General features: G+C 41.5%; 45 protein-coding genes and 1 tRNA gene (2 of these 46 running past the window's edge). 26 read left to right on the forward strand and 20 right to left on the reverse strand.

Features of this window, described 5'->3' with window-relative positions:
- The 3 genes from PY091_RS10340 to PY091_RS10350 all read right to left on the reverse strand — a co-directional run.
- Window positions 1–357, reverse strand: partial view of a BlaI/MecI/CopY family transcriptional regulator gene (locus PY091_RS10340; RefSeq protein WP_275649590.1) — the 5' portion only. 6 nt of this gene lie to the left of the window's left edge; 357 of the gene's 363 nt are visible here — the first part of the coding sequence; its start codon is at window positions 355–357; the stop codon falls past the left edge of the window.
- Window positions 358–478: 121 nt separating this feature from the next.
- Entirely contained in the window at window positions 479–2,704 is a 2,226-nt protein-coding gene (locus tag PY091_RS10345) for a TonB-dependent receptor (RefSeq protein ID WP_275649591.1), read from the reverse strand.
- A gap of 112 nt (window positions 2,705–2,816) precedes the next feature.
- Window positions 2,817–3,200, reverse strand: a complete 384-nt coding sequence (locus PY091_RS10350) for a hypothetical protein (RefSeq protein WP_275649592.1) — start codon at window positions 3,198–3,200, stop codon at window positions 2,817–2,819.
- A 171-nt stretch (window positions 3,201–3,371) separates the two neighbouring features.
- Between PY091_RS10350 and PY091_RS10355 the strand changes: the two genes are divergently transcribed.
- Window positions 3,372–3,884 carry a DUF456 domain-containing protein gene (locus PY091_RS10355; protein WP_275649593.1) on the forward strand — a complete coding sequence of 171 codons (513 nt, stop codon included), beginning with the start codon at window positions 3,372–3,374 and terminating at the stop codon, window positions 3,882–3,884.
- Here the strand turns inward: PY091_RS10355 and PY091_RS10360 are convergent.
- Window positions 3,881–4,435, reverse strand: coding sequence for a nitroreductase family protein (locus tag PY091_RS10360; protein ID WP_275649594.1), 555 nt, complete (start codon window positions 4,433–4,435; stop codon window positions 3,881–3,883). The two genes, PY091_RS10355 and PY091_RS10360, sit on opposite strands and share 4 nt — an antisense overlap.
- 48 nt (window positions 4,436–4,483) lie before the next feature.
- The gene (locus PY091_RS10365) at window positions 4,484–5,371 is read right to left on the reverse strand and encodes a LysR family transcriptional regulator (RefSeq protein WP_275649595.1); all 888 of its coding nucleotides are present in this window, start codon (window positions 5,369–5,371) and stop codon (window positions 4,484–4,486) included.
- Window positions 5,372–5,446: 75 nt separating this feature from the next.
- Here PY091_RS10365 and hutH point away from each other — a divergent pair, with 75 nt between their 5' ends.
- The 8 genes from hutH (at window position 5,447) to PY091_RS10405 (ending at window position 18,567) form a co-directional block, all read left to right on the forward strand.
- The gene (hutH, locus tag PY091_RS10370) at window positions 5,447–7,024 is read left to right on the forward strand and encodes a histidine ammonia-lyase (protein ID WP_275649596.1); all 1,578 of its coding nucleotides are present in this window, start codon (window positions 5,447–5,449) and stop codon (window positions 7,022–7,024) included.
- A 1-nt stretch (window position 7,025) separates the two neighbouring features.
- Window positions 7,026–8,252 (forward strand): imidazolonepropionase, encoded by a 1,227-nt coding sequence (hutI, locus tag PY091_RS10375; protein WP_275649597.1) that lies wholly within the window; start codon window positions 7,026–7,028, stop codon window positions 8,250–8,252.
- A gap of 11 nt (window positions 8,253–8,263) precedes the next feature.
- Window positions 8,264–10,267: a urocanate hydratase gene (locus tag PY091_RS10380; protein ID WP_275649598.1), complete on the forward strand. Its 2,004-nt coding sequence runs from the start codon at window positions 8,264–8,266 to the stop codon at window positions 10,265–10,267.
- A 4-nt stretch (window positions 10,268–10,271) separates the two neighbouring features.
- The gene (gene hutG, locus PY091_RS10385) at window positions 10,272–11,243 is read left to right on the forward strand and encodes a formimidoylglutamase (RefSeq protein WP_275649599.1); all 972 of its coding nucleotides are present in this window, start codon (window positions 10,272–10,274) and stop codon (window positions 11,241–11,243) included.
- Window positions 11,244–11,578: 335 nt separating this feature from the next.
- Window positions 11,579–12,793 (forward strand): DNA polymerase IV, encoded by a 1,215-nt coding sequence (gene dinB / locus PY091_RS10390; protein ID WP_275649600.1) that lies wholly within the window; start codon window positions 11,579–11,581, stop codon window positions 12,791–12,793.
- Window positions 12,794–12,846: 53 nt separating this feature from the next.
- Window positions 12,847–15,846, forward strand: a complete 3,000-nt coding sequence (locus PY091_RS10395; protein WP_275649601.1) for a DNA polymerase III subunit alpha — start codon at window positions 12,847–12,849, stop codon at window positions 15,844–15,846.
- Window positions 15,847–15,886: 40 nt separating this feature from the next.
- Complete coding sequence (locus PY091_RS10400; RefSeq protein ID WP_275649602.1) at window positions 15,887–16,255, forward strand: DUF7009 family protein; 369 nt, start codon at window positions 15,887–15,889, stop codon at window positions 16,253–16,255.
- 5 nt (window positions 16,256–16,260) lie between these two features.
- Window positions 16,261–18,567 carry an FdhF/YdeP family oxidoreductase gene (locus tag PY091_RS10405; RefSeq protein WP_275649603.1) on the forward strand — a complete coding sequence of 769 codons (2,307 nt, stop codon included), beginning with the start codon at window positions 16,261–16,263 and terminating at the stop codon, window positions 18,565–18,567.
- Here PY091_RS10405 and PY091_RS10410 read toward each other — a convergent pair whose 3' ends face one another.
- A complete protein-coding gene (locus tag PY091_RS10410) occupies window positions 18,568–19,746 on the reverse strand; it encodes an acyl-CoA dehydrogenase family protein (RefSeq protein WP_275649604.1) in 1,179 nt (392 codons plus the stop codon). It lies immediately after the preceding gene.
- 44 nt (window positions 19,747–19,790) lie between these two features.
- A complete protein-coding gene (locus PY091_RS10415) occupies window positions 19,791–20,504 on the reverse strand; it encodes a tRNA1(Val) (adenine(37)-N6)-methyltransferase (protein ID WP_275649605.1) in 714 nt (237 codons plus the stop codon).
- 152 nt (window positions 20,505–20,656) lie between these two features.
- Between PY091_RS10415 and PY091_RS10420 the strand changes: the two genes are divergently transcribed.
- On the forward strand, window positions 20,657–22,027 hold the full coding sequence (locus tag PY091_RS10420) for an alpha-L-fucosidase (RefSeq protein ID WP_275649606.1): 1,371 nt from the start codon (window positions 20,657–20,659) through the stop codon (window positions 22,025–22,027).
- A 6-nt stretch (window positions 22,028–22,033) separates the two neighbouring features.
- Here the strand turns inward: PY091_RS10420 and rimM are convergent, their stop codons facing one another.
- Together rimM and PY091_RS10430 are read right to left on the reverse strand one after the other, a co-directional pair.
- Entirely contained in the window at window positions 22,034–22,561 is a 528-nt protein-coding gene (gene rimM, locus PY091_RS10425) for a ribosome maturation factor RimM (protein ID WP_275649607.1), read from the reverse strand.
- Between the two features lie 12 nt (window positions 22,562–22,573).
- Window positions 22,574–23,143 (reverse strand): 30S ribosomal protein S16, encoded by a 570-nt coding sequence (locus PY091_RS10430; protein ID WP_275649608.1) that lies wholly within the window; start codon window positions 23,141–23,143, stop codon window positions 22,574–22,576.
- 210 nt (window positions 23,144–23,353) lie between these two features.
- On the opposite strand from PY091_RS10430, the gene dnaE reads away from it, so the two are divergent.
- From dnaE to PY091_RS10455, 5 genes are all read left to right on the forward strand, one after another.
- Window positions 23,354–27,739: a DNA polymerase III subunit alpha gene (dnaE, locus tag PY091_RS10435; RefSeq protein WP_275649609.1), complete on the forward strand. Its 4,386-nt coding sequence runs from the start codon at window positions 23,354–23,356 to the stop codon at window positions 27,737–27,739.
- Between the two features lie 102 nt (window positions 27,740–27,841).
- Window positions 27,842–28,159, forward strand: coding sequence for a thioredoxin (gene trxA / locus PY091_RS10440; RefSeq protein ID WP_275649610.1), 318 nt, complete (start codon window positions 27,842–27,844; stop codon window positions 28,157–28,159).
- An 82-nt stretch (window positions 28,160–28,241) separates the two neighbouring features.
- Entirely contained in the window at window positions 28,242–29,171 is a 930-nt protein-coding gene (locus PY091_RS10445) for a DUF58 domain-containing protein (RefSeq protein WP_275649611.1), read from the forward strand.
- Between the two features lie 126 nt (window positions 29,172–29,297).
- Window positions 29,298–29,371 (forward strand) — tRNA-Asp (locus PY091_RS10450).
- 252 nt (window positions 29,372–29,623) lie between these two features.
- Window positions 29,624–30,859, forward strand: a complete 1,236-nt coding sequence (locus PY091_RS10455) for a site-specific integrase (protein WP_275649612.1) — start codon at window positions 29,624–29,626, stop codon at window positions 30,857–30,859.
- A gap of 208 nt (window positions 30,860–31,067) precedes the next feature.
- Here the strand turns inward: PY091_RS10455 and PY091_RS10460 are convergent, their stop codons facing one another.
- From PY091_RS10460 to PY091_RS10490, 7 genes are all read right to left on the reverse strand, one after another.
- Entirely contained in the window at window positions 31,068–32,237 is a 1,170-nt protein-coding gene (locus PY091_RS10460; protein WP_275649613.1) for an SIR2 family protein, read from the reverse strand.
- Window positions 32,238–32,487: 250 nt separating this feature from the next.
- Window positions 32,488–33,516 carry a hypothetical protein gene (locus PY091_RS10465; protein ID WP_275649614.1) on the reverse strand — a complete coding sequence of 343 codons (1,029 nt, stop codon included), beginning with the start codon at window positions 33,514–33,516 and terminating at the stop codon, window positions 32,488–32,490.
- Window positions 33,516–33,728, reverse strand: coding sequence for a KTSC domain-containing protein (locus PY091_RS10470; protein ID WP_275649615.1), 213 nt, complete (start codon window positions 33,726–33,728; stop codon window positions 33,516–33,518). Before PY091_RS10470 ends, PY091_RS10465 begins: the two co-directional genes overlap by 1 nt.
- A 21-nt stretch (window positions 33,729–33,749) precedes the next feature.
- Window positions 33,750–35,549: an ATP-binding protein gene (locus PY091_RS10475; protein ID WP_275649616.1), complete on the reverse strand. Its 1,800-nt coding sequence runs from the start codon at window positions 35,547–35,549 to the stop codon at window positions 33,750–33,752.
- The gene (locus tag PY091_RS10480) at window positions 35,542–36,813 is read right to left on the reverse strand and encodes an SIR2 family protein (protein WP_275649617.1); all 1,272 of its coding nucleotides are present in this window, start codon (window positions 36,811–36,813) and stop codon (window positions 35,542–35,544) included. The genes PY091_RS10475 and PY091_RS10480 overlap by 8 nt, the downstream gene beginning before the upstream one ends.
- 205 nt (window positions 36,814–37,018) lie before the next feature.
- Complete coding sequence (locus PY091_RS10485) at window positions 37,019–38,383, reverse strand: Shedu immune nuclease family protein (protein WP_275649618.1); 1,365 nt, start codon at window positions 38,381–38,383, stop codon at window positions 37,019–37,021.
- Between the two features lie 217 nt (window positions 38,384–38,600).
- A complete protein-coding gene (locus PY091_RS10490) occupies window positions 38,601–39,032 on the reverse strand; it encodes a helix-turn-helix domain-containing protein (protein ID WP_275649619.1) in 432 nt (143 codons plus the stop codon).
- 802 nt (window positions 39,033–39,834) lie between these two features.
- On the opposite strand from PY091_RS10490, the gene PY091_RS10495 reads away from it, so the two are divergent.
- From PY091_RS10495 to PY091_RS10505, 3 genes are all read left to right on the forward strand, one after another.
- The gene (locus PY091_RS10495; protein ID WP_275649620.1) at window positions 39,835–42,870 is read left to right on the forward strand and encodes a SusC/RagA family TonB-linked outer membrane protein; all 3,036 of its coding nucleotides are present in this window, start codon (window positions 39,835–39,837) and stop codon (window positions 42,868–42,870) included.
- 17 nt (window positions 42,871–42,887) lie between these two features.
- On the forward strand, window positions 42,888–44,297 hold the full coding sequence (locus PY091_RS10500; RefSeq protein ID WP_275649621.1) for a RagB/SusD family nutrient uptake outer membrane protein: 1,410 nt from the start codon (window positions 42,888–42,890) through the stop codon (window positions 44,295–44,297).
- Between the two features lie 81 nt (window positions 44,298–44,378).
- A complete protein-coding gene (locus PY091_RS10505; protein WP_275649622.1) occupies window positions 44,379–46,685 on the forward strand; it encodes a zinc-dependent metalloprotease in 2,307 nt (768 codons plus the stop codon).
- Window positions 46,686–47,098: 413 nt separating this feature from the next.
- Here the strand turns inward: PY091_RS10505 and PY091_RS10510 are convergent, their stop codons facing one another.
- The 4 genes from PY091_RS10510 to PY091_RS10525 all read right to left on the reverse strand — a co-directional run bounded on the left by PY091_RS10510 (window position 47,099) and on the right by PY091_RS10525 (window position 49,265).
- On the reverse strand, window positions 47,099–47,332 hold the full coding sequence (locus tag PY091_RS10510) for a DUF6520 family protein (RefSeq protein ID WP_275649623.1): 234 nt from the start codon (window positions 47,330–47,332) through the stop codon (window positions 47,099–47,101).
- Window positions 47,333–47,384: 52 nt separating this feature from the next.
- Window positions 47,385–47,837, reverse strand: a complete 453-nt coding sequence (locus tag PY091_RS10515) for a MauE/DoxX family redox-associated membrane protein (RefSeq protein ID WP_275649624.1) — start codon at window positions 47,835–47,837, stop codon at window positions 47,385–47,387.
- Window positions 47,838–47,933: 96 nt separating this feature from the next.
- Entirely contained in the window at window positions 47,934–48,860 is a 927-nt protein-coding gene (locus PY091_RS10520; RefSeq protein WP_275649625.1) for a helix-turn-helix domain-containing protein, read from the reverse strand.
- A gap of 18 nt (window positions 48,861–48,878) precedes the next feature.
- Complete coding sequence (locus PY091_RS10525; RefSeq protein ID WP_275649626.1) at window positions 48,879–49,265, reverse strand: DUF7793 family protein; 387 nt, start codon at window positions 49,263–49,265, stop codon at window positions 48,879–48,881.
- Window positions 49,266–49,463: 198 nt separating this feature from the next.
- Here PY091_RS10525 and PY091_RS10530 point away from each other — a divergent pair, with 198 nt between their 5' ends.
- From PY091_RS10530 to PY091_RS10565, 8 genes are all read left to right on the forward strand, one after another.
- The gene (locus PY091_RS10530; protein ID WP_275649627.1) at window positions 49,464–51,869 is read left to right on the forward strand and encodes an aminotransferase class I/II-fold pyridoxal phosphate-dependent enzyme; all 2,406 of its coding nucleotides are present in this window, start codon (window positions 49,464–49,466) and stop codon (window positions 51,867–51,869) included.
- A gap of 12 nt (window positions 51,870–51,881) precedes the next feature.
- The gene (locus PY091_RS10535) at window positions 51,882–52,721 is read left to right on the forward strand and encodes an RteC domain-containing protein (protein WP_275649628.1); all 840 of its coding nucleotides are present in this window, start codon (window positions 51,882–51,884) and stop codon (window positions 52,719–52,721) included.
- A gap of 283 nt (window positions 52,722–53,004) precedes the next feature.
- Window positions 53,005–53,283 (forward strand): helix-turn-helix domain-containing protein, encoded by a 279-nt coding sequence (locus PY091_RS10540; RefSeq protein WP_275649629.1) that lies wholly within the window; start codon window positions 53,005–53,007, stop codon window positions 53,281–53,283.
- A 2-nt stretch (window positions 53,284–53,285) separates the two neighbouring features.
- Window positions 53,286–53,825, forward strand: coding sequence for a hypothetical protein (locus PY091_RS10545; protein WP_275649630.1), 540 nt, complete (start codon window positions 53,286–53,288; stop codon window positions 53,823–53,825).
- Window positions 53,822–54,484 carry a P-loop NTPase family protein gene (locus tag PY091_RS10550; protein WP_275649631.1) on the forward strand — a complete coding sequence of 221 codons (663 nt, stop codon included), beginning with the start codon at window positions 53,822–53,824 and terminating at the stop codon, window positions 54,482–54,484. Before PY091_RS10545 ends, PY091_RS10550 begins: the two co-directional genes overlap by 4 nt.
- A 199-nt stretch (window positions 54,485–54,683) precedes the next feature.
- Window positions 54,684–55,928, forward strand: a complete 1,245-nt coding sequence (locus PY091_RS10555; RefSeq protein ID WP_275649632.1) for an ABC-three component system protein — start codon at window positions 54,684–54,686, stop codon at window positions 55,926–55,928.
- Window positions 55,929–55,930: 2 nt separating this feature from the next.
- Entirely contained in the window at window positions 55,931–56,452 is a 522-nt protein-coding gene (locus PY091_RS10560; protein WP_275649633.1) for a three component ABC system middle component, read from the forward strand.
- Window positions 56,452–57,671, forward strand: partial view of a DUF3732 domain-containing protein gene (locus PY091_RS10565; protein ID WP_275649634.1) — the 5' portion only. 793 nt of this gene lie beyond the right edge of the window; the window shows 1,220 of its 2,013 coding nt (coding positions 1–1,220); its start codon is at window positions 56,452–56,454; its stop codon lies off the right edge, out of view. Before PY091_RS10560 ends, PY091_RS10565 begins: the two co-directional genes overlap by 1 nt.

Below are 57,671 nucleotides of genomic sequence, written 5' to 3' on the forward strand. Positions count from 1 at the left end.
CTCTTTGTCTTTAACGTTCTTCATAATCTCTTCAAGTTCCTTTAAACTGATATCGTTCTTCTTCATAAAAAAGGATACCATACTGGAAAAGGAACCTTGGAAATAGCCATCCATCAATGTATTCAACCGTTGATTGCTGTACTCTTCCTTTTTCATCAAAGGAAAGTACACATGTCCCTTCCCCACTTTCTCATGCGACACAAAGCCTTTGTCCTCCAAAATCCGAACAATGGTGGATACGGTATTATATGCTGGTTTGGGTTCTGGCAATTCTTCCAAAATTGCGGCCACATTCCCCTTTTCAATTTTCCAAAGGAGCTGCATTACTTCTTCTTCTGCCTTGGTGAGCTGTTTCATTTTTCAACTAACTTTTTAGTTCAATATGAAGCAAATATAACTAAATATTTAGTTTAAACTAATTTTTTAGTTGAAAAATGGTTTAAAAATCCGCCAGCGTAGTATACTGGCGGATATATATTTAAAAAGTCACGGTCACCTTTCCTCGCAAGTAAAAAGGTGTGCCCGGCGTAAAATGAATCTCTTCAAAAGAGTTAGGTTCGTTGAACAAACGGCTTTCCGTGGCAAATTGGGTTTCGTTCCATTCGGTATCGAACAGGTTTTCCACAATCAGTCCAAAGGTCCAATTATTCACACTATAATTCAAGGTGGCGTCGGTCACAAAGTAGCCTTCGGCCACTATGGAATTGTCCTCGTTTGCTGGTCTATCATCGATATACCTGTAGTTCAATCCTCCCGAAAAGCCTTGATTGCCTCCCAAGCTGACTCCTCCAGCCATGGTAAAATCGGGGGCCAATGGAATATAATCTTCCCCATCGGCTTCTTCAGTGCTGCGAGCATGGGTGTAGTTGGCATCCGTAAACAGGTAAAGCCAATCCAAAGGTTGGTATCTGGCCCCTACTTCAACCCCCATTCTTCTGGTTTTTCCACTGGGTTCCACAATGGCGGCATCCCCAACGTACACGAACTCTTGATCCAAGAACAAGGTCCACAAAGTGGCGTTCAAGACCAATTTATCCGCTGGCCTTATTATGGTTCCCAAATCCACCCCGTAGGCTGCCGGCAGAATCTCTTCGCCCCCGTTGGCTACGACCACCCGGGTATCATTGGAGTGAAATCCAATTCCAGTCTTCAAGAACAACTGGGTATTCTCGTTTACGCTATAAATGGTATTGAACTTTGGGCTAAAAGCTACTTTTTCCTCACTACGGCTATCGTACAGTTCGCTTATCTTGTTGATGTAATCGAACCTAAAATAGTCCAACCGAAGTGCAGGCTCGAATGTAAACTTGCCGGATTTAAACTCGGCGCCAGCAAAGGCATAGCCATTTACCTCATCCACATCGCCATAAGCTAGACGTTCCAACAATTCCTGACGGTTCAGTGTCCGGGACAATTGATTGTCGTCCACATTATCATATCTAAAACCGATTCCCGCATTGTATTTGAATCCCATACCGCCCAAATTGGCAGAGTTATTCTGATAGACAGTCTTGGCACCAGCCATCATTCGGTCTTCAAACTGTTTGATTTGGTCACTGTTCACAGGATCTTCCAAGAAAAACGTAAAGTTGGAATACAATTCAAAATCATAATGGGAAACAAATGCCATAGTATTGATTGATTTCCCAGTCCCCAAATTCTTGTTATGGTTCAAAACAAAATTGGTCCGGCTCGTTTGTCCACCCTCGGTATCATCGATGGCGCCAAAACGACCTATCAAGCCTTGGTCAACAGCTCGTTGCGGTATTTGGCCCGATGCATCCCATTTGCTGGAAAAGTGCGAGGCCGTCAACAATAGCTCTTGCTCACCAGGCAATGCATATCGGTATCTACCCAAAATATTGATTCGATTAAAGTTCTGCGGGGATTCAAACGGACCATCCGTCAAATACAATTCGGAAGCCAAATAGGCATTGCTATTTTGGTTATCCATTACATTGAACATTCCCATGAACCTACGGGCACCAAACTGTCCCACTTCGGTGGAGAGCATGCTTTTATCCAAGCTCTTTCTCAGTTTTAAATTGACATATCCCGCCGTATTAAAGTTTCCTTGATCCGCATAATAAGGTCCTTTGCCAAAATCTACATTTTCTATAGTCTCCGGAATCACAAAGTGGAGATCGGCATACCCTTGTCCGTGGGCATGAGACACCATATTCACCGGCATTCCATCCACATTAATGGCCACATCGGTCCCGTGATCTACATCAAAACCCCGTAAAAATATCTGCTCGGCCTTTCCACCACCAGCGTGTTGGCCAATAATCAACCCGGGAACCTTCCTTAAAATTTCCTGTGAGGATTTTACAGGGTTCGTCTTTACATCCACATCCACCACTCGGCTCAAGGCATCCACTTGGGATACCAAAACCACTTGATCCAAAGAAATGGAGCTCTCTTCCAGCACAATGGTAATCGGATTCTGTAGATCGGATGGGGTCACCACTTTGGTTAAAGTAGCATATCCCAATCTGGAAAAGTAAATGGTATCGTTGACCGAGGTCCTATCCAGAACAAAATGTCCTGTTCCATCGGTATGGCTATGTTGACCACTGGTCTTGTTGAAAATTCCAGCATCCTCTATTGGGGAACCGGCTTCATCCACCAATTTTCCCTCCACGTTTTGCGCAGCAATAGTGCCCATGAATAACATGGACAAAACCGCCATAAAATATTTCATGTCGTTGTCTTTTAATTTGATTTGATTTGATAAATAAGTCTGAACAATAGGATTACTAGACCAGTTCCAAAAAAGATTAGAACCCGTTCTTAAAAATTGGTCTAGCTATTTTTCAACTATGTTGGGGAGGGGGCGTAGTTATACTTCGATACCAAAAAGAAGTTAGGCATTGGTACGCCCAATTGCTGTCAAGGATTGGCGACGTAATCAATTTCGGCGTCATAATGGTTTCTTCAGCAAAATGTTTATCCAGTTTAAGACTAATTTCATCTTTGGATTCTTGTTTATCCGGCTGATTGGCCTCCAACAATTCCTTTAAGGCTTCCAAAGCTTCGTGTGAGTGCCCAGCCATGGCCTCTAACGAAGAATAATCGATTGCTTCGTGATCCGAGGCAAAATTATGATGGTGGGTCTTGGGAGCCAAAACATGCGAGACTTCGTGAAGAGTCTCCACTACCAACCCATTAAAAAGCCCGAGCAGATAAAACATGCACATTGCTGCGCATCCTATTCGGATAAACTTTGATTTTGTATGTGCTTTATTCGGATTCACGAACGCTTGATAATCGGTTTCAAATTTACCTACGAAAAAATTAAGGGTAGGGTTTTATTTTGATTTTGTTTGTAACAATTGTCGGTTACATTTGTCTAACAGTAAAACACAGCCATGGACATTGCATTGCTCATTTTAGGGTTTCTTTTGATGCTGGTTGGCATACTTGGCAGCTTTTTGCCGGTATTGCCAGGCCCTCCCATTAGTTGGGTCGGATTGTTGTTACTGTATTTGACCAAAGCCGTACCCGATAATTGGTGGATTTTGGGAGTGACCTTTGTAATAGCCATTACCATTACCATTTTGGATTATGTGATACCTGCCATGGGCACCAAACGGTTTGGCGGCAGTAAATTTGGCATGTGGGGAACCATCATAGGTTTACTTGTGGCCCTTTTTGTTCCCATTTTTGGTCCTCTAGGCATTATCATTTGGCCTTTTATTGGGGCTCTTGTGGGTGAATTGCTGAACAAGGCCAATAAAAAAACCGCCATGAAGGCGGCTTTCGGTTCTTTTTTAGGCTTTTTAACCGGCACGTTTATGAAACTTGTCGTTACCGTTATGTATACCGTTTTCTATGTCTACATAACCGTAAAGTATGCTGGCGACCTTTTTACTTTTAGTTAGTCCAACCACTTTGTTTTTTCAGAAATAGGAGTTCTGGCCGATGGTATTACCTCACCATCAAAATAACCCATATAGAAAAAGCCCAGACATTTTTCTCCTTCGTTCAAATCAAAGAACTCATCCATGAATTTAATGAGTCCAGGAGAAGCCCAATAACTACCAATACCTAGTTCCGTACAGCATAACCACATGTTTTGGACCGCCATGGCCACGGCTGCAACTTCCTCCCACTCTGGCAAGCTTTCCTTCGGGTCGCGTTGCATACAAATTGCAATAACAGCCCCAGAATTTGATGGGTTAAATTGCAATTTTTTGATTGTCATCTGTTTTGGGTTGGCATCCACTTCTTGATATTTATTGGACAAAAAAGCACCCAATTCCTTTTTCTTTTCCCCCAAAAGCACTTTGAAACGCCAAGGTTCTGTTTTCTTGTGGGTCGGCGCCCAATTGGCGGCCTCTAAAATTTTTTCAATGGTCTCTTTGGAAATAGGCTTATCGATAAATTGAGGTGGAAAAATACTTCTCCTTTCCTTGATCAAATCAAAAATCATAATACTGTATTAAGTTGAATTCCAAAGTTACTCCCCAAAATGTTACCATCATAATTTCATAAGTAAATCCATACACTTTTGCAGCGCAGGATTTCTGTTGTCCGTTTTCCAGACCATGCTCAATACTGCTCGCTGTTTTATTTTTTTCATTTCGATGAACTTGACTTTCATCTGAAATCCATATTGAAGCGTTGTCGGCACAATCGCAATACCCAATCTATTCTCCACCAATTTAAAAATGGTCTGTGCATGAACCGATTTATGGGAAACGTTGGGAATAAAACCGCTGTCCTCGCAAATACTCAACACCGTATCGTAGTACATGGGACTATAATCTTGTGAGAAAAGGATAAAATCCTCATCCGCTACCTGATTGACGTTTTTAAAACCATCTTCATCCAAAGGATGGTCTTCTGGCAAGACCAAGGAAAAGGTATCCTCGAAAACAGGCTTCACATCCAAACCTTTGGGCACCCTTGACAATCGTACAAAGCCCAAATCCAAACGATCGGCCAAAATTGCATTGATTTGTGCCCGGTTGGACAGTTCCTCCAAAGTTGTATGGACGGTAGGGTACTTTACTTTCAAGCCCAACAACAAATTGGGAACCACATTCTGCATAGCAGAACCCAAAAAACCTATCCTCACCTCCCCCAATTGTCCATCACCGATAAGCTTCACTTGCTTTTTGGTCTGATCGAGATGATTCAAAATAAATTCCACCTCTTTTTTTAAAAACTCACCTGCTGGGGTCAGACTCACTTTTTTCTTGTCCCTTACAAAAAGTTGCGTTCCCAGTATCTCCTCCATTTGTTTGATTTGCGTACTCAAACCGGGTTGGGAAATAAACAACTTTTCGGCAGCCTTTCTATAGTGAAGCTCTTCGGCCACAGCTAAAAAATAGATGAAATGTCTAAGTTCTATTTGATAATTCATACTTATTGATTGTTACAAAAATAAGTATTGGTGATTATTAATCATAACTCCTAATTTTATGGAAAAGATAAAAGCATGGCGAAAGACCTAACATTTCAATTTGGCGAAGACCATTTAACCGCAAGTATAGCGTTGGGTTTGGCCAAAGGAACCATTAAAGGCATTTTTTCCGATAAATGCCTGAAAAATGTGAATGCAAGTTACCAACGGGTACAGCGTATCGTGGAAAAAGGCGATACGGTGTATGGCATCAACACAGGCTTCGGACCTTTGTGCAACACCAAAATTTCCAAGGAGGATACCAAAATCCTTCAATCCAATATTCTACAGAGCCATAGCGTAGGAGTTGGCGACCCAATATCCACGCAATTGGCGAAAATTATGCTGATCCTAAAAATCCATGCCTTGGCCAAAGGTTTTTCAGGTATTGCCGAAACTACTTTACAGCGTATGCTCTGGCACATGGAGAACAATGCCATTCCCGTGGTTCCCTCACAAGGTTCGGTTGGGGCTTCTGGGGATTTGGCACCGCTTTCCCATTTATTTTTGCCATTGATAGGTTTGGGCAAAGTAGAGTATCAAGGAAAGACCATTCCAACACAAGAACTATTTCAACAAGCTGGGTTGGAACCGCTCGATCTGGGTCCTAAAGAAGGACTTGCATTGATCAATGGAACCCAATTTATCGCTGCACATGGGGTGATGGTGGTTCATAAACTACAAGATTGCTTACGCCATGCCGACATCATCGGTGCCATGATGCTCGAAGGACTACAAGGTTCCATGAAGCCATTTTTTGAAGAATTGCACAAACTGCGACCCTTTAAGGGCAACCAGCATGTAGCAGGTAGAATCCGAACATTGCTCCAAGGTTCAGAGATTTTAGAGGACCATATTGACTGCGAACGGGTTCAGGACCCCTACTCCCTTCGTTGTATGCCACAGGTACATGGCGCATCACGCAATGCTTGGCTTCATTTTAAAGATTTATTGGAAATAGAACTCAATTCCGTTACCGATAATCCTGTAATTATCAATGATGAGCTTACCATCAGTGGAGGTAACTTCCATGGACAGCCTTTGGCCATGGCCTTGGATTATGCCGCTTTGGCCGCTTCGGAAATTGGAAACATCTCCGACCGACGCATTTACCTGGCCCTTGAAGGAAACAGTCCCGGTATCCCCAAGTTATTGATGAACGACACGGGTATCAACTCAGGGTATATGATTTTACAGTACACTTCTGCTGCGTTGGCCAGTGAGAACAAAAGTCTGTGCTTCCCCGCTAGTGCGGATAGCATCCCCACCTCTTTGGGACAAGAAGATCATGTGAGCATGGGCTCCATAAGTGGTAGAAAAGCGCTCAACATTATTGGCAACGTCGAGAAAATCCTTGCTATTGAATTGTTGACCTCAGCACAGGCGTTTGAATACAGAAAGCCATTAAAATCAGGTATCGTATTGGATGAAATCCATACATTCCTTCGAACCAAAGTTGCTTTTGCCGAAAACGACCGTGTTTTTGCAGATGATATTGAAAAAGGAATAGAAATCATTCAAAATCGCGAAATCATAGATTTGGTAGAATCGGTAATGAAAGAAAAAGAACTGACTTGGGATGCACCACATCTTGAGGAATTTGAAACATACTAAAATGAACAGACCACTATTAATAGGACCATTTGCCCAATTGCTTCCCATGACAGGACTCCCCTTAAAAGGAGCCCTCAAAGATGAACAATTGACCATTATTGAAAATGGAGGGATTTTAATTTCCGAAGGAAAAATTCTCAAAGTCGGTGTTTTTGATGATTTAAAATCCGAAGATGTCGACATCCACCATATCGAAGGAGCACATGTTTGCCTACCTGGTTTTGTGGATTCTCACACCCATATCTGTTTTGGTGGAACGCGTGCCCGTGACTATGCCTACCGAAATGCCGGAAAAACCTATTTGGAGATTGCCAAGGCAGGGGGCGGTATCTGGGATACGGTAACCCAAACACGAAAAGCTTCACAAGACGAATTGGTAGCAGGCATCATTTCCAGAAGCCGAAAACATCTCAATAATGGCGTCACTACTATCGAAGTGAAAAGTGGTTATGGCCTTTCCGTGGATGAGGAACTGAAAATGCTACGTGCCATCAAACAGGCCAATGAAACTTCAAATGCAACTTTGGTTCCGACCTGTTTGGCAGCCCACATGAAGCCCAAAGATTGGAATCAGGACAAGGATTATTTAGACGTAATCATCAATGAACTGTTCCCCATCATCAAAACCGAAAACTTGGCCAACCGTGTAGATGCCTTTGTTGAAGAAAGCGCTTTTTCTCCAGAGGAAATCAAACCCTATTTTCAAAAGGCGAAGGAAATGGGATTTGATATTACGGTACACGCCGACCAATTTACCACGGGAGGGACACAAGTAGCTGTAGATTTTGATGCCGTAAGTGCCGACCATTTGGAGGCCAGCACAGAAAAAGAAATTGAATTGTTGGCCCAGAGCAATACCATTGCCACGGCTTTGCCAGGGGCATCCCTTGGTTTAGGATGTGCCTACACGCCTGCTCGCAAAATTTTGGATTCAGGCGGTGCTTTGTCCATTGCCAGTGACCACAATCCAGGGTCTGCCCCAATGGGCGACCTGTTGACCCAAGCCAGTATTTTGGGAACATTCGAAAAACTCTCCAATACCGAAGTTTTGGCAGGAATCACTTCCAGGGCAGCAGCAGCTTTACGATTGGAAGACAGAGGGAAGCTGGAAGCCGGTGCAATGGCAGATTTTGTGGTTTTCCCAACCAATAATTATCAAGAAATCACATATCACCAAGGGCAATTAAAGCCACGTGAAGTTTGGAAAAAAGGAGCTCCTATCCACTAAAAATTTGAATTATGACTGAATTTCAGCAACAGATATTACAAGGCATACCCGAACAGTTACCCTCAAAAAAGGCCTATCCTAAAAATGGGAATCCAGCGCCAAAACGGAAAGATATCCTCTCCAAAGAAGAGAAAAAACTGGCCGTACAAAATGCGCTACGTTATTTTCCCGAAACTTGGCACAAAGAGCTTGCCCCTGAATTTGCGCAGGAGCTAAAAACCTATGGTCGCATCTACATGCATCGGTTCAAGCCCGATTATGAGATGTATGCAAGGCCCATTTCGGAATATCCGGCGAAAACACATCAAGCAGCTGCCATTATGCTGATGATCCAGAACAATTTGGACCCTGCCGTAGCACAACATCCAGAGGAACTCATCACTTACGGAGGAAATGGAGCGGTATTCCAAAACTGGGCACAGTACCTACTCACCATGAAATATTTGGCGGAAATGACCGAGGAACAGACCTTGAACATGTATTCAGGTCACCCGATGGGACTTTTCCCGTCATCCAAAGAAGCGCCAAGAGTTGTGGTCACCAATGGAATGATGATTCCCAACTATTCCAAGCCCGACGACTGGGAACGCTTCAACGCATTGGGCGTGACCCAATACGGGCAAATGACGGCAGGTTCCTATATGTACATCGGTCCTCAGGGGATTGTGCACGGAACGGCCATCACGGTCATGAACGCTTTCCGAAAAGTATTGGACAAAAACGAATCGCCCGAAGGCAAGATTTTCTTGACCGCTGGACTTGGGGGAATGAGTGGTGCCCAACCCAAAGCAGGAAATATTGCTGGTGGTATCACCATTTGTGCTGAAGTCAACCCCGAAGCTGCCAAAAAACGTCACGACCAAGGTTGGGTAGATGAACTTTTGGTGGATTTGGACCTATTAGTGGTTCGAACCAAAGAAGCTGTAGCAAACAAAGAAGTAGTTTCCTTGGCCTATATCGGTAATGTGGTGGATGTTTGGGAACGTTTTTATGAGGAGGACATTTTTGTTCAATTGGGATCGGACCAAACCTCTTTGCACAATCCATGGGCAGGTGGTTACTATCCCGTTGGCCTTTCTTTTGAAGAATCCAACACCTTAATGGTTGAAAATCCAGAAGCCTTTAAGGAAAAAGTACAGGAATCTTTGCGAAGGCAAATCAATGCCATCAACAAACACACTGCAAAGGGGACCTACTTTTTTGATTATGGGAATGCCTTTTTATTGGAAGTTTCCCGAGCAGGTGGCGATGTAATGGCTGAAAACAATATCGATTTCAGGTACCCTTCCTACGTACAGGATATTTTGGGGCCCATGTGTTTTGATTACGGATTTGGACCATTCCGATGGGTATGTACCTCTGGTGACCCAAAGGACCTTCAAAAAACGGATGCCATCGCCCTTGAAGTGATGAAAAAAATAAAATCCAAAGCTCCGGAAGAAATCCAGCAGCAAATGCAAGACAATATCAAATGGATTTCTGAAGCGGAACAAAACAAATTGGTAGTAGGTTCCCAAGCTCGAATACTCTATGCCGATGCCGAGGGACGAAGCAAGATTGCGGATACCTTCAACACGGCCATTGCCAAAGGAGAAATCAGCGCTCCGGTGGTATTGGGACGCGACCATCACGATGTGAGTGGTACGGATTCTCCCTTCAGGGAAACTAGCAATATTTATGATGGCAGCAAGTTCACCGCCGATATGGCCATTCAAAATGTGATAGGTGATAGTTTTAGAGGTGCCACATGGGTTTCTATCCACAATGGTGGCGGCGTTGGCTGGGGCGAGGTCATTAATGGAGGATTTGGCATGGTACTCGACGGTTCTGAAGAAGCCTCCATCCGATTAAAGAAAATGCTGTTCTTTGATGTGAACAATGGAATTTCCCGTAGAAGTTGGGCGCGCAACAAAGAGGCCAGATTTGCGATTGAACGAGAAATGGAGCGCTCACCTAATTTAAAAGTAACTTTACCTTATCTTGTAGAGTCCGATATTTTGGACCAGCTTTTTTAATGTGATGAAACACTACGCCCCCCCGAAAAAAGACATTTGGACAGGTAAAATCTCCAATAAATGGCTGTATTTGCACGAAAAAGTGCATTGTACGCCCATGGATGAGCTTCCTGAAGCCCAGAAAAAATCCATTGCCCTTTTGGGCTATGCTTGTGATGCCGGAGTGCACCGCAATCAAGGTCGTGTTGGAGCTGAAGATGGTCCAGACTCCATTAAAAGTAGTTTTGCAAAAATGCCCAACCATTTGGGGAGCAATGTGCTTTTGCACGATGTAGGATCCATTACCTGTGCGAATAGCGATATGGAATCGGCACAAGGGCAACTTGCCGAAGCGGTCACAACCCTTTTGGAGAAAAAACAATTCCCGATAGTTTTGGGTGGCGGACACGATTTGGCCTATGGCCATTACCAAGGCATCAAAAAATACCTGGACGGCAAAAAAACGGGACAGACTATCGGCATTATCAATTTTGATGCACATTTTGATTTGCAGAAAAATGCCGAACAAGGCAATTCTGGAACCCCTTTCTTTCAAATTGCCCAAGACTGCAAAAAAGAAGGAATCGATTTTAATTTCCTCTGTTTGGGCATCCGAAAAGATGCCAATGACAGAAACCTTTTCCAAACAGCAAGGGAACTCGATGTGATCTATGTGATGAACGATACCTTCCAAATTCCTCTATTGGAAGAAATCACGACATGGATCAATGCTTTTACCAAAAACGTGGACCATATTTATGTCAGTATTGATTTGGATGGATTTTCTTCTGCCTTTGCGCCCGGGGTCAGTGCGGCATCGCCCATGGGCTTTACCCCTCACATGGTTTTGGAATGTTTAAAGCCAATTATTGCATCTGGCAAACTGATCAGTATGGACATTGCCGAAATGAACCCGAAGTACGATATTGATGGGCAAACGGCAAAACTGGCCGCTTCTTTGGTACATCATGTAGCACATAGCGTTTCTGGAAGTTGATTGTTTGATGGGTTAATCGGTCATATCGAGCGCAGTCGAGATACCAGACCGTAAATATTACACCTCTCGACTGCGCTCGAGGTGACATCCACACTTATCTTTTCACTCCCCACCACAAACAAAAAAAGCCTTCCAAAAGGAAAGCCTTTCATTGGCGAGCATCGGTTTGATGCTTCAACCTGATTCCAATCATCGCGACTGGAATCCAACACAACGTGACAAAGATATAATGATTTTTCGGAAAAAATAGCAGCGAAAGTTGTTCATATCTATTTTATGGATTATTTCCATTTTATAGGATTATTTCCATAATTTAGCTTTCCTTCAACTGAACAATGGAAAAGACGATTTTGCATCTAGACTTGGATACATTTTATGTATCCGTGGAGCGCATCATCAATACAGAGCTTAAAAACAAGCCCTTATTGGTGGGCGGCACCAGCGACCGTGGTGTCGTGGCCGCTTGCAGCTATGAGACCCGTGGATTTGGGGTGCATTCGGGCATGCCCATGAAGATGGCCAAGGAACTTTGCCCGGAAGCCGTGGTGATTCGTGGCAATGCGGGGACGTATAGCAAATATTCGGACGTGGTCACCGAAATCATTAAGGAACACGTGCCCCTTTTCGAAAAATCGAGCATTGATGAGTTCTATGCTGACTTATCGGGAATGGACCGCTTTTTTGGCTGTTACAAATATGCTACGGAAATGCGCCAGAAAATCATTCGGGAAACGGGACTACCTATTTCGTTTGGTTTATCGGTGAATAAAGTGGTCTCCAAAGTAGCGACCAATGAAGCTAAACCCAACAATCAGCTTAAAATAGATTTTGGCCTGGAAAAACCTTTTTTGGCTCCGCTTTCCATCAAAAAGATTCCGATGGTGGGCGACAAGACCTATCAAACCCTAAGAAATTTGGGCATACGGCAAGTAAAGACCATTCAGGATATGCCCATGGACATTATGCAACGGGTGTTGGGCGCCAACGGCCAAGTCATCTGGAAAAGAGCCAATGGCATAGATAATACACCTGTGATTCCGTTCCACGACCGAAAATCCATTTCAAACGAAAGAACATTTGATAAGGACACTATCGATGTCATCAAACTAAGGGGCATTTTAATTGCCATGACCGAGAATTTGGCCTACCAGCTACGTCGAGGTGATAAGTTAACGGCCTGTATTGCTGTGAAGATTAGGTATTCCGATTTCAATACTTATTCCAAACAATCACGTATACCTTACACGAGTGCTGACCATATACTTATTCCAAAAATTTTGGAACTGTTCAATTCCCTTTACAACAAACGGATGTTGGTACGCCTCATCGGAATTCGATTCAGTCATTTGGTCTCGGGCAATTACCAAATCAACCTCTTTGAAGACACCGAGGAAACCCTGAACCTTTACCAAGCCATGGACCATGTCCGTAACAGGTTTGGAAGTCGAAGCGTACTACGCGCCTCGGCCATGGGCGCAAAGACCATTGGGAGCATGCACAACCCTTTTAATGGGGAACCGCCTGTGGTTTTGGCTCACAGGAAACAGTAATCAATTTCCAATGAGCAATAAACAATGAATAATTGATAACTGAACATTGACAATTGTATTTAAACTGCCACACATATTACAGTTTACGGTTCGGGACCTTCTCAGAGGTGGAACTATTGCAATTGGCGCAACAAAACCATGTGACCCAACTGGTACTTACCGATATCAACAACACCTCGGCAGGATTGAACTTTGTTCGAAAGGCACCGGAATTCGGCATAAAACCAATTTTAGGGATTGATTTTAGGAATGGAACAGAGCCCTGCTTTATCGGCATTGCCCAAAACAACGAAGGGTATCTGGAATTGAACGATTTTTTGTCCCGTCACCTTTATGACGGTTCAAAAATTCCAGACCGAGCTCCCACTTTTAAAAATGTGTTCGTGGTATATCCTTTTGAACAGGTCCTGCTCAATGAGCTTGACCATTTTCAAGACCATGAGTTTGTTGGAATCTCCATCAAAGATCTGCGGCGGCTTCCCTTCTCCAAATTAGCCTCACTAAAGACCAAACTGGTGGTACAACAGCCCGTCACCTTTCGGTACAAACAGGATTTTAATGCGCACAGATTGCTACGAGCTATCGACAACAATGTATTGTTGAGCAAACTTCCTAAGGAAGAAGAGGCAAATGAGGAAGAGAAAATGTATCCCGTCCAAAATTTGGCCGCCGCGTTTTCAGAGTTTCCTTTTATTCTGGAAAACACGGAAAAACTGCTCAATAAGTGCAGTATCCATTTTGATTTTTCTAAAGACAGAAAGCCCCAAAACCTAAAAACTTATTTGGGAAGTGTGGAAAAAGACGAACAACTTTTGGAAAAACTCTGTACCGAAGGACTCCCCTATCGATATGAGGAAGTGAACGAATCTATCAACAATCGGTTGGACAAGGAATTGGACCTTATCAAAAAAATGGGATTTGTGTCTTACTTCTTGATTAATTGGGACATTGTTTCCGAAGCAAGGCGAAGAGGCTTCTTTTATGTGGGACGAGGTAGTGGTGCCAATAGTATTGTAGCCTACCTGCTTCGCATTACCGATGTGGACCCCATGGAACTCGACCTTTATTTTGAGCGCTTCATTAACCTCTACCGAGCCAATCCTCCCGATTTTGACATTGATTTTTCGTGGCGAGACCGCCCTGCCATGACGCAATATATTTTTGATCGTTTTGAACATGTCGCCCTACTTGGCACCTATGTCACTTTTAAAGAACGAGGCGTTATTCGGGAATTGGGCAAAGTGTTCGGACTCCCTCCACAGGATATTGATTTTTTGTTGACAGGAAGATATGTCTTCGACCAATTGGATCATGTTTCCAAATTGGTACTGAAATACGGTGGCTTGCTCAAGGGCAAACCCAATTATTTGAGTATTCACGCTGGGGGGATTTTGATCAGTGATAAACCATTGCATTGGTTTTCAGCCACCCATTTGCCACCAAAAGGGTTCCCCACTACACAATACGATATGGTCATCGCGGAAGATGTGGGGCTCTATAAATTTGATATTCTAGGACAGCGTGGTTTGGGCAAGATCAAAGAAGCCTTGGATATTGTGGCGTACAATCAACCTGAAAAACATAAAGAGATTGATATTCACAATATCAAAGGGTTCAAAAAGGACCCAAAAATCAACAACCTGATCAAAACGGCACAATGCATGGGCTGTTTTTATGTGGAATCGCCAGCTATGCGGATGCTGCTCAAAAAACTACAGGTCGACAACTATTTGGGCTTGGTGGCCGCCAGTTCCATTATCCGACCCGGAGTGGCCAAAAGTGGTATGATGCGAGAGTATATTTTACGCCACCGTAACAAGGGCAGGGCCGAGGAAAAAGCACATCCCATTATGTTGAAAATCATGCCCGACACTTATGGGGTTATGGTCTACCAAGAAGACGTGATCAAAGTGGCCCACCATTTTGCAGGATTAGATCTTGGCGAGGCGGACGTACTCCGTAGAGGCATGAGTGGCAAGTTCCGTTCGCGGGCGGAATTCCAAAAAGTACAGGACAAGTTTATCGCCAATTGCAGAAAAAAGGGCTATGCAGAATCCCTGATTTCGGAAATCTGGAACCAAGTCGCCAGTTTTGCGGGTTATGCGTTCGCCAAAGGTCACTCCGCTTCGTATGCAGTGGAGAGTTATCAAAGCTTGTTTTTGAGGACCTATTTCCCTTTGGAATATATGGTGGCCGTGCTCAATAATGGTGGAGGATTTTACCGTTCGGAATTTTATGTACACGATGCCCGCATGATGGGTGCCACCATCCACCCACCTTGTGTGAACAAAAGCATGGACGTAAACCGTATTTATGGCACGCATATTTATCTGGGCATGATGTACCTCCGCGATTTGGAGAGCAGGGTCATGGAACGCATCTTGAAAGAGCGCATACTTAACGGAAGTTTTTCATCACTTGAAGATTTCTTGGACCGTGTTTTTATCCGAATGGAGCAACTTTCCATCCTGATCCGTATTGATGCGTTTCGTTTTACGGGAATCAACAAGCACGAGTTGCTTTGGAAAGCCCATTTGATGCTATCCAAAAACGACCGATTGGAACACCCCAAACTGTTTCCGCCAAGGCATCAAAAATTTAAAATGCCCCAGCTCAACACCACGGCATTGGAGACCGCTTTTGAGCAATTAGAACTCTTGGGTTTCTGCCTCTGCAGTCCTTTTGAATTGTTGGAAGAGACTCCCAAAAATACGAACGGACAAAAAGATCTAGAGCGACACCTCAATAAACACATTGACATATATGGGTATTTGGTCACCGTTAAAAACACCTCGACCCACCACGGCAAACGCATGCACTTTGCCACTCTAGTGGACCAACACGGGGAAGTCTTCGACACGGTGCTCTTCCCCCCTGTTGCCGCCAAATACTATTTTCGGGGAAAAGGTATTTATCGATTTTATGGCAAAGTGGTGGAAGAATTCGGTTTCTTGAGCATCGAGGTCATCAAAATGAAAAAGGAAAACTATATCCAAGACCCCCGATATGCAGATATGAGAACGAGCAAAAAGCTATTTGATTCGAAGAAGTGAACGGAATGCCGTAACTTACCCATAAGAATTTAACCAATACATGAAAATAAGGATCAAAGGGAATTCCATACGGTTTAGATTGACCCAAAGTGAAGTAAAACAATTATGCGAAACCGGTTCGATAACCGAGACCACCCAGTTCTGCGACAATATTTTTCATTATCAGGTCAAACTGATACCTTCTTTAAAGCATTTAAAAGCATCCTACTCCAATAACAACATTTTGATGATGGTTCCCGAAGATGATGGAAGAAATTGGCACCATGAGGACACCGTTGGTTTTGAACAAGAAATGGAACTCAATGATGGCAAGAAGCTACATCTACTATTGGAAAAGGACTTTACTTGCCTTGAAAACAGGGTCGAGGACCAATCGGACAATTATCCCAATCCAAAACTGCAACACTGACCACCATGGACAAAGAAACGAGACGGAACGTTTCCCTGACCGGGGACATTAAATTTACGGGACTACGCCTTAAGGAACCCATGCAGACCTCTGCAGGTCTTTTGGGGGTTAAAGAAGCCCTACGGCATAGTTTTAAGGAAATGGGAATAGTGCGTTCCATGCGAAGCCTGTTGGAAATGAACCAAGAGGATGGTTTTCGCTGCCCTAGTTGTGCCTGGCCCGTTCCAGAACATCCATCAAAAATCGCCGAATATTGTGAGAATGGAGCAAAAGCATTAGCGGATGAAGCTACCCGGGAACACGTAGGAGCGGATTTTTTCGAGGAACATTCGATTGAGGAACTATCCAGGTTAAGCGACTTTGAGCTAAACAAACTTGGAAGGGTAATTGAGCCCTTGGTCCTAAGACCGAACAGTGTCCATTACGAACCTATTTCATGGCAGGATGCCTTTGAACTGATATCCGATGAACTATACAAGCTAAAAGATCCCAACGAAGCTATTTTTTACACTTCGGGCAGATCAAGCAACGAGGCCGCCTACCTCTATGGTATGTTTGCCCGCGCCTTTGGTACAAACAATATGCCCGACTGTTCCAATATGTGCCATGAATCTTCAGGAGTGGCACTTTCTGAGACATTGGGTATCGGAAAAGGTTCCGTAAAACTGGACGACCTCTATGGTGCGGAAGTCATTTTGGTCGTGGGACAAAACCCGGGCACCAATCATCCCAGAATGCTGTCCGCTTTGGAAAAATGTAAAAAGAATGGTGGCAAGATTATCAGTATAAATCCATTGGCTGAGACTGGATTGGTCAACTTTAAAAATCCGCAAAGTGTTTCCGACATGTTGGGGAATGGTCAACCAATTGCTGACATACACCTTCCTGTCAAGATCAATGAAGACATTGCCTTGGCCAAACTGCTGCTTAAAAAATTGGTAGCATTAGATGTCAAAAACTCCAATGTCCTGGACCACGAATTTATTGTGGAGTACGTAGATGGTTATGATGATCTATTGAAAGATTTGGAACGCTACGACATAGAAACCCTTCAACGCAGGAGCGGTGTTTACATGCGAAAAATAGACAAGGTTGCGGAATTGTTGGCCGAAAACTCCAAAATCGTCGTCTGTTGGGCCATGGGCATCACCCAACATAAAAATGCAGTGGATTGCATTAAGGAATACGTAAATATCTTATTGCTCAAAGGTGCGGTGGGCAAGCCCTTTGCAGGAACCTGTCCCGTTCGGGGCCACAGCAATGTGCAGGGCGATCGTTCGGTAGGAATTATGCACTATGTGAACAAAACCTTGAACAACAACATACAGAAACACCTCAACTTTGACCCACCGACAGAAAAAGGGTATGATACGGTCGAGGCCATAGCAGCCATGTACGAGAAAAAAGCCAAGGTTTTTGTTTGTTTGGGCGGTAATTTCTTGATGGCAGCTTCGGACACCCAATACACTGCCGAAGCCATTCAAAATTGTGATTTGACCGTACAGATCAGTACCAAACTGAACCGCAGCCATTTAGTGACAGGAAAAACCGCTTTGCTATTGCCTACATTCGGTCGTTCCGAAAAAGATGAAAAAAATGGTGAACTCCAATTTTTAACTATGGAAAGTAGCACGGGAAAAGTACGCCAGAGCAAAGGTCTTCTGCCCCCTGCTTCCGAACATATCAAAAGTGAACCCGAGATCATCGCTCTTTTGGCACATACGTATTTTAGGGGAAATCATTCCATGAATTGGTACGAGTTGGGCCAAGATTACAACCTTATCAGGAAATTGATCGATAAAACGGTCAAAGGTTTTGAAAACACCAGCGAACAATCCAAAGGGTTTGGTTATTATCTACCGAACAATGTCCGTGAGCGGGATTTTAGAAAACTACCCAATGGTATGGCGCAACTATCCATTACTTCTTTGCCGGACCATCAATTAAAACCTGATGAATTCTTGTTGATGACCATTCGTTCCCACGACCAATTCAACACGACCATTTATGGCCTGAACGACAGATACCGAGGAATATACAACGAACGCCGTGTTGTTTTTATGCATGAAGATGACATGGCCAAAAAAGGATTGAGCCAATTGGATGTCATCAATTTACACAGCAATTATGATGGTGTGCGGCGAACAGCAGAAAAATTCTTGGTGGTGGCCTATGACATCCCAAAAGGGAACATGGCCGCATATTTTCCAGAGACCAACATGCTGGTACCCCACGATCAATTTGCGGACAAGAGCCAGACGCCGATCAGTAAATCCATTAAGGTTACCGTGAAAAAAATACCAAGGGATTGATTACTTGAACGCAGGGATCCCAGTGATATCGGCACCCGTGATCAGCAAATGAATATCGTGAGTTCCCTCATAGGTGATCACACTTTCAAGGTTCATCATATGTCTCATAATACTGTACTCCCCGGTGATACCCATTCCACCCAACATTTGTCTTGCTTCGCGGGCGATTTTAATCGCCATTTCCACATTGTTGCGTTTGGCCATGGAAATCTGAGCAGTTGTTGCCTTGCCCGCGTTCTTTAATTGTCCCAAACGAAAAGCCAATAGTTGTGCCTTGGTAATCTCGGTGATCATTTCGGCCAATTTCTTTTGCTGAAGCTGAAATGCGGCTATCGGTTTCCCAAACTGAACGCGCTCCTTGGCATAACGCAGCGCAGTATCATAGCAGTCCATGGCAGCTCCTATAGCTCCCCATGCAATACCATAGCGCGCCGAATCCAAACAACCAAGGGGTGCACCCAATCCATTCTTGCCGGGTAATAGGTTCTCCTTGGGCACTTTAACATTATCAAAAATAAGTTCTCCCGTCGCGGATGCCCTTAACGACCATTTATTGTGGGTCTCTGGGGTGGAAAAACCCTCCATTCCACGTTCTACTATCAGTCCATGAATTCTGCCTTCTTCATTTTTGGCCCACACAACGGCCACATTTGCAAAAGGTGAGTTGGAAATCCATAATTTGGCCCCGTTCAGCACATAATGGTCCCCGGCATCTTTGAACTTGGTCTCCATACCCCCTGGGTTGGAACCATGGTTGGGCTCCGTAAGCCCAAAACAGCCCATCCATTCACCCGAAGCCAACTTGGGCAAATATTTTTTACGTTGCTCCTCGGAACCGTATGCAAATATGGGATACATCACCAAGGATGACTGTACCGATGCGGTGGAACGAACCCCACTATCGCCACGTTCTATTTCCTGCATGATCAGACCATAACTGATCTGGTCCAGGCCAGCCCCACCATATTCTTCGGGAATGTAAGGCCCAAAAGCACCGATTTCGGCCAAGCCTCCAATTATCTGCTTCGGGAATTCTGCATTTTGGGCATATTCCTCGATGATCGGGGAAATATCGCGTTTCACCCATTGCCGGGCGGCATCGCGAACCAGTTTATGTTCCTCGGATAGTAAATCGTCCAAATTGTAATAATCTGGGGCTTCAAATAAATCAGGCTTCATTAAGAATAAATTTTGAGTAAATATAACATTTCATTCATGTATTGTTACATTTTTAAATAAAATGATCGAGTCAAATTTTTATAAGCTTTTGTGTACTGGTGCCTTCCTTCCTCGATAACCAAGGAATCCATATGGATTTCACCCTCATGAAAACTGAATTCCATTAAACTTCTTTTAAAACTAATATCTGGATTTCCTTTCACCCTTGTGACCCGCTTTGGATACAATTGTACTTTTTGGGCCAGCTCAATAAAAGCTGCTTCTTCTTTAAATGGGATGATTACGGCAAAAACACCATTTTCGTTCAAAAACTTGGAGACACCACGGACCAATTCATCAAATGGCAAAGAACTGTTTTGCCTTGCCTTATCTCGGGCCTCGTCTCCACTTACAACATCTTCGGAATAAAATGGGGGATTGGATACGATCAAATCATATTTATCATCCATTTCATCGACAAATTCATCAAAACCTGCATGATAACAGAACAGTCTGTCTCCCCATGGAGAAGCCTCAAAATTATAAACGCATTGTTGGTATGCGGAGTCATCCAATTCAATGGCATCAATGGTTTCCGCATCGGAGCGTTGTGCCAACTGAAGGGCTATAAGTCCGGTTCCTGCCCCTATATCCAAAATAGAATTAGGCCGTGTATCCACATTGGCCCATGCACCCAATAAAACTCCATCTGTACCAACCTTCATGGCACATTGATCTTGGTGAATGGCAAATTCCTTGAACTTGAATGGTTCTGACATGCTTTAAATATCATTCAAAAAATACGTAAAAATAAATTATGCACATTAATAATTGTCATCTTCACAATTCTTTTCCACAACCCTAACTCACTTTTGGTATTCATTGGTTCATCCCCGATTTTTGGAGAAATAACAACCAACCTGTTCCCCCAATGAAAAGAATATTTTCAGTATTTGCCATTTCAATTATTTGTTTCAATCTGACCAATGCCCAAACCAAAGTTTGGGACGAAACTGATGCGGAAAAAGAAAAGCGCATGGAATGGTGGACAGAAGCACGCTTCGGAATGTTCATTCACTGGGGGCTTTATTCGCAAGCTGCAAGACATGAATGGGTACAAAAAAAGGAGCGTATTCCCAATGATGAGTACCAAAAGTATTTTGACCTTTTCAACCCAGATCTCTTTGACCCTGTGGAATGGGCAAAAAAGGCAAAGGCAGCAGGAATGAAGTATGCTGTGATTACAACAAAACACCACGAAGGCTTTACACTCTTCGATTCCAAATACACGGATTTTAAGATAACCAATAGCCCTTATGGCAAAGATGCCATAAAAGAATGGGTAGACGCCTTTAGGGCCGAAGGGTTAAAAATCGGTTTTTACTATTCCCTGCTAGATTGGCACCATCCCGAGTATACCATTGATCGCAACCATCCCATGAGTGCAGAAACACAAAAGGAATACGACAAGCTCAACAAAGGCAGGGACATGGACATTTACAGACAGTATTTAAAAGATCAGGTGGCTGAAATTTTGACCAATTATGGAAAGGTAGATCTTTTATGGCTCGATTATTCATTTCCCGACCCGTTTGGTAAAAGCGGTGAAGATTGGGATTCCGTTGGTCTTCTAAAAATGGCACGTGAGCTACAACCTGAGATTATTGTCAACGACCGGGCTGGAATAAAGGATGTTGCCGGAGGTTGGGACTTTACTACCCCAGAACAGTTCAAGGTTAAAAAGTGGGTGGAATACAACGGAAAACCCGTACCATGGGAAACCTGCCAAACCTTCTCTGGATCGTGGGGGTATTACCGCGACGAACATACATGGAAAAGCAAACGACAATTACTTACTTTATTGATAGAATCCGTGAGTAAAGGAGGTAACGTCCTATTGAACGTTGGTCCTACCGGAAGAGGCGCATTTGATTACCGAGTGGACAACGCATTGGAGGGCATGGGCGAATGGATGAAGTATAATGGCCGCTCCATTTATGGCAACACCCAGGCTCCAGAAGAGTTTAAGGCTCCGGACAACACTATTCTTACTTACAATCCAAAAACCAATAGATTGTATATACACCTTTTGGATTACCCTATCAAATATTTATTGTTGGAGGGCATGAAGGATAAAATAAAGTATGCCCAGTTTTTGCACGATGCCTCCGAATTGGAGATATCCGAACCCTATAGCCACTGGATGCATAAACAGACATTTGGAGAGAACGATATTAATTTGATTCTTCCCGTGAACAAACCGAATGTAGAAATTCCGGTGATTGAGGTATTCTTGAAGTAGAAGGGATCATCCCAAATAGAGGTTAACCAATCCCTCTGGAGTTTTTACATGGATGGTCTTGTTTTCCCTATCCACTTTAGTAATGATATCATCTGTGACTGGAATCAACAATTCCTTGTCTCCCTTCTTTACTTCGAAAAGGTCTTGGGAAGCACTATCATTAACAGATTCAACAATTCCGATATCCCCATGAACCTCATCCATAACGGTAAAACCTATAACTTCATGAAAGTAGAACTTATTTCCCTTTAAGGGAGGTAACATGGTAAGGGGTAAATAGAGCTCGGAACCAATAATTTTATCCGCAGTTGGTTCATCTTTTACTTCTTCGAAATCGATACGAAGCAAATTGGATTTATGCAGTCGGCACCTATCAATAAAAAATGGAACCAGGTTGTTTCCCAACGAAACAAGCACTGATTCCATATTTTCGTAAAGATCGGGCTCATCGGTGTCCAATTTAACCAACACCTCACCCTTAAAACTATATTTTGAAACGACTTTGCCCAGATAGAAGCAATCTTCCTTGCGCATCGTCTTACGTTTCTATTCTTCTTCTTTGGCAGCTTCTTCTGCGGCAGGAGCCTCTTCTGCTGGAGCTTCAGCAGCAGTTTCTTCAGCAGCAGCCTCTGTAGCTTCTTCAGTAGCTTCCTCAGCTACTTCCTCTTCTGGAAGGGCCGCAGCAGCTCTTTTCTCGTTCACTTCTTTCTCAGCTTCCAACGCTTTTGCCTTGGCCTCTGCTTCAGCTTTGCTCAAACCATCTTTCTTAGCTTGAACTTTTTGCTCTTTCTCCTCCAACCAAGCATTGAATTTTTCTTCAGCTTGCTCTTCCGTCATTGCTCCTTTACGAACACCTACCGCTAGGTGGTGCTTCATCAAAACTCCCTTATAAGAAAGAATGGCTCTTGCGGTATCTGTTGGCTGCGCACCGTTCTGCAACCATTTTACTGAACCGTCAATATCCAAATCGATTGTAGCTGGATTGGTATTTGGGTTGTAAGTACCCAATTTTTCCAAGAATTTACCATCTCTTTTCGCTCTTACATCTGCAGCAACTACCCAATAGAATGGTTTACCTTTTTTACCGTGTCTCTGAAGTCTAATTTTAACTGGCATATCACATTAATTTGTAGGGTGCCCGACCCTGATTATTAATTCTTTTTAATCGCTTGTCACTTAAGCGGGTGCAAATATAGTTCAATTCTTTCAACCTACAACTCTTTATACATGTTTTTATTAGTTGATAACTCATCACAACTCTTTTTTATCTGATCTATCTTCTTCCTTAATTTTATCTATTCTTTTTTTGACCGAGACAGATAGCCTATGTATTTGATTTTTGATACGGAAACCACTGGTTTGCCCAAACGTTGGGATGCCCCGATTACCGATACCGACAACTGGCCAAGATGCGTTCAGATAGCTTGGCAGCTGCATGACGAACTTGGCAACTTGATTGAGCACCAAGACTTTTTGGTACAACCCGATGGCTTCAACGTACCCTACGAAGCTGAACAGATACATGGTATATCAACGGCGTTGGCCGAAGAACAAGGGGTGCCCTTGAGCGAGGTCTTGGAAGCATTCAACAAAGCATTGCAGCAAACCAAATTTGTTGTAGGCCAAAATGTGGGGTTCGACATTAATATTATGGGGTGTGAATTCCATCGCGAAGGCGTTGAAAGCCCATTGACGGAACTTCCTGTTCTCGATACCTGTACAGAGCATACGGCCGAACTCTGTAAAATCCCAGGTGGGCGTGGCGGTAAATTTAAATTACCAACGCTTACCGAACTGCACGAATTTTTGTTCGGGGAACCTTTTGCCGAAGCGCACAACGCAACAGCGGATGTTGAGGCCACCACGCGATGCTTTTTGGAGCTGGTCCGTAAAAAGCAGTACAGTTATCAAGAGCTGGATGTCCAGCCCGATTATTTTGAACGATTCTCCGAAGCCAATCCAAAAGAGATAGAGCTCATTGGTTTAAAGCATCTAAACCTAAAGGCCGAATCAAAAAAAATTGCAGATGCCCTATGGGCAGAGGATACCGGTGGAGTTTCCGATGAAGAAATCCAGGAAAATGTTGAAACAATGGAGGATGAGACCTTTGTCCACCTACACAACCACTCCCAGTTTTCGGTGCTCCAGTCCACCATCAATATCAAGGATCTTGTCAAGGCCACTGCCAACAATGGCATGCCTGCCGTAGCCCTTACCGACCACGCGAACATGATGGGGGCCTTCCACTTTGTCAAGGAAGTTATGGGGCACAATAAAGCTGTAAAAGCCAAAAACGAAGAATTAATTGCCAACGGCGAACAACCTACCGAAAAAGAAATTACCCCGATAGTTGGTTGTGAATTCTATGTTTGCGAAGATCATACCAACAAAAATGTTAAGGACTATGGCCATCAAATCGTATTGTTGGCCAAAAACAAGAAAGGATACCACAATCTAGCAAAGATGTCCTCGATTGCCTATACGGACGGGTTTTATTATGTACCCCGTATCGACAAAAAAATAGTAGAACAGTACAAGGAAGATGTAATTGCACTCACCGGTAACCTTTATGGAGAAGTGCCGAACAAAATATTGAATGTAGGGGAAAATCAGGCCGAGGAAGCGCTTTTATGGTGGAAAGAACAATTTGGTGATGATTTTTACATTGAGATCATGCGTCACGGTCAGGAGGATGAAGACCGTGTAAACCAGGTTCTGGTTCGAATGGCCAAAGACCATAATATAAAAATGGTCGCCACCAACAATACCTATTACTGCGATAAAAAAGATGCGGAGGCACATGATATTTTACTCTGCGTAAAAGATGGAGAAAAGCAATCCACTCCAATCGGTAGAGGGCGTGGCTATCGTTATGGTTTACCAAACCAAGAGTACTACTTTAAATCTTCTGAAGAGATGAAGGCACTCTTCAAGGATTTGCCTGAAGCCATTTTGAACATCAAAGAAGTTGTCGCCAAAATTGAACCCTACGACCTTGCAAGTGATATTTTACTTCCAAAATTCAGTATACCGGAAGAATTCAAAGACCCGGAAGACGATGTAGACGGAGGCAACAGAGGAGAGAACGCCTATCTGAGACACATCACCTATAAAGGAGCAGAAAAAAGATACGGAGAACTCACAGATGAAATCAGGGAACGTATTGATTTTGAGCTTGAGATCATCAAAAACTCCGGATACCCTGGATACTTTTTGATTGTAGAGGACTTTATCCGCGAAGCACGGAACATGGATGTATCTGTAGGTCCTGGACGTGGTTCGGCGGCAGGTTCGGTGGTTGCTTACTGTTTGACGATTACCAATATCGACCCCATGAAGTACGATCTACTTTTTGAGCGGTTCTTAAATCCGGACAGGGTATCCATGCCCGATATCGATATTGATTTTGATGACGAGGGCCGTAGTCGTGTTATGGACTATGTAATCAACAAATATGGTGCAAACCAAGTAGCGCAGATCATTACTTATGGCACCATGGCAGCAAAGTCATCCATCCGGGACACGGCGCGTGTTCTTGACCTGCCCTTGGGGGACGCGGACCGCATTGCCAAATTGATTCCCAACATGTCCAAACTCAATAAGATATTTGGGGTGGACGAAGCGGATCTAAAAAAGAAATTCCGTTCCGAAGAACTGGAAAAGGTGCACGAACTCCTAAACATTGCCGAGACGGATGACCTTGAAGGACAGACCTTAAAAATGGCACGCGTGCTAGAAGGCTCCGTAAGAAACACGGGAATCCATGCCTGCGGAGTGATCATAACTCCGGACGACATCACCAACTTTGTTCCTGTTTCGGTGGCCAAAGACTCGGATTTGTACGTTACCCAGTTCGACAACTCCGTAGTGGAGAGTGCCGGGCTGTTAAAAATGGATTTCTTGGGGTTGAAAACCTTGACCCTGATCAAGGACACGGTGAAGATTGTGAAGGCCAGGACAGGAATAGACCTGGTGCCTGACGATTTCCCATTGGACGATGAAAAAACATACGAGCTTTTCCAAAGAGGAGACACGGTAGGGATATTCCAATATGAATCTCCGGGGATGCAGAAACACATGAAAAACCTGAAACCAACGGTTTTTGATGACCTTATTGCCATGAACGCCCTTTACAGGCCTGGACCCATGGAATACATCCCAAGTTTTATTGCCCGTAAGCATGGAGACGAAGAGATTACGTATGACCTCCCGGATATGGAGGAATATCTTCAGGAAACCTATGGGATCACGGTATACCAGGAGCAGGTGATGTTGCTCTCCCAAAAATTGGCCGGCTTCTCCAAAGGTGATGCGGATGTTCTCCGTAAAGCCATGGGTAAAAAGATTTTTGCCCTACTGGAAAAATTGAAACCTCAATTTTTGGATGGTGGGGAAAAGAATGGTCATCCACGTGAGGTCCTGGAAAAAATTTGGAAGGACTGGGAAGCATTTGCTTCTTATGCGTTCAACAAAAGTCACTCTACTTGCTACGCTTATATTGCTTATCAGACCGCATACCTTAAGGCCCACTACCCTGCCGAATACATGGCGGCGGTACTGTCCAACAACATGAACGACATTAAGCAGGTCACCTTTTTTATGGAGGAATGTAAACGTATGGGACTCGAAGTATTGGGGCCGGACGTTAATGAATCCTATTACAAATTTGCGGTAAACAAGGATAATGCCGTACGGTTTGGCATGGGTGCCATTAAAGGCGTTGGACGTTCCGCAGTGGAGACCATTGTGGAAAACAGAAAAGAAGGCGGGCCCTACAGGTCTATTTTCGACATGGCCAAACGCGTGGATTTAAGGGCAGCCAATAAAAAGGCATTTGAAAACTTGGCTCTTGCCGGTGGATTCGATTCCTTTGGTGATACCCACAGAGCCCAATATTTTCATGATGATGGTGATGGCATATCCTTTTTGGAAAAAGCGGTTAAATATGGGGCCAAGTTCCAAGAGAACCAAAATTCATCCCAAGTAAGCCTTTTTGGAGAGGCGAGCGATGTGCAGATACCTGAACCCATAGTACCTCCTTGTGAGGAATGGGGTACCATGGAAAAGCTCCGCCGCGAAAAGGAAGTGGTCGGAATCTATATTTCCGGACACCCACTGGATGATTTCAAGAAAGAGATCAAAGCCTTCTGTAAAAATACGGTGAGCGATTTCGCCCGTTTGGAAGAGCACGTGAACAGAGAGCTCACGGTTGCAGGGGTTATTACCGATGTACAGCACCGAGTTTCCAAAAACGGTAAAGGTTGGGGACTCTTCACTCTGGAGGATTATAATGAGTCTTACGAATTGCGGATTTTTGGTGAAGAGTACCTGAAGTTCCGTCATTTTTTAATGATCAATTCCTTTGTACATGTAAGGGCCTTTGTTCGCGAGGGCTGGGTGAACAGGGACACGGGCAAGAAAGGAGACCCAAGGCTTCAGTTCAACGATTTTAAGCAGCTTCAGGACGTTATGGATGCGTTTGCCAAAAAACTCACCATCAAACTGAATATTGATCGATTACAAGAGCAAAGGATCCAAACCTTGAAGGACACTCTTCGAATGCACAAAGGAGACCACCCTCTTAGCTTTATTATTTATGAAATGCAAGAGGAAATAAAACTGAAACTATCGAGCAGAAAACAGAAAGTAAAGATTAACAGCGAATTACTTTCCGAACTTGAAGCAAATGAAATCCATTACAAGCTAAATTAGACCATAATTATTACCAATGGTGCAATAATTAAAACGAATATCCTCAATGTAAGTAACATGGATAATATTTGACTAACTTTGCATAACAATAAATTAAATAAGATGGCACTAGAAATAACAGATGCAACTTTTGACGAAGTAGTTTTAAAAAGTGACAAGCCTGTCCTAGTTGACTTTTGGGCAGCATGGTGCGGGCCATGTAGAATGGTAGGCCCTATCATTGAAGAAGTTGGACAAGAATATGACGGCAAAGCTGTTGTAGGTAAGGTTGACGTAGATGCAAACCAACAGTTTGCCGCTAAATATGGTGTACGTAACATCCCTACCGTATTGGTCTTTAAAGATGGTGAGGTAGTTAATCGCCAAGTGGGCGTATCTCCCAAAAAAGTTTACACAGATGCAATCGATGCTGCACTGTAAAGACACAGCAAATAATGTATTTTAAAAAAGGTTTGGCAGTTGCCAAACCTTTTTTATTTTATCTTGTCTGCACAATTATGTTATGGAGGTACGATCGGAACTTAGCAAAGCAAAGCTTTTTCAAAATCTGGAACTTTTGGCCAACCAAATTGTGGAAGGTTTTATAAGTGGCATCCATAAAAGTCCGTTCCATGGTTTTTCAGCTGAGTTTGCAGAGCATAAAATCTATAACCCGGGCCAAAGCACCAAACATATCGATTGGAAGCTGTATGCCCGAACAGATAGGTTGTACACCAAGCGCTTCGAGGACGAGACCAACCTGCGTTGCCATATGATTCTAGACAACTCTGCGTCCATGTATTATCCCGATGTCAAAGAGTATTCCTTAGCAAGCCTGAACAAAATCGGGTTCGGTGTGCTTTCCATTGCTGCATTGATGCAAGTCTTGAAAAAACAAAGGGATGCGGTGGGACTAAGCATTTACTCTGACACCTATGATTTTTATGCCTCGGAAAAGAACAGCGAGCGCCATTTTCAGATGCTTTACGCCAAATTGAACGAAGTGGCCTTGAACAGGAACAATACCAAAGAGACAAAAACGTATACCTTTCTTCATCAAATAGCTGAAAAAATTCACAGAAGGAGCCTTATTTTTCTATTCACGGATATGTTTCAAACCGAAACTGAGGAAGAAAAATTGTTTGAGGCACTTAGACACTTGAAATACAATAAGCACTCCGTGGTCCTATTCCATCTCTTGGATCAAGAACACGAACTGAATTTTGATTTTGACGATACCCCAAAGCGTTTCGTGGATGTGGAAACAGGTGAGCATATCGATTTGTATGCAAGTTCTATCAAAAAAGCGTACTCGGAAAAGGTGGCGCAGTATCAAAAACTTTTAAAGCTAAAATGTGCCCAGTACCAAATAAAGTATGTTGGGGTCGATATTCGCTCCGATTTCTCTCAAGTACTGAATTCCTTTATGATCGAGCGACAAAAATTTGCTTGAACATTTTTTTAAAAAAATGTTTTGCCATATCCGAAATGAGAATGTATATTTGCACTCGCTTTAAAAAAGCAAATGAACAAGATTTGAATCCGACTGTAGTCGGAGTCCTCTAAAGATAAAATCATTGGTCTGGTAGTTCAGTTGGTTAGAATACCTGCCTGTCACGCAGGGGGTCGCGGGTTCGAGTCCCGTCCAGACCGCTTGGAATATTTCCAAATTTATGCAAAAGCCTGTAAATGAAATGTTTACAGGCTTTTTTCATTTCCATTGGTGCCAAAAAATAGCAAAAAACACCATATAAAAGGTGCCTAATTCGGTGCCTCTCAAGGCTCTCGTTTCAGAGGCACCTCCATCGCTATAATTAGCTGTTTTGCAATTTATTGCAAGGATTTGTTAACATTTATTTAAGACCTCTTTTTGTACCTTCAAAGTGTTAATTCAATCCTATTCTTATGTTTTCAACAATCAATGTCATCTTTTACCCAAAGAGAAAGGTAGTTAAGGAACCCAAAAAATCAATCATTTATGCTCGAATCACCCTTGATGGAAAACGTGCTGAGTTCAGTACGGGCAAGCAAGTCGAGCTTTCCAGATGGGATGCAGACAACTGTAGGGTTCGTGGCAAAGGCCCAGAAATACTGGTACTCAACCGATTTTTCGATACTTTGAAGGCCAAATGTATCTCTATCTATGATGAGCTTGTTCGCAGTGGTGAATATGTGGATGCCGATACCGTGAAGAACATCTTTTTGGGCAAGGGCCAGAAACAGTATATGATCTTGGAAATATTCCAAGATCATAATGATGAAATGGAAAGTTTGGTGGGCAAAGAATATTCTGAGGGAACACTTCAACGATATAAAACGGCCAAATCGCATATCTCCGATTACATAGTACACAAGTACCAAAAAAGGGATTTTCCGCTTAAAAAGCTCGATTATGAGTTTATAACGGGCTTTGATTACTTTTTGAAGAGCAAAAAAAATTGCTCCCACAATACAGCTACCAAATATATTGTCAATTTCAAGAAAATTGTTCGCATCGCCTATGCCAATCAATGGATCGATCGGGACCCGTTCTTCCACTGGTCGGCCAGTTGGAAACAAAAAGAGCGTGAGTTCCTGACCCATGAGGAACTGGAAGCGATGCTTAAGCAAGAATTTGAATTCGAAAGACTGGATACGGTACGGGATATGTTTTTATTCTGCTGTTATACCGGACTTGCCTTTGCGGATATTGAAAAGCTGACCAAGCATGACTTGGTCAAGGATATCAAGGGAAACAAATGGATCAAGACCAAAAGGAAAAAGACCAAGGTTCTGAGCAGTATTCCACTGCTTAGCATTCCGGAAGCCATCATCGACAAATACAAAGAACATCCTAGGGTAATCGAAAAGAAGACACTGCTCCCGGTATACACCAATCAGCGCACCAATTCCTATCTAAAGGAAATTGCCACTGCATGCAAGATCAAAAAGACGTTGACCACCCACTTGGCCAGACATACCTTTGCAACGACCGTGACCCTATCCAATGGGGTGCCCATTGAGTCCGTGAGCAAAATGCTTGGGCATACTTCTTTGAAGACGACACAAATCTATGCCAAGGTATTGGATAGTAAAATTTCGGATGATATGGAAAAATTGAAAAATGATCCTGCTTTATTGGAGTTTGCCAAGTCCATTTGATACAATTGTAGGGTTGTCTATTATATTAATTAACCGAATTTATTCCTCCATTTCGAGTTCTTTAATTTTATTGCGGTTGGCGACTAGTGAGCAATGATTTGTGCCGGTACTATTTTCCAGCAACCCAAACACTAAGGACTAAATTATTTGCTGTCTTTAAAATAGGTAATTTAGTTCAGGGTAAGCGAAATAATGAACTTTAGTCAGTTTATGCATTGTTATTTATTGATAATATTTCATTTATCCAATCGATAAAAGTTCCCTCGAATGGTATAATATTATATCGATTTCTTGCTCTCTTATGATATGGAAAAATACTTTCCAATTTTTTAATTTGTGTTTGTTCATCCATTAAATCAATAAAGAAAATAACTTTTTCTGTCCCATCAACATTCTCTTCTGCAAATTGTCTAAGCAACAATCTTATTAGTGCATCTTCTTCTGGAATACTATAACCAACAATTACAAGTATTTTGGATTCCTGTAAGGTTCTAACTGCTTTAGGAAAAATAGTTTGAAAATATTTTCCTGTATAATCCTGTTCTCTATTTGGTAAGATTAATGTTGGGGCATTACGGTCTAAATCTCGGGCTGTTTTCTTTGTGTAATCTACAACGAAACCTTGGTCATTCGAACCAAATATTTCAAAACCTCCATTAAGCTTAATTAAATTTTGAACCAACCAATGTCTATGGATTGTAGTAGGGGTTTTAACTTTGTTCGTGGTTTTAGGTGTAAAACCTCGATAAGCATATATTAAATGTGTATCATCTTCTCCGAGTGTTTCATCCAATATGGATTCAACTAAAAAATCGTAATTAGTGGTTATAAAGTTAATTCTTAAACCTTCTGGTATTTGGTCAGTGTCTCCAGTTGTATGAGATTCCAACCAATTAAAAAAGGAAACAATTTTTTTTTGATTTCGAGTTGGATTCTGTTCCAATTTTAATTTATAAGAGGCATTTTCAATGTAGTTTATAGGAACAAGCTTATTAAATCTTTTGGTTATAATTGAACTAATCTCATTTTCAATAATTTCTAAATTGTATTCGTCTATATATCTTCTCCTAAGTGATGGATATTTTTTTTGCATACTAATTTGGTATGCTATTTCTTTAAATTCTTTGAATTGAATATTACTTAAATCTGTATAGCCAATACTTAGCAAGAACTCAAGAAAATCATCTGTTATATCATCTCTATCCAAAGAAAATAATTCTTGGCCAGTTGGATATTTTAAATCCCAAGATTTTGAAAAACCAGCACCAAGAAAAAAAGTCATATTTGTGAGACTAATCAATTTTGAGTAATCTTTATTCTTATAACTAGTTTCCTTGACAATTTCCTGAAATATTTTAGATGAACTTAATTTTGTCATATTAATGCATACGGTCTCGTATATGAGTAATGGCCGATTTCAAGACACTAACTATCTGATAGCACCGATCTTTGATTTTTATTTTAATGTTTCAAATTAGTAATTAAACCGTCATTGCTTTTACACTAGGTTGTCCATTCGTACTTTTTACTTTTTGACCTGCTCGTTGGCTTAGACACACTATTTTACAAGCCTTGGTCAGTGCCAGTTGGCTCGAGCGGCTTGGCAATGTGGTGGCTACCTGACATGGCTATATAGCGTTAATGTCTTTTTCAACCAATCTGAATTTATCTTTGATATCTTCACCTGTATAAAAGTCGAGTAAGTCCTTTTTAGAAAGAGTACCATCTTTCAGGAATTTCTTCAAATATTCTTGATTAAATTCCATCAGAAGTAAGGACTTTTCAAGCTGTTTTAAAATTGATTTATTATTCTCAATATTCTTCTGAACTAAGTCCTTTATTGTGAGTACTTCATCAATGTCCTTAATAATCCTGTTAACAAGAGCATTCAACAAGTCTTTATCCATCTCGATTTCCCTTGAATTCAAAGCAATGTCCCTTGCAAGCATATATGCAATAGCAAGATTCGAATAGTCTCCTTTTTGGGAATCGATAATAGCAACCAAACCGATACCAGGAATGAAACCGACATTTTCAAAGTTTTTAAGTATAGAATTATCCACTAAAGAAATATCAAAGACTATAAGACTTACTTTGGAATCACGGTTGGCTTGAGCTTCTATTAATTGGCTCCAAACCGTGTCAGTTTTTCTGGTGAATATTTCTTTGCTGGCAATATCTCCGAGACGTACACTTTTATCAAACTTGCACTCTATCGCGATCTTCAATTCAGAATTTCCGTCAATTTCGCAAATGATATCACCGGTTTTGTTTTTGGGTAGATTTCCTGCCGTATTCCCTGTAAGAACAGCTCTATCTTTTAGTTTCCTATCCGAAAAGTATTGATTGAGAAATTCTGCTATTTCATCCTCAGCAAGCACTCCCTTTATAGTGGATTTATAGAATAGCTCTTTCTTCATTTCGAAGATCATTTTTAAACTTTCCAATTCTGTTCCAAGTTCATTGCTGGTTTTAGACAAAAAAGCGGAAATTCGATCTTCCATTAAAGCCAAAACGCCAATATAGATAGCTCTTATAAGCTTTTCATCTCGTTCCGTTGCAGGAAGATTATCGAAGTAATTAAATACGATTTCATTGTCCAGTTCAAAACTGGATATCTCTATTCGCTTAAGTTTTTGATTTAAGGATAATGCCATTAGTCTACTTTTTCATAAGGGTATTGCCCTTTAATGTTTTGATGAAGATATGACCCTACTGAGGGGGCATCTCTTAGTGCTTCATATTCCAATTGACCAACTCCAGTGTAGTCATACACTGAACCATTAAGAAACCAAACTCTTAGAGTTTCAGTATCCTTATCATAACCTACTGCTTCGATATTTGAAGATTGGACATATTCCTTTTCCATAATCTATTTATTTACTGTTAATTACTTTAGTTTTCTATTTCTCCAACGGAGCATTAATTCTTCATATTCTTTTGAATCAGGCTTATCCTTAATCCAACTTTCAGACACCAATGGATCGCTACTTTTAGGTGCATATGGAATTTTATCAAACTTAACTCTAGATGGAATTTTCACAGCTTCCCCCATTACTAACCCTTCACCGGTTCTAAGACTTGGTAGTATAGAAACTAAATCATTCAGGTCATCAGGCATAACGCTTCCTACGTGTCCACGATCTTTTGAATTAGTCATTCGTAACGCGATTAAAGACCCTAATTGGCTTAGGACTGTTTCGTCTAATTCGGAAGGTCTCTGAGTTATCAGAAGTAATCCAACACCGTATTTACGCCCTTCTTTTGCAATTGTCTGAACTATTCTTGATGAGATAGAATTTTCGCCAGCCTTTAGATAGCTATGAGCTTCTTCTAACGCTAACATTATTGGTTGATTTCTTCCCCCAACATTAAGTTCTTGCCCCCAAAACAAGGAATCGTAGATTATCTTCAATATCGTACCAGAAATAGATGTCATTATTTCTGATGGCACACCTGATAAATCTAGAATTGTTATTGGACTATCATGATTCAACCAATCAGATAATAAAAAGTCTAAATCCCTCTTTACATTACCATCAATATCAGGATGATAATCATCCAAATCGAAAAGGAATTTATACCTATCATCTAGAATTCGATTCCTCACACCATTTAAGTAGGTCAAAATCCCCATTGCCCCTCGATTAATATTAGGATTTCCTCCTCCTGTAGCTGGAGGATGGTGTTGGCTTGGGATAAGTTTTTCTGAATCACCATCTTCTATTCTCTCAACCAATTGAAGTTCAGTGTCTGTACCAACTTTCACTTTATTGAATACTTGCTTTTCAAAATCATCTAAATCATACCAAAGTTGATTTATGCTGAAGGGAATAGGACTGTCGGCATTCAAAGAATGTTCAAGCGGAGGTTTGTTTAGGTGCTTAGCTGACTCTATTTTTCTTTTCTGAATCTCAACCCTTATTGAATCAGATGCAGTTTCTTTTAGCGTGCCAGGAAAAACGGAAAACAACTCATTGTAAGGAAGAGCCCAGAAAGGTATTTTGAGCTCATTTTCATTATTTGCTTTATCAGCACCAATTTTAAATACCTTACTATGAGCTTTTAAAGTTTCATTATACTCGCCATGTGGATCTATTAACAATATCCTAGATGATTTGAACTTTTCATTCGAAGCTATAGCATCCAATATTATTGAAACAGTATTAGACTTTCCGCTGCCAGTACTGCCGACAATTGCACTGTGACGTGATAAGAATTTATTTAAGTCTATATGAGCAGGTAAGCTTTCGGAAGCACTAATTTGACCGACTGTAAGTGAACTTTCACTATCAATTTCACTGTAGATTATCCTTAAGTCATCTATTGTGACTAGGTGAACTTCATCATCAGGGGTAGGATATTGAATAACGCCTCTTTCAAACCTATTTCTTACTCTTTCACCAACTAAAACAACAGATATCCAGCGCATACCCTGTTGATGATCCTCAAATGTTTCCTTGTTTATTAGTTTTTCGGGAATTGCATCGGCACCAGCTTGAGTAACAATCCCGTATAAATGAGCATATCCAAGTGGAATCCTCACGAAAGAACCAATCTGTCCTATACGATAAACAATACCGTTAATAATTGGCATTGATGATTTGAAATCATCAGATAGCTTGATTGATAAACGACTTCCGTTTACACTTTTGACCTGCCCAATTATCGTATGTATTTGATCAATCATAGCGGCCTTCATTTGGATATGAAAGGTCTACAAGGAATTCAATAAGAGCGTTGAAGTCTACTAGTTTTAGTTCGCCAGTTGGAAGTTCCTTTTCATCGCCTTGTCCTTTATCAGCTTCTGGTAATGGAGCATCCCTATCAAAAAATTGGTCAATGAATTCAAAATCATCCTTGGCTGGCTCACGTTTAAGCGCCCATTTACCAAAAATTCCACCAATCAGGGCAGATTTATTTCCGCAAATCATGAATTTATTAGAGTTCCTCCCGACTTTGATTGCGGTAGAATCTTCGTTAAGGGATTTGTCGAAAACCAGCGCAATTACAGTTGTTGATTTTGATTGAGCTAAAGCATTGATAATGGTATCGTTGATATGTTCGTCTCCAAATGAATAGCCACAAATAAATAGAACGCCATCATCCTTTTTTATGAATGAGGAAAGTCGCTCTATATAGCTAGAATACGGTTGTTTTCTAGAATCGTCATATTTGAGAAGAGAAGGATAAATGACAATTCCATCATCGCTTATTTCTCTACTTCTTATTATTCTTTCTTCCTTGTCGTCATAACCCCAGCCTAAGGAACCATGTAGTTTCCATAGTCTAGTCCATTTTGGTATCAAATAATCATTCTCAACACTTACTGGGTCGAAAAAAGGTTTGTAACCACCCACAAACCCATCAAAATAAGGCAGTTTTTTAGATTCAAATCCTAATTCAAAGAGGTAATCATAGTTGGTGGTGAAGACTTCTACAGCATTTTTTCGGGAAGCATTATTCACCCATCGTGCAAAATCAACATGAAGTTGGGAGGATTTCTCTATATCTATATTCGGGTTATTGTGCACGGAAACCAAGGATCGTATTTCTTTTTGGAAAAGTGTTCTCAATTCTTTCAACTCTTTTTTGTTAAGTCCACATAAAGTGTCCTTGCCAACTACTTTCAATTTTTGGTCAATAGAAGAAATGATATTCTCAAGCATAAAGGCAGAATCGTTTTCTTCTAACTCAGTTTTGATAGTTTCCAATGCATTTTTTAATTTGTTATCGGTAATCCCGTCAAGAATTGAATCTGTCATAGCCCAGACTCCAGGAATTAATGGCTTAATTCTGTTTTTTTCATCCTTTATGGGCTCCCCGTGTTTATCAGTAAGAGGAGCAGCCATTGATGTTCCAGCACCAAACAGAAATCCTATCCGAATTGTATTGTTGATTAGAATTTGTTGAATGCCTCTTATGAATTCCCTTGGGTCATGTACTCTTTCCATTGTCTTCTTTTTCCCTCACCAGTTTATTTGATTCCCTGTCGAGTGTTGGCTCTTTTGTATGCCGCACAATTGTCTCGGCTATGAGTAGTTGCGTGGGTTAGTGATTAATTTAGCAATTACACACTAACCTGAAAATCCATGTAGATTTTCAGAAGTAGGTGAGAACAAGCAATTACTTTTAGTCATCTTTGTTGTGCGTAGGCTTTTATTTTACAATATTGTCTTTATAGTTTTCAGCCATATTCAAAAGTTCATCAAATGTGATTATTCTAATATTGTTTAATCCATTTCTAAGTTTAGTAAAATCACGTTTAACTTTTTCAAATTCGGCTTCAGTTTGTTTAATTCCTGAAACAAGATTATCATAGCTAGAAATTACAATTAGGCCTTCAGGTCTATAGATATTACCCTCCAAAATTTTACCCTTTATATCGGCTTTCATTGTCTTTTTCTTTATTTTTTCCTGTATCAATGCGTCCATATAATTTATTGTCTGAATGATAGCTTTACTCATTTCAGAAGAAAAAGCATAATTATCGTGACTTGGGTCTTTTGTCAAAGCTTTTTTTAAATGAGTTTTTATTTCAATGACGTCAACACCACCATAATGATTGATTCCAATAAAATCTGGGTATTTCTTTTTGACACTTACATTTAATTCTATTTTTGGGTAGATTTCTCGATATGCAAAAATTAAAAAGGATAAATAGTTTTCGAAATACTTTTGCCAGACAGATTCTAGTTGTTTTATTTTCCTTCCATCAGGCTCCACTTTCTTAATTATTTTTTTAGCCCTTTGAGTTTTTAAATCAGTGCTTTTAAGAGATAAGACTTCCCTTCCAAGTTTGATAATATCTTCTAATCTGGCTTTTATGAAATAATCGTTTAACTTGATTAGGAAATCAGAACCGAATACTTCTTTTTGGATTAACTTTAAAGTTAAGTCTTGAAGAGAAATTAAATCATTATCATTCAAGTACTTTAAAAAATCTGCTTTTTTTCGTTTAGTTGATAGATTAAAACGGTCTACCAAAAAAGTAAACTCCCCTTTATTTGAAAGTGTTTTTCTCTCTTTTTCAATTCCAAAATAGGCTCTTTGATATTCTCTAGATTTATAGGATACAAATTTTCCCTGATAAACTTTTGCATCATCGTATATCTCATTGTAAGTCTGAATTACAGCTGTAATAGATTCAGGACTAATGGAAACGGTATTTCCATTAACCTCATAATCATCTGTGTCTTCAGTGATTGAAATGCATTCGATATTTCTGTTATTGAAATCGAATACTTCATTGAATTTTGCGTAGTGACGTAATTTTAAATTACGTGTCAAAACACTTGAGGCATCAAAATTTGTTGGAAATTCTAACCTTGTCAAATTAATGTAACTATTTTCAAAAGTTACTTCTCCTTCATCAGACTCCTTTCTGTCAAGTAAATTCAGAGTTGCAATTCCATTTTCAACAGAAAGTAAGTCCTGTTCACTATCTTGGATTGAAACTTGATTGTTTTCAACATTCAGTTCCTCCCATTCTAAGTCCTGTATTTTCTGTATTAAATTTTGCATTCTGTTTTTGGTGGCTTACGCACAACTTGTTTATAGCAGACTATTGTGCATGCACCACCAAAATAGTCTGCTATAAACAAGTTCCGCTTCATAATACAAAGCATAGCTTCATTATCTTTCAATAAAATTTGGGGGAGATGAGGCTAAATGTAAGAATTTTCCAGAAAAGGAAAATGTGAATTTCCGTAAGGATATAAAAAGTGAAAGAGGGATTAAGTTATTCTTCAATTATAGTCAAATATTCTAATTCGCCGTTGTCCCATTGAAGAAGTTCATCATTGTTTAACCTTTTGATTGAAAGTACTTCAAACCGTTTTTTTACATTTCCGTTTTTATCAACTTCATGCTTTTTGGTGTCAGGTTTTAATAATTTCAATCTGATTCTTACCAAATCGCTTTTTAAAATCTCCTTGGGAAAAATATCTTGATATGATTTTAAATTTAATGCTTTTGCAGCCCTCGCCATCATTCTCATATTGTATTTAGCTCTGCTCTTCGGGTTTTCTATTTGTCCAACGTAACCCTCAGAAACTCCTATGCGTTGTGCCAATTCTACTTGATCTATATATGGGTTTGACTTTACCCTCAGTTCTCTTAAGCTTTCAATCACATGGAAGTCAATATGCGACATTATTATTTCTATTATCATTTTGCATATATATAAGTATGTGAATGACATGATTTGAAAAACAACATTCACATATACATGACTGTGTAAATATTTTTTATATATTAGCCTTGATTATTTATTTTTGCGATTCTTCGTATAGAACATATTTGAAGCTTTCGCTTAGAATCTCATAGTAGAAAACTGGTAATTTTATGCAGATGAGAGGATAAGTAGATTGCTCACGACCCGGGGCGTGGGCTTTCTTATCATCTGCAAGGTATACCAGTACCTCTACTATGGTAAGTTGAGTTCCGCGCCTTTTTTTGGTAATTGGTTTTTCTTCAGCTTTTTTCTTAGCGTTTAGTTTCTTTTACATTTCGAGGCATCGCCCAACCAATGGGTTATGGGAAACAAAAGGCTTATTTTTTTAACAGAGCATTTATCTTTGGTCGGTTCCAGTTCTGGAGCGGGCCTGACCCTATTTGATATTCTCTTTAAGAAAAAGCCAAAAAATCCTATTTAACTCTAAGACTATAGTTTTGGGATATACGCAACATTTTTCCGGTTCACAAAATCACTTTTCCCATAACTGACAGATACACTTTTAGGGCAACCGGCCCAATCACGAAATCTTAGTCATTTTCCATCTAGGAATCCTATTTCCAGGCACCATTACTGCTTGGACAGGGTGTCCTATATCCGAACCTAAATGCCCTTAGGGAAGTTACGACTTTGTCTTGACTTTTCGGGCAGTGTGGCTAAAACCCTTTGGGCAATCGAACAATTGCCCTATGGGAAATAAAATTCCAACGAACTCTTTTAATCAAACGAACTCAACGTAATGAAGAAATCACCAATACTTTTAGGCAGGAATAAGCTGTTTCTGTTCTTATATATCCTATTATCCCCCCTACTCCCCCAAAAACTGGTAGCAGGCAAAACATTCTACCCACCGCAAGCCACAATTTCAGGGACTATCACCGACACTGAAGGATTACCCTTGGGCGGGGTCAATATTGTGGTGGAGTCCAAGAATATCGGCACCATTTCCAATATGGACGGCACCTATAGCATTAAAGCAGGCCCTAATGACATATTATTCTTTTCCATAGTGGGTTTCAAGGCTAGGAACGTCCCTATTGAAGGAAAAACTGTCATCAATGTCCAAATGGAAGAGGATGTCACCCAGCTCGGGGAAGTCGTACTCAATGCGGGGTATTATACCGTATCTGAAAAGGAACGTACGGGAAACATAGCCACCATCAAGACCGAGGTGATGGAAAAACAACCTGTAGGCAATCCATTGGCGGCGATGCAAGGCCATCTTTCTGGGGTAAATATTGTCCAGAATACCGGAGTGCCCGGAGGTGGCTTTGAAATTGAGGTACGTGGCCGGAATTTCATCAATGGTGTTACCGATCCCCTATACATTGTGGATGGGGTACCCTTTGGCTCCCAATCCCTGGGTTCCGATGACATCTCCAGGAGTATCGTGTACAGCGATATCAGTCCGCTAAATGCCATCAACCCTAATGATATCGAAAGCATCGAAGTGCTCAAGGACGCCGATGCCACGGCCATCTACGGATCCAGAGGGGCCAATGGGGTAGTGTTGATCACAACTAAAAAGGGGAAAGTAGGCAAAACTCGGTTCGATGCACACCTTAGTACCTCACTTGGACAGGTAACCCATTTTATGGATCTCATGGACACACATCAATATTTGGAGGTGAGAAGAGAAGGGGTCAGCAATGATGGTCTAGATGGTTTTTTGGGAGTTCCCAGATATGACTTTTATTGGCCGGATATTACACTATGGGGCCAAGATCGCTATACCGATTGGCAAAAGGAACTTATTGGGGGCACTGCTTATCGCAATAATGCCCAACTTTCTATTTCAGGGGGCAGTGATTGTACCCAGTTTTTGGTCAGTGGATCTTATTTAAAGGAGACTACGGTCTTTCCTGGGGATGCCAATTATAAAAGGGCCACTGTGCATAGCACTATCAGCCATCGATCGAACAATGATCGTTTCAGTTTGAACCTCTCCACCAGCTACACCTATGAAGACAATCTGTTGCCACGCTCGGACCTTAGCATTCAGGCCTATACTCTGGCGCCGAATGCACCTGCGCTATTTGATAAGGATGGAAGCCTTAATTGGGAAAACAATACGTGGGATAATCCGTTGGCGGGATTGGAAGAAAAGTTCGGCGCCAAGACCAATACGATATTGGCCAATGCGCTGATATCCTATGAACTATTGGAGGACCTCCAACTGAGGGCTAGCATAGGTTATACGGATTATAGTTTGGATTCATACCGGACCTTGCCAAGTTCCACTAGAAATCCCAGGTTCAACTTTACCCCGCAAAATTATTCCAATCTGACCACCAATGAGTCAAAACGGACTTCCTGGATCGTTGAGCCCCAAATACAATGGAAACAAGATTGGAGCAGGTTCTCCATGGATGTGTTATTGGGGACCACTTTTCAACAGCAAGCCACTGAACAGCTTGTGATGCGGGGAACAGGCTTTCCCAATAATTCCCTGATCTTCAACCTGACAGCGGCCGAACTGGTGGAGGTGCGTTCCAGCACCGACAGTGAATATAAATATAATGCGGTATTTGGAAGGGTCAACCTTAAACATATGAACAGGTATATCCTGAACCTTACCGGAAGGAGGGATGGATCTTCCCGATTTGGCCCCGGAAAGCAATTTGGAAATTTTGGAGCTGTTGGTCTGGCCTGGGTCTTTACCGAAGAGGCAATTTTTACTGATAGTTCCGTGCTGAGTTTCGGAAAAATACGCGGCAGCTATGGTACCACAGGAAGCGACAATATTGGGGATTACCAATTCTTGGATACCTATACGGTCACAGGAGCGGATTATGGTGGTATCGCAACGTTGAGCCCTTCAGGCATCTACAATCCCGATTTTGGATGGGAGGAGAACAAAAAATTGGAAGCTGGGCTTGAACTTGGATTTTTTAAGGACCGGGTATTTGTCAATGCCTCTTGGTATCGGAACCGTTCCTCCAATCAACTGGTGGGGGTACCCTTGGCCGCAACAACCGGTTTTCCCGAGCTTACCGGAAATTTTGATGCTACGGTCGAGAATTCTGGGGTTGAACTGGATTTTCGTTCCGTCAATTTAGTGTCGGATAAATTGAAATGGTCAACGACATTTAACTTAACAGTTCCAAAGAGCAAATTGCTGCGCTATGATGGTTTGGAAACCTCCACCTTCGCGGATAGCTATGTTATCGGCGAGCCATTGTCCATTGTCAAACTTTACCATTCCTTGGGGGTCAATCCCGAAACTGGCCAATATGAGATCGAGGACTATAACGGGGACGGAGCCATCAGTAGCAGTGGAGACCGTCAATGGATAGAAGATTTGGCTCCCAAGTTTTATGGTGGTCTGGGAAACACCATTAATTGGGGTGACCTGACCTTTGATATCTTCCTTCAATTCAAAAAACAAAAGGCTTATAATCCTATTCAGGATAACGCCGTTCCCGGCTACAGAAGAAATGCCAGTGTCGATCTTTTCTATGATAGATGGCGCGAACCGGGCGATGTAAAACCATTTCAGATCGCCTCTTCGGGATTGATTCCGGGTGCCAGCAACGAAAGCCTTCAACGAAGGAGCAATGCCGCTGTGTCTGATGCTTCCTTTATCAGGATACGCAATATTTCGATGAACTATAAGGTGCCCCATCTGGTGGATGGCCTGGATGTCAATGTATACCTACAAGGGCAGAACCTCTTGACCTTTACCAAGTACAAAGGGCCCGATCCGGAGCAGACACTTAATAATCGATTGCCGCCACTGAGACAATTGACATTGGGACTTAAAGTGGGATTCTAACCAACAAAACAAGTATCATGAAAATAATTTTGAAGTATATGAAAATGAAATGGACATCGTCCTTTCGAAAAACAATCGTTGCGATATGGGCACTAATTGGGTTTGTGGGCTGTACGGACTTTGTGGAAGCTGACCCTCCACAGAACATTATGATTTCTGAAACCGTGTTCGAAGATGCATCGACCGTGGAGTCCGCAATGGCCGACATGTATGTTTCCATGCGGGAAAATGGAATGATCTCAGGTAATTATGGGTTTACCACTAGATTGGCCATCTACAGCGACGAACTAGATTACTATGGTTTCAATACCCGATTGTTGGAATTCTATCAAAACCAGGTGTTGTCACCCAATGCCGAGGTTTTATCATGGTGGAGTGAAGCATATGCGGTTGTGTACAGTGCCAACGCCATAGTCGAAGGACTTGAAGAATCAACTGATTTGGAGGAGGATGAGCGAAACAGGTTTTTGGGACAGGCGCTTTTTGTCCGAGGCTTTATCCATAGTCTTTTGGTTTCCGTTTTTGGTGATGTACCTTATATTACCAGTACAGATTATGCCCCTAACAACCAAGTTTCAAGAATGCCGGAGGTATTGGTTTATGATAGGATAATTTCGGATCTCGAGCGGGCCGAGGAGCTCATGGGTATGAGTACTATCGAAAATGAAGAGCGAACAGTACCAGACTCTTTTGCAGCCAAGGCCCTATTGGCCCGATTATACCTTTATACGGAACAATGGGAATTGGCATCGACCGAGGCGACCGAGCTCATAGAGGCCTTTAGTTTGGAAGATGAACTTGGGATGGTTTTTCTAAAAGGGTCACCGGAAACGATTTGGCAGTTGCACCATGGGGAATTCCCCGGAAATACCCAGGAGGCCAGTCAATTGATCATTCCTTCCATTCCAGGGCAGTCTTTCGCCTTGACCAATGGACTTATGTCCGCTTTTGAGGATGGCGATGGGCGAAGGTCGGAATGGGTCGATAGTATAATGAATGCCGAGGAAACAATTACACTTTATTTTCCCCACAAGTACAAGGCCCAATTCGATGTTACCGAGTCCCTTGAACATTCCATCCAATTTCGTTTGGCGGAACAATACTTGATCCGATCAGAATCCCGGACTCATTTAGGCGATTTGGTTGGAGCACGTAAGGACCTAAATGTGATTCGAAATAGGGCGGGACTTCAAGATATCATGGCTGATTCGGAAAGTGGGCTTTTGGAGGCCATTCTTACTGAAAGAAGGGTTGAACTGTTCACCGAACAAGGACACCGTTGGTTCGATCTCAAACGAACCGATCGGGCAACATTAGTACTTGGAATGCTAAAGCCTTACTGGGAGGATTCTGATACCCTGTTGCCAATACCGGAGATGGAGTTGGAGGCCAACCCCAACCTCTTACCACAAAATCAAGGATATTAAATGGAAGGACTTGCCCCTCCTATCAATTGCCTTGGAATGGGGGCAGTTGTGGCGGAGGGTTGTCCTTTAAACAAAGGAACAATGAAAAACTTATTATTGATATGGGTCTTTTATTGGATACCCATCCTAGGATGGACACAATTCCTAGATCATCCAAGGACCACTAAAGAAGAGAGAACGACCAATGCCCCATTTTTGAACGCCTCCCTAGAGGAAGGGCGACTCTATATCGATTTGCCCGAAACCGCATTGGAGGAGCCCTTGCTATTGACACGAATCGGACGTTTACATACCAACGAAACCAAACAGGTGCTCTTTAAAAAGTCTGGGGACCAGATTGTATTGGAGGAACACAGGATATGGTCGGAAACAGGGATATGGATTGCCATCCAAAATGATCCCAATCTGGAAAAGAATATCTTGGGTGTTTTTCCCATATTGGAGAAAAGTGGGTCGGGGTATCGTTTCGATATCACTGATATGTTGTTCGATCGATCTTTGGGTTGGGAAGTGATATCCAAGGAGCCCATGGTCCCATATTTGAACAAGGTAATCGATACAAAATGGCTCAAGAACGAGCTGATGGTCAAGCTACAATTAGGCCATCAACAGGGAAGGGCAAAAATTGTTCAGCCCGTGCACTATAGTTTTATGAAATTACCTGTGCCTATGGAACCCAGAAGGTTTGATTATCGAATGGGGTATTGGAACGAAAGTAGAACTGTTGGTCACAATAGGACCCAAAATTATATAGGAAGTATTACCCGTTGGCGATTGGAGAAAAAAAATAAGGATAGGGAAATCAGTGAGCCGATCAGTCCAATCATTTTTACCCTGTCTCCCGATATCCCCAAGAAATGGAGGCCCTATGTCAAGGCGGGAATCCAGGAATGGCTCCCGGCATTTGAATCGGCAGGTTTTAAGGATGCCATAGTCGTAAAAGAAGCGGATACCTTGGATAATTGGTCGCGCTATAGTCTTGGATATTCTGTGATTCGCTGGTTAAGGAACAAAAACATTAGGCACTTTGGTGAAAAGGCCAGTGGATCAACTGTAAATTCTGTAATAGACCAGCGGTCTGGGGAGATCATTAAATCCGATGTGCTTTTGGGCTCTTCATATGAAAATCTTATGGATGAATATTTTATCCGATGCGCTGCCCTTGACAAACGTGCCCAAACCTATCCCTTCCCAGATGACCTTTTGGGGGAACTGATCCAATCTTTAACGGCCCACGAGATCGGCCATACCCTGGGTATCAAGGATAATAACTATGGGGAGTATAAGTATCCCCTTGAAAAAATAAGGGATGGGCAGTGGTTAAGGTCAATGGGGCATACCCCAAGCATCATGAATTATGCCCGTCATAACAACATCGTCCAACCCGAGGACAGTGTATCTCCAAACCTACTGATACAAAAGGTGGGCCCGACTGATGGATACTACATCAGATGGGGGTACCAGGAGTTTTCAGAGGATAGTTCAATTGAGGATCGGATCGTTCGTTCCGAACATGTCATCCGAATGCAAGATACGGTTTCCTGGTATCGCTATACCAATATGCTGGGTGATTTCATCGGTCCTACTGCGACCAATGAAGTTGTTGAGACTAACGACCCGGTCAAAGCGTCCAAATTGGCCTTGAAAAATCTGGAGCGGGCCATTGCCCTTTTACCTAAGCTGAATCAAGGTCAAAAGGATAATGAACGTGTGGATCGGATCTATAAGGAAGCAATCGAACTTTGGTATTTTACCATGAGGCATGTATTCTCACTGGTCGGAGGGTATGACGTTTTCTATAAGTCGATGGAACAACCCGGTAAAATGTACGACCCTATTCCTTTAGGGATTCAAAGGGAGGCCATGGATTTTTTGATGGGCCAGATTTTTGATCCTCCTGAGTGGTTGGTACATCCGGCATTCATGACATATTCACGGTTTAGTTCCCACCCTGATGATGTTTTTACATACCAAAACTTATTGATAGAAGAGATGTTGAAACCACAATTCATGAAACGGTTGCAGTATATGGAGACCATCAATGGATACGAAGGGGTATTGAAAAACTATTTGGAGCAACTGCAAAACGGATTCTTTAACGAGCTGTACCAAAAAAATGCTTTGGTAAGCCCCAGAAAACGAGGATTACAGTTAATATATATTGATTTGATGATAGCCGCTATCCAGAAGGAACCCAAAGATATAACTATGAATCTAACATTGTTTGTACATACAGGTTATACCAAGGGTATCATGATGGGACAGTTAATGGAGTTAAAAAAACAATTGAAGAACAAAGTTCAAGAAAAGCAAGATAATTCGGATCATGCGCAAAAGGGACAATGGGTCCTATGCCTGACCAAGTTGGAAAAGGTATTTGGGACCTGACTTATATATGATTTAAATGCGAGACGGACCGTTGTTTTGAATTAGCCATGAAGCCGTCTGGAAAGGAATTTCTAGGCGGCTTCCTTTATGAAAAGATTTGGAAATCATTGACCTTAAATATCAAATCAAGCTTTTATGACAAGTCCGTAGAATGGCAGCCGATTCTCCTTCGATACCATATAAATAAATTCCATCATACTCAAATCAGTTCCAGTAAAAATATAGTTCATAGGATCGGGGAGAATTTGGGAAACCAGAATATAATATCCCATTCAAAATAGGCCCGATTTGGATTCAGTGCCCAATCTAAACTTGATTCATCGAAAGAGGCGATAATAAATGAACCGGCTTATTGCAAATAAAAGAGGCTGCCCGAAGTGGGCAGCCTCACCTTAATCAATGAATCATGGAATTTAATTCCTTAGCTTTGGGTCCGTCAGCCCAATGTCATTGAACACCGGATCTAACCCCTCATAGCATTGGTTTTGACCTACATTAGGGCAATCTGTCTGGATTTCAGCGTATCCAGATTCAGTTGCGATATAGCCCACATATGGAAGATTACTTTCCTCAGTGGCAAAGGCTAGGCCAGCCGCCATTACTATGGCGAATGCCGGTAAAATGATTTTTAAAAGATGTTTTTTCATCGTATTATATTTTAATTGTTTAGCCTACTCTTTTCTAGGTTTTCGGCTTCCCCTACTGTACAGATTTTTGAGTTGCTTGGATTTTGTATTGTTTCTTCGACCAAAGAATTCCCAATAGGGCAAGGACCATAAAGGTGATATTCAATAGTATGTGGTCCTTCCATCCCAAGGCGGAAATGACCCCACCACAAGAACAAGGGATGGAATCACTGTACTTTAGAACTATAATGATATAGGTAGTGAATAACCCCAATAGAATAAAACTGGCATAAAGTGCTATGGTTCGGTATTTAGAAAACCACAATAGCCCAGCGATTACCAACTCCAGAAAGGGCACACCTAATGAAATCAGAGAGGCGTAGGACGAAATGTAGGGCATCCTTTCCAATCGCAAATGGAAGGTGTCCAAATGGTTCAGTTTGCTTACCGCGGTGTACACGAAAAGGATGGTCAGCAAAAGACTGAATAGGGTAACAAGCTTGGAGTAGATTCCTTTGTATGACATATCCTTTGATTTGATATGACAAAGTTCGGGAGTCTGATGTATCTCTAAGGGAGTATTTGTTATCTGAAACGGAGTAAATGCATGATTTTAAGGTTTTTATGACCTTAAATCAGTAGGGGACATTCCATATTTGTCCTTGAATGCCCTTGAAAAATGGGTCTTGCTCTTAAAGCCGGTCATTTGGATGATTTGCTTTATCGTCAAGGTGCTGTGCTGGATCAGGGTCCTTGCCATTCGAAGACGTTCCCTGATCAGAAATCTAAAAATGGTCGTACCGTAGATCTGTTTGAAACCATACTTCAGTTTGTACTCATTGGTGCCCTTCTGACGGGCAAGATCCTGCAAGGTTGGAAGGTCCTTGTCCAGATTGTTGATGATCATATCATGGACGTCCCTAATGATTTGGATGTCCTCTGGCGTCAACGTGACTTTATGCTCCTTGATGCCCTTGGTTACTTTGAGTTTATTTTTGGGCAGTCCCGTTTCAAAAGGTTCCCCCTTGGAAAAGAAGACGGAGTTCAACAGGGTTTTTTGACCGCTCCCATCCAAGGCCTGGTACACCGATATTTGACAATCCTTGGCCAGCAAAAGACCATCGTTCGTAATGAATTCCAGGAACAATACTGTTTCAGACCGCTCCCTTTTAAAATGTTTGGACATCTTCTTGGCCCATCTTTCCCGGGACCGTTCAGTCATGAATTCAGTGATATGTTTTCCAAAAAGATCCTTAGGGGGATAGGACAATAGGGAGCAGGTGCCGTTGGTCAACAATTCAATTTGACCATTCGCATCCAAGATCATGGATAGTTGGATGACACATTGTGGGGTGTTGTGCGCGTTTGCAAAACCTTGATGGATAAAAGCCGCCCCTATTTCCTCATTGACCATGTTCAGCATGACCACCAAAGAAGCAATATTGTCATTCTTGTCCATGGGTTCAATGCTATAGAAGAAATTGCCCTTGGCCATTTCCAAGAGCATCTTTTGTATCCGTTTTACCCTAAAGTCATCGCTGTTCGGCATCCTGTTTTATATTATAGATTAGTTATCATCGGTTTCCTTAATGCCCAAGTAGGCCAAGGCCTCCGCTTTTTTGGTAAAGGATTGTGTAGGCACCTTCTGGGCATGGGTGTCCAGATAAATGGAGCTGATCATGTCCGTAACCGGTGGATCGATCAAAAAGGCCAGTTTCTTAATCCAAAGGGAACCTTCCAGCGCCAAATAGTCCCTTGCGGCCTTATCGATATTCCGGACCTCCCGTATATCGCAGAGCACAGGCATCACTTTACCTTCTTGTAATTCCATACGATCCTTGACAATGAGTTGTGCTGCCTTAACATTGATACAAGGCACTTTCTTATATATGATATGTAACAGATGATCGGTCAACAGATATACAGCAAAGGTGTTTTCATGCGTTTTTTTCATCTCTGGAAAACTGGTTAGCAAAATCAATTTACAAAATTACTGCAATTGTAGTTTTTACAGGAGGGCCGTTATCAGCAATAAAGGGCTTTCTGTTATCCGAAAAGGAGTATTTGTTATCTGAAAAGGATTAAACAGAATATGTATGCTTTATCAACTTACAAAATCCGTTTCTTTTTATCACAAATTAAATCAAATAAAATGGCCAAAATCAAACACCACAATTTTCTGAACACTGTACATGAAGTATTCACCGATGCAAAACAAGCTGGGGTATTGCACCTTTATGCCGGGGGAAAGTCCTTTTCAGGAAGGATGATAGAAGTCAACGGTAGGGAACTATACCATTTTGGGACCACAGGTTATTTAGGGTTGGAACAGGATTCTCGGTTAAAGGAGGCCGCCATGAATGCCATAGAAAAATACGGAACCCAATTCCCCCTTTCAAAGTCCTATATCTCCAATCCGCTTTACAAGGAATTGGAGGAATCTATTCTACAAATGTACGGCCACCCCATTGTCATTACCAAGAACAGTACCCTAGGACACTTGGGTGTTATTCCCAGTGCCGTGGATGATAATGATGTGATTATTTTGGACCATCAGGTACATTGGAGCGTACAGAATGCCGCAAAAATGCTCAAAACTAGAAGCGTACCCATCGAAATGATACGCCACAATAACCTGCAGATGCTGGAGGATAAAATCAAAAAGTACCAACATTCCAAAAGACATATCTGGTACATGGCCGATGGCATCTATTCCATGTATGGAGACTATGCTCCTGTCACGGAATTGATGGCGCTTTCCAAAAAATACCTACAACTTCACTTTTATTTCGATGATGTCCATGGGATGAGTTGGGTCGGTAAAAATGGGACAGGGTATGTCCTGGACCAATTAGGAGAATTACCGGAAAATGTGCTTCTCTTCGGTACACTAAGCAAAACCTTTGGAGCCAGTGGTGCTGTATTGGCCTGTTCCAACCCACAACTATACGATAAAATAAAGACCTTTGGGGGTCCCTTGACCTTTTCTGCCCAATTGGAACCCGCTTCTGTGGCTGCGGCCATGGCCTCGGCCCAGATTCACCTTTCCCCAGAGATCTATGAGCTACAGCAAGAACTGCGGGAACGTATCAATTATTTTAACGCATGCCTGTCCACAACCGAGCTACCACTGATAGACCAAAACGAGTCACCGGTATTTTACATTGGTACGGGAATGCCCAAGACCGGGTATAATTTTGTGAACCGATTGATGCAGGAGGGGTTTTATGTGAACCTTGGCATCTTTCCAGCAGTACCGGTAAAGAATACCGGGGTACGCATTACCATATCAAGTCATAACCAAAAACAGGAAATCAAAGGGTTGGTAGAAGCCATGGAACATCATTTTCCATTGGCCTTGGAAGATACCCAAACAAATGCCGAACGGGTCTTCCATGCCTTTAAATTGGAATACAAGGCCCAAAGCAAACCGCAAGAGTCATCCGAACTGACTATTGAAATTTTGGATACCATACATCAGGTCGATAAGACACAGTGGAACCGCTTTATGGGTGGACAAGGGGTCTATGATTGGGACGGCCTGCATTTTTTGGAAGGGGCTTTTAAAGGAAACTCGCAAAAGGAACACAACTGGTCGTTCCGATATGTGATCATCAAGGATTCCAAAGGGGTTCCCATCTTGATGACCTTTCTGACCTTTTCCCTTTGGAAGGATGATATGCTGGCCCAGGCTGAAATATCGGCTGCCATTGAACAAGAGCGGATAGAAGACCCTTATCATCTCTCATCCATGGTCCTGTCCTTGGGCTCCTTGTTCACCGAAGGTAACCATCGCTATTGGGATAAATCACATCAATTCAGTAAAGAAGCCACATATGCCCTATTGGAACTACTTGAAAAAACGGAACAACAGTTAGGCGCAAAAATGACCGTATTACGCGACTTTGGGGCAAACACATCTTGGCATGAAACGCTCTATGGCCATGGGTTTTTGCGGGTGCAGATGCCCAACTCCTGCAGCGTTGAACTGGCAGGGATTGATTCCATTGAAAGTTATATCGAACAATTGTCATCGCGGAACCGAAGGCATTTTCGGAAAGATATCCAACCCTTCTTTGAGTCGACACAATTCGAAATCATCTCCAATGCCAATGCTATCCAAATACGAGAATTCAAACGGCTTTTTGGGGAGGTGCAAAAACGGAATCTTGGCCTGAACACCTTTTCATTTCCCGACAAACTGTTCGAACGGATGAACAAAAATGAACTTTGGGAATTTATCGTACTGAGCCCTAAGGGAAAACCCAATACCATCCTTGGGGTGATGTTCTGTTATACCAATCAGGGAGATGTCTATGTACCTTCCTTTGTGGGCATGGATTATGACCTTTTGGAAACCTATTCAACCTATCGCCAATTGTTATATCGAACCATTGAAAGGGCCTTGGCAATCAACATTCCCAAAATCAATTTCGGCATGACCGCCTCCTTTGAGAAACGGAAACTTGGGGCCACGGTACATGAGAAATATGCCTATCTCCAGACCAATGACAATTTCATCTTGGAAATGATCGGGGTCATGGAAGGACAACATTAAGGGGCGGTTGTCATGAAATACCAAAAGTTGCTATCGGAATTTGAGGGCCAGTTGGAAACCATGGAAAGTGGGGACGGCGATATCCTTTTCAAAGCGGAGAAGGGCATTGCATTGGTGGAGAAATGTATCCGTAAACTGCAAAAGCAGATCGTGGGCCAGGACTTTGAAACACAGGCCGATGAGATCTATTTTTTCAAGCATGTAAAGCCCCAGATCTTTAGCAAGCTCATTTATTACATCAGGCTTTTCAGCATTGAGAGCAAACGGCCCCGTGGAAAGGATGTGGCCCAGGTCAAATACCTCCAGCAACAGATCGATAAGCTGCAGACCTTCTTTAACGATAACCTGGAATTCTATAATTATTACCGGCGCGGGGCCATGTCCATGGACGAACAGTATTTTGTCCGGGGGAACCGTGACCTGCGCATGCCCTTGGAATCCTTCCACTTTTTGATCGATGATGAGTTTTCCACCTGTCAGGACGGTACCGTGGCCACCATCATGGCCTATGACATGCTCATTGTGTACCTGAGAAAGGAAGTGGACGATCTCAACAACAATATGGAACCTACTAAGAACACACCTATGGAAAAACCCTCAAAATTATTTTGGACGGGCGGCAAGACGGAGCTTATCGAGCTTCTTTATGCCCTGCACACCAGTAAATGCATCAATGGTGGTACCGTTGATATCAAGGAACTGGCCTCACATTTCGAGTACTTTTACAATGTGGACCTCGGCAATTACTATCACACCTTTATTGATATCCGCTCGCGGAAGAGCAGTCGGACTCGGTTCTTGGATCGGCTTATCGAGCTCCTGAACCAGCGGATGGAATCCCTCGAAGAATAGTGCCTAGATTTTTCCCAAGTTGGTACCAACTTGGGAATTTTGGTTTTCAGCCGTTTTGAGGCCAGATTTTTGCAATTTCCAGACCTTTTGACACCAATGAAAAGTTCAATTGTGCGTAAATCGATACAAATTATATGACAAAAAAATCGTTCCCAAGTTGGTACCAACTTGGGAAGTTTTTCCAAAATGCTTTTTCAGTTTTGTGATGAAAGTCAAATCTATGGATGGGCCATCAAATGATATGAAATTCATGAAGTGGCCCTTCCTTTAAAAAACAAAACACATGGGAGCGACCATCATTACCACCGAAGACCTCATGGAGTTCAAAGTTGAACTGCTGGAGGACATCAAAGATTTATTGGAAAACCAAAACAAGCAATCGAACAAAAAATGGCTCAAATCCAATGAGGTCCGGGAATTGTTGGGCATCTCGCCTGGCACCTTGCAGAACCTGCGCATCAATGGCACCCTCCCCTACACCAAAGTCGGCGGGGTCCTCTATTACGAGTACCATGAAATCACGGAAGTATTGGAACATAACAAGATCCATAACCGCATCTAAGTTTGGAAGAAGTCAATTATATCAAACACCTCAATGGGGTTTTTGCTCAATTCTCCAAGGACAGTCGGTTAAACCCCACCCATATCAGTCTTTATGTGGCCTTGTTCCAATTCTGGAACACCAATTACTTTAAACCGGAATTCTTTATCAATCGGGATGAAGTTATGCAGTATGCCAAGATTGGGTCCAAATCCACCTACCATCGATGCATCAAAGAACTGGATCATTGGAACTATATCGTCTATACCCCATCTCACAATCCTTTTAAGGGAAGCCGTATCAAGATGTTCGATTTTGGGACAACTCTTGGACAAGTGGTGGACCAAAGCCATACCAATATCGAGACAAGCAATGGACAAGCAGTGGTACCTATAAACAAACATATACAAACCATTGAAAACCAAAAAAACAATAACAAACAGGCCGATTTTAAAAATTTGGATTTTGAGGATTTGGAAAACGAAGACAAACAGATGGCCAGTGTCCCATTTCAGGACAACTTAAAGACCAAAAAACATAAAAATTATAACGAGCCCTTGTGAAATACAATGCTCCACATATTATCACCGAAGGAGCCATCCAGTATCCATTGGGCACCCTCAAGGGTAGGGAAATCCATTACGATTTTGAAAAAATCCTGATCTACCTCGACGCTAAAGGCAAGCTCCTGTTCGGCAAAAAGTTCAAGATCCACAGGGAAGACCGGGAAATCCTTTACAAGCTTTGCCTCTACTTTATCCAAGACAATGCCCGTTGCGCACAGTTGGGCATCGACACCAATAAGGGCCTCCTCCTCTCCGGACCCGTGGGCTGCGGTAAGACAAGCCTCATGAAACTATTGAAACACATAGTTCCCCACCAACGACCCTATGAGGTAATACCCTGCCGGAACATTGTATTTGGTTTTAACCACATCGGCTTTAAAACCATTGAGGACTATGGCAATTCCCAATTCTTTTGTTTCGACGACCTCGGCGTCGAACCCACAGGACGACACTTTGGACAAGACTGCAATGTCATGGGTGAAATCCTCCTCTCCCGACATGAACTCTTTATCAACGATAAACGTAAGACCCATGCCACCACCAACCTCAATGCTCAGGAACTAGAGGAACGCTATGGTACCCGTGTACGTTCAAGGATGCGGGAACTCTTCAACTTGGTAGCTTTTGATAAAGGAACTAAAGACAGGAGAGTTTAATCTTATAATAATTGCACCTAAATGTAAGAAACTGTAAGGATTTTGTTTATCACTTTATTATATTTATGTCTGATTTGCAGATGTTTATTTTTTTTCCGAAGGTCAATATAAAATATTGCATTTTTCCAAAAACCTAATAACGAAATAAATAATCCTTATCATTTTTTTTCTGCAATTTGATGATAATAAGCAGTTTGCAATGAATAAAACTTCTATATTGACCGATAATGCGTCAGGTTCCTTTGCAGGTTATTTATATCAGTTTGAGCAAGGACTTTATTCACTTCTATTATTAGAAGACCCTAAAGGCTATCTATCGATCGAAAATGTTGATGATGTTGCAACTCACAATCAGGACGGGACTGTATTGTTTACATTACAGGCAAAGCATAGTATTTCACAAAATGGCTCCACTTTCCCAGACAATGGTTATGGTCTTTGGCGAACTATAGAGATTTGGTTAGATAAAATCAGTCAAGGAATTTTCGACGAAAAAACTAAGTTCATTTGTGCGACAAATAAACCAATACAAAAGGAGGCTTTGGTAGTAAGAATTGTTAACTCAAATCTTGACGATGCAATGTCATTAATCGCTGAGAAAAAGCAGAGCTTACTCGACAAAAAACAGGTTAATGCTTCACAAGGTGAAAGCTATAAAACAGCAGATAAAATTCTCCCTATTATAAATCGTGTTCTTAATAGCAAGGGTTTATTTGAGACTTTACATAGTAACCTAGAATTAAGAGATGAACCTAACCTAAAAGAAAGAATTCTCAATAAACTTCTACTGAGCGGAAATAGCTTAAGCGAGTTGCAAAAGAATAACGTATATCAAGCATTACTAGGTTGGATTCAAGAAATTTGTTTGTATAAATGGAGAAATGGAACCATAGCCGTGGTCAAGAAAGAAGACTTAGACCAAAAATATCAAAGCTTGATTAACTCTCCCTCCATTATTAAGGCAATATTTAGAAACAAAGCTGATATCGAAGTTGGGAATGAGGAAATTGAAGAACGAAAAAATGAACTTTTCGTAAAACAGCTTCAAGATATAGATCATAACGGTGATGTAAAAAGGAGGTTAATTAAAAAGGCAATAGAAGACTATATAAGATATGAAATCGAACACACATACATAATTAATCAGGTTGGAGACTTCACAAAAAAAGATTTTGACCAGTTTATCGGCCAGTGTCAGGAAAAATGGCAAGACACTTTTGATACATTTATTACAAAGGAATTAGATGATTATTCAGATGAAGAAATGAATTCAAAAGCAATTGACATATATAATTATGTAATGCAAAAGCTTGAAATGAACTTTCAAACAGACCATTCTTTCAATATAAATAATATATACATCAAGAATGGTGGTTTTTTAAAGCTATCAAACATTCCTGAAATTGGATGGCATCCAAATTGGGAAAAGTTATACAAGAATTGAATATGAAATCAAAGTACGAAGAAGAATTTAATCTATATTCAACACTGCAAAATTCTGCAATTAGTGCTTTGGCATTGCACAGTTTTGTTTTAGGTTATTACAAAGTTGCTAGGCACAAGAAAAATAAGTCCAATTTTCCTAGTCTTCTATATTTATTCTATGTTCTTCCAATAGTTTACCACAGAAAGTCCCGTGATACATTTAAATCGTCCAATGAAATATATACGGCTATCGCAAATGACCAGGAGACTGTACTAGGCCTTCAAGAGCGTTCGAATAAAATGTCAGGGCAAACATTCGATGCCATCAACCTTTTGTATAGTAAAAAAATACTTGGTTATGATAGTACAAATAAAACTACCGTTCTTTTACGCGGTTTTATGTCTGAAAAAATTAATATTCCCAGCACAATAGGTCGTGAAAATATTGTAAGGATGATTCAAGATAGCGCCTATAAAATAGGTCACATATTTGCCAAAAATACAGACAAGAACCTCCAGCTTACTCTTAATATCAGGTTTTAATGCAACTAAAGATTAAAAATATAATACTCTACCCTGAATCAATTGAGAAAAAACCTAGAGTTATTTCCTTTGATACAAAAAAACTAAATGTTATAACTGGTTATAGTCAGAGAGGAAAATCAGCAATAATTGATATTGTAGATTATTGTCTAGGCAGTGGAGAATGTAACATACCGGTCGGTAAAATAAGGGATAGTGTTAGTGTATATGCTCTATATCTGGAGTTGAATGATGAATTTTACTTTTTGGCAAGGGAAAATTATGAATTATCAAAATCTACTATGTACTTCTTTAAGGAGAACGTGAAAGGCGAAAACCTAGATTTGAGAAGTAACAAATGGTTAGCAAACAAGTCAGAGTACAAAGTAAGCATAGCTTTCGTCAAGAAACAACTAAGTGAGCTTGCAGGATTTAAAAATTATACTGTAGAGGACCAAAACAATCCCTTTAATACATCAGCTAGTTTTAGGGATACCGCAGCATTTCAATTTCAAACCCAGAATATCATAGCAAATCCCTCAACGATGTTCTACAAAACTGATTCTTGGGAACATTTACAAAAGCTCAAGACTATTTTTCCTCTCATTTTAGGATATAGTTCATACGATATTATCCTTTTAGAAAATGAGATTTCAGAATTGGAGAGGCAAAAGACTAAGTTAGTAAACACTCTTGAAAATTTAAAAGAGCAATATGAAAACTGGCAAGGTGAGGTCTATAAATATTATTCTGAAGCAGTTTCTTTGGGCCTAACAAACTCTGATATTGATATACAAACTGCATCTGTAAGCAGAATAAGAACTGCTCTAAATACTATATTAATGTCCTCAAAAAAAGGAGAACTATACAAAAAAGGTTCGGCAAATAGGTTCAACGAAAAAACTAATGAATTAATCAATAATAGGGACTCCCTCATTCGAACTTTAAATATTTCCAAAAATAATTTAAATAAAATAGAACAACTTGAGCAATCTAAAGATGATTATCTGGATGATGTTATCAGGGAAAAAGAGAATAGACTAAGACCTGTAGAGTGGTTTTTGGAACAAAACGGCACAAATTTTTGTCCATTTTGCGATTCAGAATCTACCAAAGCAATGGATGAATTATTATCACTTAATGAAGTTCGAAAGGCAAATAGAGAGATTATTGATCAGGCCAAGTCGTTGAGTTATGACTTTGAAAAAGAAAAGAAAACTTTGACTCAAGAAATTTCGAA

The sequence above is a fragment of the Flagellimonas okinawensis genome (assembly GCF_029194005.1).
Taxonomy (GTDB): Bacteria; Bacteroidota; Bacteroidia; order Flavobacteriales; family Flavobacteriaceae; genus Flagellimonas; species Flagellimonas okinawensis.

What these genes read in the sequence shown, in the direction of transcription:
- PY091_RS10415 (WP_275649605.1), bottom strand. Translation starts at nt 20,504, where the DNA reads ATGTCAGAACCATTCAAGTTCAAGGAATTTGCCATTCACCAAGATCAA.
- PY091_RS10445 (WP_275649611.1), top strand. Translation starts at nt 28,242, where the DNA reads ATGGAGGTACGATCGGAACTTAGCAAAGCAAAGCTTTTTCAAAATCTG.
- PY091_RS10520 (WP_275649625.1), bottom strand. Translation starts at nt 48,860, where the DNA reads ATGCCGAACAGCGATGACTTTAGGGTAAAACGGATACAAAAGATGCTC.
- PY091_RS10470 (WP_275649615.1), bottom strand. Translation starts at nt 33,728, where the DNA reads ATGGAAAAGGAATATGTCCAATCTTCAAATATCGAAGCAGTAGGTTAT.
- PY091_RS10400 (WP_275649602.1), top strand. Translation starts at nt 15,887, where the DNA reads ATGAAAATAAGGATCAAAGGGAATTCCATACGGTTTAGATTGACCCAA.
- PY091_RS10500 (WP_275649621.1), top strand. Translation starts at nt 42,888, where the DNA reads ATGAAAATAATTTTGAAGTATATGAAAATGAAATGGACATCGTCCTTT.
- PY091_RS10460 (WP_275649613.1), bottom strand. Translation starts at nt 32,237, where the DNA reads ATGACAAAATTAAGTTCATCTAAAATATTTCAGGAAATTGTCAAGGAA.
- rimM (WP_275649607.1), bottom strand. Translation starts at nt 22,561, where the DNA reads ATGCGCAAGGAAGATTGCTTCTATCTGGGCAAAGTCGTTTCAAAATAT.
- PY091_RS10430 (WP_275649608.1), bottom strand. Translation starts at nt 23,143, where the DNA reads ATGCCAGTTAAAATTAGACTTCAGAGACACGGTAAAAAAGGTAAACCA.
- PY091_RS10475 (WP_275649616.1), bottom strand. Translation starts at nt 35,549, where the DNA reads ATGATTGATCAAATACATACGATAATTGGGCAGGTCAAAAGTGTAAAC.
- PY091_RS10380 (WP_275649598.1), top strand. Translation starts at nt 8,264, where the DNA reads ATGACTGAATTTCAGCAACAGATATTACAAGGCATACCCGAACAGTTA.
- PY091_RS10485 (WP_275649618.1), bottom strand. Translation starts at nt 38,383, where the DNA reads ATGCAAAATTTAATACAGAAAATACAGGACTTAGAATGGGAGGAACTG.
- PY091_RS10410 (WP_275649604.1), bottom strand. Translation starts at nt 19,746, where the DNA reads ATGAAGCCTGATTTATTTGAAGCCCCAGATTATTACAATTTGGACGAT.
- dinB (WP_275649600.1), top strand. Translation starts at nt 11,579, where the DNA reads ATGGAAAAGACGATTTTGCATCTAGACTTGGATACATTTTATGTATCC.
- PY091_RS10350 (WP_275649592.1), bottom strand. Translation starts at nt 3,200, where the DNA reads ATGTGCATGTTTTATCTGCTCGGGCTTTTTAATGGGTTGGTAGTGGAG.
- PY091_RS10505 (WP_275649622.1), top strand. Translation starts at nt 44,379, where the DNA reads ATGAAAAACTTATTATTGATATGGGTCTTTTATTGGATACCCATCCTA.
- hutH (WP_275649596.1), top strand. Translation starts at nt 5,447, where the DNA reads ATGGCGAAAGACCTAACATTTCAATTTGGCGAAGACCATTTAACCGCA.
- PY091_RS10455 (WP_275649612.1), top strand. Translation starts at nt 29,624, where the DNA reads ATGTTTTCAACAATCAATGTCATCTTTTACCCAAAGAGAAAGGTAGTT.
- PY091_RS10420 (WP_275649606.1), top strand. Translation starts at nt 20,657, where the DNA reads ATGAAAAGAATATTTTCAGTATTTGCCATTTCAATTATTTGTTTCAAT.
- PY091_RS10525 (WP_275649626.1), bottom strand. Translation starts at nt 49,265, where the DNA reads ATGAAAAAAACGCATGAAAACACCTTTGCTGTATATCTGTTGACCGAT.
- hutG (WP_275649599.1), top strand. Translation starts at nt 10,272, where the DNA reads ATGAAACACTACGCCCCCCCGAAAAAAGACATTTGGACAGGTAAAATC.
- PY091_RS10540 (WP_275649629.1), top strand. Translation starts at nt 53,005, where the DNA reads ATGGGAGCGACCATCATTACCACCGAAGACCTCATGGAGTTCAAAGTT.
- PY091_RS10495 (WP_275649620.1), top strand. Translation starts at nt 39,835, where the DNA reads ATGAAGAAATCACCAATACTTTTAGGCAGGAATAAGCTGTTTCTGTTC.
- PY091_RS10480 (WP_275649617.1), bottom strand. Translation starts at nt 36,813, where the DNA reads ATGGAAAGAGTACATGACCCAAGGGAATTCATAAGAGGCATTCAACAA.
- PY091_RS10555 (WP_275649632.1), top strand. Translation starts at nt 54,684, where the DNA reads ATGAATAAAACTTCTATATTGACCGATAATGCGTCAGGTTCCTTTGCA.
- PY091_RS10510 (WP_275649623.1), bottom strand. Translation starts at nt 47,332, where the DNA reads ATGAAAAAACATCTTTTAAAAATCATTTTACCGGCATTCGCCATAGTA.
- PY091_RS10560 (WP_275649633.1), top strand. Translation starts at nt 55,931, where the DNA reads ATGAAATCAAAGTACGAAGAAGAATTTAATCTATATTCAACACTGCAA.
- PY091_RS10365 (WP_275649595.1), bottom strand. Translation starts at nt 5,371, where the DNA reads ATGAATTATCAAATAGAACTTAGACATTTCATCTATTTTTTAGCTGTG.
- trxA (WP_275649610.1), top strand. Translation starts at nt 27,842, where the DNA reads ATGGCACTAGAAATAACAGATGCAACTTTTGACGAAGTAGTTTTAAAA.
- PY091_RS10515 (WP_275649624.1), bottom strand. Translation starts at nt 47,837, where the DNA reads ATGTCATACAAAGGAATCTACTCCAAGCTTGTTACCCTATTCAGTCTT.
- PY091_RS10535 (WP_275649628.1), top strand. Translation starts at nt 51,882, where the DNA reads ATGAAATACCAAAAGTTGCTATCGGAATTTGAGGGCCAGTTGGAAACC.
- PY091_RS10530 (WP_275649627.1), top strand. Translation starts at nt 49,464, where the DNA reads ATGGCCAAAATCAAACACCACAATTTTCTGAACACTGTACATGAAGTA.
- PY091_RS10355 (WP_275649593.1), top strand. Translation starts at nt 3,372, where the DNA reads ATGGACATTGCATTGCTCATTTTAGGGTTTCTTTTGATGCTGGTTGGC.
- PY091_RS10405 (WP_275649603.1), top strand. Translation starts at nt 16,261, where the DNA reads ATGGACAAAGAAACGAGACGGAACGTTTCCCTGACCGGGGACATTAAA.
- hutI (WP_275649597.1), top strand. Translation starts at nt 7,026, where the DNA reads ATGAACAGACCACTATTAATAGGACCATTTGCCCAATTGCTTCCCATG.
- PY091_RS10465 (WP_275649614.1), bottom strand. Translation starts at nt 33,516, where the DNA reads ATGGCATTATCCTTAAATCAAAAACTTAAGCGAATAGAGATATCCAGT.
- PY091_RS10360 (WP_275649594.1), bottom strand. Translation starts at nt 4,435, where the DNA reads ATGATTTTTGATTTGATCAAGGAAAGGAGAAGTATTTTTCCACCTCAA.
- dnaE (WP_275649609.1), top strand. Translation starts at nt 23,354, where the DNA reads ATGTATTTGATTTTTGATACGGAAACCACTGGTTTGCCCAAACGTTGG.
- PY091_RS10345 (WP_275649591.1), bottom strand. Translation starts at nt 2,704, where the DNA reads ATGAAATATTTTATGGCGGTTTTGTCCATGTTATTCATGGGCACTATT.
- PY091_RS10490 (WP_275649619.1), bottom strand. Translation starts at nt 39,032, where the DNA reads ATGATAATAGAAATAATAATGTCGCATATTGACTTCCATGTGATTGAA.